The 56,463-nt window shown below is 59.7% G+C and carries 54 protein-coding genes, 1 tRNA gene and 1 pseudogene (1 of these 56 only partly in view); 24 read left to right on the top strand and 32 right to left on the bottom strand.

Annotation, left to right across the window (positions count from 1 at the left end; translation table 11 throughout):
- A protein-coding gene (locus ABD833_RS17185; RefSeq protein WP_345074667.1) for a M61 family metallopeptidase crosses the window boundary here: on the bottom strand, positions 1-257 show its beginning. 1,624 nt of this gene lie to the left of the window's left edge; the window shows 257 of its 1,881 coding nt (coding positions 1-257); the start codon lies at positions 255-257; its stop codon lies beyond the left edge, outside the window.
- 191 nt (positions 258-448) lie between these two features.
- Complete coding sequence (locus tag ABD833_RS17180) at positions 449-1,087, bottom strand: class I SAM-dependent methyltransferase (protein WP_345074665.1); 639 nt, start codon at positions 1,085-1,087, stop codon at positions 449-451.
- Between the two features lie 193 nt (positions 1,088-1,280).
- Between ABD833_RS17180 and ABD833_RS17175 the strand changes: the two genes are divergently transcribed.
- The 3 genes from ABD833_RS17175 to ABD833_RS17165 all read left to right on the top strand — a co-directional run bounded on the left by ABD833_RS17175 (position 1,281) and on the right by ABD833_RS17165 (position 3,028).
- Positions 1,281-2,012: a phosphatase PAP2 family protein gene (locus tag ABD833_RS17175; RefSeq protein ID WP_345074663.1), complete on the top strand. Its 732-nt coding sequence runs from the start codon at positions 1,281-1,283 to the stop codon at positions 2,010-2,012.
- Between the two features lie 110 nt (positions 2,013-2,122).
- Positions 2,123-2,207 (top strand) — tRNA-Leu (locus ABD833_RS17170).
- 125 nt (positions 2,208-2,332) lie between these two features.
- Positions 2,333-3,028 carry a phosphatase PAP2 family protein gene (locus ABD833_RS17165; protein ID WP_345074661.1) on the top strand — a complete coding sequence of 232 codons (696 nt, stop codon included), beginning with the start codon at positions 2,333-2,335 and terminating at the stop codon, positions 3,026-3,028.
- Positions 3,029-3,076: 48 nt separating this feature from the next.
- Here the strand turns inward: ABD833_RS17165 and ABD833_RS17160 are convergent, their stop codons facing one another.
- The 9 genes from ABD833_RS17160 to ABD833_RS17125 all read right to left on the bottom strand — a co-directional run bounded on the left by ABD833_RS17160 (position 3,077) and on the right by ABD833_RS17125 (position 13,319).
- On the bottom strand, positions 3,077-4,978 hold the full coding sequence (locus tag ABD833_RS17160) for a cytochrome-c peroxidase (RefSeq protein ID WP_345074659.1): 1,902 nt from the start codon (positions 4,976-4,978) through the stop codon (positions 3,077-3,079).
- Between the two features lie 138 nt (positions 4,979-5,116).
- Entirely contained in the window at positions 5,117-6,595 is a 1,479-nt protein-coding gene (locus tag ABD833_RS17155) for an alkaline phosphatase PhoX (RefSeq protein WP_345074657.1), read from the bottom strand.
- A 221-nt stretch (positions 6,596-6,816) separates the two neighbouring features.
- Positions 6,817-9,147 carry a GAF domain-containing protein gene (locus tag ABD833_RS17150; RefSeq protein WP_345074655.1) on the bottom strand — a complete coding sequence of 777 codons (2,331 nt, stop codon included), beginning with the start codon at positions 9,145-9,147 and terminating at the stop codon, positions 6,817-6,819.
- 109 nt (positions 9,148-9,256) lie between these two features.
- Positions 9,257-9,772 (bottom strand): hypothetical protein, encoded by a 516-nt coding sequence (locus tag ABD833_RS17145; RefSeq protein ID WP_345074654.1) that lies wholly within the window; start codon positions 9,770-9,772, stop codon positions 9,257-9,259.
- Positions 9,773-9,974: 202 nt separating this feature from the next.
- Positions 9,975-10,154, bottom strand: coding sequence for a T9SS type A sorting domain-containing protein (locus ABD833_RS19410; RefSeq protein ID WP_425553711.1), 180 nt, complete (start codon positions 10,152-10,154; stop codon positions 9,975-9,977).
- A 26-nt stretch (positions 10,155-10,180) separates the two neighbouring features.
- Positions 10,181-10,714, bottom strand: a complete 534-nt coding sequence (locus ABD833_RS17140) for a hypothetical protein (RefSeq protein WP_345074653.1) — start codon at positions 10,712-10,714, stop codon at positions 10,181-10,183.
- A gap of 12 nt (positions 10,715-10,726) precedes the next feature.
- Positions 10,727-10,852, bottom strand: coding sequence for a hypothetical protein (locus tag ABD833_RS17135; RefSeq protein WP_345074651.1), 126 nt, complete (start codon positions 10,850-10,852; stop codon positions 10,727-10,729).
- 209 nt (positions 10,853-11,061) lie between these two features.
- Positions 11,062-11,709, bottom strand: a complete 648-nt coding sequence (locus tag ABD833_RS17130; RefSeq protein WP_345074650.1) for a hypothetical protein — start codon at positions 11,707-11,709, stop codon at positions 11,062-11,064.
- Positions 11,710-11,906: 197 nt separating this feature from the next.
- A complete protein-coding gene (locus ABD833_RS17125; RefSeq protein ID WP_345074648.1) occupies positions 11,907-13,319 on the bottom strand; it encodes a dicarboxylate/amino acid:cation symporter in 1,413 nt (470 codons plus the stop codon).
- 182 nt (positions 13,320-13,501) lie between these two features.
- Between ABD833_RS17125 and ABD833_RS17120 the strand changes: the two genes are divergently transcribed.
- Positions 13,502-14,560, top strand: a complete 1,059-nt coding sequence (locus ABD833_RS17120) for an enolase C-terminal domain-like protein (RefSeq protein ID WP_345074647.1) — start codon at positions 13,502-13,504, stop codon at positions 14,558-14,560.
- Positions 14,561-14,715: 155 nt separating this feature from the next.
- Here ABD833_RS17120 and ABD833_RS17115 read toward each other — a convergent pair whose 3' ends face one another.
- Entirely contained in the window at positions 14,716-15,303 is a 588-nt protein-coding gene (locus ABD833_RS17115; protein ID WP_345074646.1) for a DUF6799 domain-containing protein, read from the bottom strand.
- A gap of 161 nt (positions 15,304-15,464) precedes the next feature.
- Here ABD833_RS17115 and ABD833_RS17110 point away from each other — a divergent pair, with 161 nt between their 5' ends.
- Both ABD833_RS17110 and ABD833_RS17105 read left to right on the top strand, forming a co-directional pair.
- Complete coding sequence (locus ABD833_RS17110) at positions 15,465-15,914, top strand: MarR family winged helix-turn-helix transcriptional regulator (protein WP_345074645.1); 450 nt, start codon at positions 15,465-15,467, stop codon at positions 15,912-15,914.
- A gap of 45 nt (positions 15,915-15,959) precedes the next feature.
- Positions 15,960-16,604: a YceI family protein gene (locus tag ABD833_RS17105; protein ID WP_345074643.1), complete on the top strand. Its 645-nt coding sequence runs from the start codon at positions 15,960-15,962 to the stop codon at positions 16,602-16,604.
- A gap of 310 nt (positions 16,605-16,914) precedes the next feature.
- Here ABD833_RS17105 and ABD833_RS17100 read toward each other — a convergent pair whose 3' ends face one another.
- Positions 16,915-17,472 (bottom strand): hypothetical protein, encoded by a 558-nt coding sequence (locus ABD833_RS17100; RefSeq protein WP_345074642.1) that lies wholly within the window; start codon positions 17,470-17,472, stop codon positions 16,915-16,917.
- 266 nt (positions 17,473-17,738) lie between these two features.
- Here ABD833_RS17100 and ABD833_RS17095 point away from each other — a divergent pair, with 266 nt between their 5' ends.
- The 5 genes from ABD833_RS17095 (at position 17,739) to ABD833_RS17075 (ending at position 23,949) form a co-directional block, all read left to right on the top strand.
- Positions 17,739-18,020 (top strand): ATP-dependent Clp protease adaptor ClpS, encoded by a 282-nt coding sequence (locus ABD833_RS17095; protein WP_345074641.1) that lies wholly within the window; start codon positions 17,739-17,741, stop codon positions 18,018-18,020.
- A 91-nt stretch (positions 18,021-18,111) separates the two neighbouring features.
- Complete coding sequence (gene recR, locus ABD833_RS17090) at positions 18,112-18,720, top strand: recombination mediator RecR (protein WP_345074640.1); 609 nt, start codon at positions 18,112-18,114, stop codon at positions 18,718-18,720.
- A gap of 267 nt (positions 18,721-18,987) precedes the next feature.
- Entirely contained in the window at positions 18,988-21,003 is a 2,016-nt protein-coding gene (locus tag ABD833_RS17085; RefSeq protein WP_345074638.1) for a glycosyltransferase, read from the top strand.
- A gap of 410 nt (positions 21,004-21,413) precedes the next feature.
- Positions 21,414-22,637 carry a pyridoxal phosphate-dependent aminotransferase gene (locus ABD833_RS17080; protein ID WP_345074636.1) on the top strand — a complete coding sequence of 408 codons (1,224 nt, stop codon included), beginning with the start codon at positions 21,414-21,416 and terminating at the stop codon, positions 22,635-22,637.
- Positions 22,638-22,902: 265 nt separating this feature from the next.
- Complete coding sequence (locus ABD833_RS17075) at positions 22,903-23,949, top strand: bifunctional heptose 7-phosphate kinase/heptose 1-phosphate adenyltransferase (protein ID WP_345074635.1); 1,047 nt, start codon at positions 22,903-22,905, stop codon at positions 23,947-23,949.
- Between the two features lie 91 nt (positions 23,950-24,040).
- On the opposite strand, the gene ABD833_RS17070 is transcribed toward ABD833_RS17075, so the two are convergent.
- The 3 genes from ABD833_RS17070 to ABD833_RS17060 all read right to left on the bottom strand — a co-directional run bounded on the left by ABD833_RS17070 (position 24,041) and on the right by ABD833_RS17060 (position 27,336).
- Positions 24,041-25,465 carry a hypothetical protein gene (locus ABD833_RS17070; RefSeq protein ID WP_345074634.1) on the bottom strand — a complete coding sequence of 475 codons (1,425 nt, stop codon included), beginning with the start codon at positions 25,463-25,465 and terminating at the stop codon, positions 24,041-24,043.
- 76 nt (positions 25,466-25,541) lie between these two features.
- On the bottom strand, positions 25,542-26,588 hold the full coding sequence (gene hemE / locus ABD833_RS17065) for a uroporphyrinogen decarboxylase (RefSeq protein ID WP_345074633.1): 1,047 nt from the start codon (positions 26,586-26,588) through the stop codon (positions 25,542-25,544).
- Between the two features lie 130 nt (positions 26,589-26,718).
- Positions 26,719-27,336, bottom strand: coding sequence for a MarC family protein (locus ABD833_RS17060; RefSeq protein ID WP_345074632.1), 618 nt, complete (start codon positions 27,334-27,336; stop codon positions 26,719-26,721).
- Positions 27,337-27,491: 155 nt separating this feature from the next.
- Between ABD833_RS17060 and purE the strand changes: the two genes are divergently transcribed.
- Both purE and ABD833_RS17050 read left to right on the top strand, forming a co-directional pair.
- Positions 27,492-28,043 carry a 5-(carboxyamino)imidazole ribonucleotide mutase gene (purE, locus tag ABD833_RS17055; RefSeq protein WP_345074631.1) on the top strand — a complete coding sequence of 184 codons (552 nt, stop codon included), beginning with the start codon at positions 27,492-27,494 and terminating at the stop codon, positions 28,041-28,043.
- Between the two features lie 355 nt (positions 28,044-28,398).
- Positions 28,399-29,565, top strand: a complete 1,167-nt coding sequence (locus ABD833_RS17050) for an endonuclease/exonuclease/phosphatase family protein (RefSeq protein WP_345074629.1) — start codon at positions 28,399-28,401, stop codon at positions 29,563-29,565.
- 370 nt (positions 29,566-29,935) lie between these two features.
- Here the strand turns inward: ABD833_RS17050 and dnaK are convergent, their stop codons facing one another.
- Positions 29,936-31,882, bottom strand: coding sequence for a molecular chaperone DnaK (gene dnaK / locus ABD833_RS17045; protein ID WP_345074627.1), 1,947 nt, complete (start codon positions 31,880-31,882; stop codon positions 29,936-29,938).
- A 530-nt stretch (positions 31,883-32,412) separates the two neighbouring features.
- On the opposite strand from dnaK, the gene ABD833_RS17040 reads away from it, so the two are divergent.
- The 6 genes from ABD833_RS17040 (at position 32,413) to ABD833_RS17015 (ending at position 34,885) form a co-directional block, all read left to right on the top strand.
- Positions 32,413-32,913 carry a hypothetical protein gene (locus ABD833_RS17040; RefSeq protein WP_345074626.1) on the top strand — a complete coding sequence of 167 codons (501 nt, stop codon included), beginning with the start codon at positions 32,413-32,415 and terminating at the stop codon, positions 32,911-32,913.
- 151 nt (positions 32,914-33,064) lie between these two features.
- Complete coding sequence (locus ABD833_RS17035) at positions 33,065-33,628, top strand: hypothetical protein (RefSeq protein ID WP_345074625.1); 564 nt, start codon at positions 33,065-33,067, stop codon at positions 33,626-33,628.
- A 13-nt stretch (positions 33,629-33,641) separates the two neighbouring features.
- A complete protein-coding gene (locus ABD833_RS17030; RefSeq protein WP_345074623.1) occupies positions 33,642-34,046 on the top strand; it encodes a hypothetical protein in 405 nt (134 codons plus the stop codon).
- Positions 34,039-34,458 carry a hypothetical protein gene (locus ABD833_RS17025; RefSeq protein ID WP_345074622.1) on the top strand — a complete coding sequence of 140 codons (420 nt, stop codon included), beginning with the start codon at positions 34,039-34,041 and terminating at the stop codon, positions 34,456-34,458. The genes ABD833_RS17030 and ABD833_RS17025 overlap by 8 nt, the downstream gene beginning before the upstream one ends.
- 13 nt (positions 34,459-34,471) lie before the next feature.
- Entirely contained in the window at positions 34,472-34,669 is a 198-nt protein-coding gene (locus ABD833_RS17020; protein WP_345074620.1) for a hypothetical protein, read from the top strand.
- A gap of 6 nt (positions 34,670-34,675) precedes the next feature.
- Positions 34,676-34,885 carry a hypothetical protein gene (locus tag ABD833_RS17015; RefSeq protein WP_345074619.1) on the top strand — a complete coding sequence of 70 codons (210 nt, stop codon included), beginning with the start codon at positions 34,676-34,678 and terminating at the stop codon, positions 34,883-34,885.
- Positions 34,886-35,114: 229 nt separating this feature from the next.
- On the opposite strand, the gene preA is transcribed toward ABD833_RS17015, so the two are convergent.
- From preA to ABD833_RS16955, 12 genes are all read right to left on the bottom strand, one after another.
- Positions 35,115-36,494, bottom strand: a complete 1,380-nt coding sequence (gene preA, locus ABD833_RS17010; protein WP_345074617.1) for an NAD-dependent dihydropyrimidine dehydrogenase subunit PreA — start codon at positions 36,492-36,494, stop codon at positions 35,115-35,117.
- Between the two features lie 237 nt (positions 36,495-36,731).
- Positions 36,732-38,060 (bottom strand): FAD-dependent oxidoreductase, encoded by a 1,329-nt coding sequence (locus ABD833_RS17005; RefSeq protein ID WP_345074616.1) that lies wholly within the window; start codon positions 38,058-38,060, stop codon positions 36,732-36,734.
- A gap of 83 nt (positions 38,061-38,143) precedes the next feature.
- Positions 38,144-39,010: a nitrilase-related carbon-nitrogen hydrolase gene (locus ABD833_RS17000; protein WP_345074615.1), complete on the bottom strand. Its 867-nt coding sequence runs from the start codon at positions 39,008-39,010 to the stop codon at positions 38,144-38,146.
- A 200-nt stretch (positions 39,011-39,210) separates the two neighbouring features.
- Positions 39,211-40,587 carry a dihydropyrimidinase gene (gene hydA / locus ABD833_RS16995; RefSeq protein ID WP_345074614.1) on the bottom strand — a complete coding sequence of 459 codons (1,377 nt, stop codon included), beginning with the start codon at positions 40,585-40,587 and terminating at the stop codon, positions 39,211-39,213.
- A 289-nt stretch (positions 40,588-40,876) separates the two neighbouring features.
- Positions 40,877-42,229 carry an aminotransferase class III-fold pyridoxal phosphate-dependent enzyme gene (locus tag ABD833_RS16990; RefSeq protein ID WP_345074613.1) on the bottom strand — a complete coding sequence of 451 codons (1,353 nt, stop codon included), beginning with the start codon at positions 42,227-42,229 and terminating at the stop codon, positions 40,877-40,879.
- A 200-nt stretch (positions 42,230-42,429) separates the two neighbouring features.
- Positions 42,430-43,902, bottom strand: a complete 1,473-nt coding sequence (locus tag ABD833_RS16985) for a CoA-acylating methylmalonate-semialdehyde dehydrogenase (RefSeq protein WP_345074610.1) — start codon at positions 43,900-43,902, stop codon at positions 42,430-42,432.
- Between the two features lie 741 nt (positions 43,903-44,643).
- Positions 44,644-45,594 (bottom strand): alpha/beta hydrolase, encoded by a 951-nt coding sequence (locus ABD833_RS16980; RefSeq protein ID WP_345074609.1) that lies wholly within the window; start codon positions 45,592-45,594, stop codon positions 44,644-44,646.
- Positions 45,591-46,514: a pseudouridine synthase gene (locus ABD833_RS16975; protein WP_345074608.1), complete on the bottom strand. Its 924-nt coding sequence runs from the start codon at positions 46,512-46,514 to the stop codon at positions 45,591-45,593. The genes ABD833_RS16980 and ABD833_RS16975 overlap by 4 nt, the downstream gene beginning before the upstream one ends.
- 98 nt (positions 46,515-46,612) lie before the next feature.
- Positions 46,613-46,999: a hypothetical protein gene (locus ABD833_RS16970; RefSeq protein WP_345074606.1), complete on the bottom strand. Its 387-nt coding sequence runs from the start codon at positions 46,997-46,999 to the stop codon at positions 46,613-46,615.
- Between the two features lie 161 nt (positions 47,000-47,160).
- On the bottom strand, positions 47,161-47,586 hold the full coding sequence (locus ABD833_RS16965) for a hypothetical protein (RefSeq protein WP_345074605.1): 426 nt from the start codon (positions 47,584-47,586) through the stop codon (positions 47,161-47,163).
- A gap of 104 nt (positions 47,587-47,690) precedes the next feature.
- The gene (locus ABD833_RS16960) at positions 47,691-49,763 is read right to left on the bottom strand and encodes a VWA domain-containing protein (RefSeq protein WP_345074603.1); all 2,073 of its coding nucleotides are present in this window, start codon (positions 49,761-49,763) and stop codon (positions 47,691-47,693) included.
- 111 nt (positions 49,764-49,874) lie between these two features.
- Positions 49,875-51,083 carry an acetate/propionate family kinase gene (locus tag ABD833_RS16955; RefSeq protein WP_345074602.1) on the bottom strand — a complete coding sequence of 403 codons (1,209 nt, stop codon included), beginning with the start codon at positions 51,081-51,083 and terminating at the stop codon, positions 49,875-49,877.
- 189 nt (positions 51,084-51,272) lie between these two features.
- Between ABD833_RS16955 and ABD833_RS16950 the strand changes: the two genes are divergently transcribed.
- Positions 51,273-51,410, top strand: coding sequence for a hypothetical protein (locus tag ABD833_RS16950; protein WP_345074601.1), 138 nt, complete (start codon positions 51,273-51,275; stop codon positions 51,408-51,410).
- Between the two features lie 152 nt (positions 51,411-51,562).
- Positions 51,563-52,030, top strand: coding sequence for a YybH family protein (locus ABD833_RS16945; RefSeq protein WP_345074600.1), 468 nt, complete (start codon positions 51,563-51,565; stop codon positions 52,028-52,030).
- A 394-nt stretch (positions 52,031-52,424) separates the two neighbouring features.
- Here the strand turns inward: ABD833_RS16945 and ABD833_RS16940 are convergent.
- From ABD833_RS16940 to ABD833_RS16930, 3 genes and pseudogenes are all read right to left on the bottom strand, one after another.
- Positions 52,425-52,619 (bottom strand): annotated as a pseudogene (locus ABD833_RS16940) (phosphate acyltransferase); the annotation flags it as partial.
- Between the two features lie 143 nt (positions 52,620-52,762).
- Positions 52,763-53,692 (bottom strand): DUF808 domain-containing protein, encoded by a 930-nt coding sequence (locus ABD833_RS16935; RefSeq protein WP_345074599.1) that lies wholly within the window; start codon positions 53,690-53,692, stop codon positions 52,763-52,765.
- A gap of 71 nt (positions 53,693-53,763) precedes the next feature.
- A complete protein-coding gene (locus tag ABD833_RS16930) occupies positions 53,764-53,886 on the bottom strand; it encodes a hypothetical protein (protein ID WP_345074598.1) in 123 nt (40 codons plus the stop codon).
- A gap of 131 nt (positions 53,887-54,017) precedes the next feature.
- Here ABD833_RS16930 and ABD833_RS16925 point away from each other — a divergent pair, with 131 nt between their 5' ends.
- From ABD833_RS16925 to ABD833_RS16915, 3 genes are all read left to right on the top strand, one after another.
- The gene (locus ABD833_RS16925; protein WP_345074597.1) at positions 54,018-54,377 is read left to right on the top strand and encodes a single-stranded DNA-binding protein; all 360 of its coding nucleotides are present in this window, start codon (positions 54,018-54,020) and stop codon (positions 54,375-54,377) included.
- A complete protein-coding gene (locus ABD833_RS16920; protein ID WP_345074596.1) occupies positions 54,374-55,459 on the top strand; it encodes a tyrosine-type recombinase/integrase in 1,086 nt (361 codons plus the stop codon). Before ABD833_RS16925 ends, ABD833_RS16920 begins: the two co-directional genes overlap by 4 nt.
- Positions 55,460-55,602: 143 nt before the next feature.
- Complete coding sequence (locus ABD833_RS16915; RefSeq protein ID WP_345074595.1) at positions 55,603-56,202, top strand: hypothetical protein; 600 nt, start codon at positions 55,603-55,605, stop codon at positions 56,200-56,202.
- Positions 56,203-56,463: the final 261 nt, after the last annotated feature.

Below are 56,463 nucleotides of genomic sequence, written 5' to 3'. Positions count from 1 at the left end.
GGCTGGCCTTTCGAGTCGGTGGCCTGCACGTCGTACACGTTCTTGGCAAACTCGTGCAGGGCGTAGCGCCCGGGCGAGCTGCGGGCCATCCGGACCTGGAGCGGTCCGGCGGCCGGCACCTCGGCAAACACGACGGTAATGCGGGCTTCGTGGTGGACGGCGTTCGGAAATGCCAGGGAGTATTGAACGGGGGCCTGGGCCAGGGCTGCCAGCGGCAGGGCCAGGGCGAGCAGGAAAGGAGCAGCGGATTTCCGCATAGGAATAGGAGAGGGCGAAAGTGAGGCTTAAAAATAGAGCCTTTCCCACCGTTCCTGCTGTTGGGGCAATTGTTTTTTGGCGTAGCGCCCGGGCGGCGGCGGCCCACCATCCGCCCGGCGTCGGGCAGCGCAGACCCCGCCCGGTTCCGCCGGGGCCGTCTTCCTGCGCCGGGAGTTTCAGGGCCCGGGCCTCAGGCTTCCCCAAACACCGTCGCCTCTACCAGACCCCGGTAGAAAAGCTGCTGCTGTCGGGGAAACAGGCCCATTCGCGCCAGCTCAGCGTGAATCGGGGGCAGCCGCCGGCCGCTGATACCGGTGGTCAGGCGGAAAAAGCGGTACATCGTCACCAGCAGTGCCTGCTGCCACCGGGTCTGGGGCGGGCGGAAATCGGCCAGCAGCCACGGTGCCCCGCGGCGGCGTACGGCCGTCAGCCGGTCCAACACGGCCCGCAGCCGCGCCAGGGCAAATAAGTCGAGAAAGAAAAACGTGATGATAACGTCAAACGACTCCTGCGGGCGTAGCGACGTTTCGGTGCCCAGCCGGAATTCCACCTGCGTAGCGTGCTTCGGAGCAAGGCGCAGCAGCGTTTCGCGCGATTTTACCAGCATCATCGGCGACGCTTCCACGTACAGCACCCGGGCGTTGGGCCGCCGGCTCAGCACTTCGGGCAGCACCCAGCCCGAACCTCCCCCAATGATAAGCACGTAGGGGTGGCCCAGGGGCAGCGCTTCCAGGGTCGCCTGTTGGGCGAGCTGCAGCTCCTGCCCGAATATGAAGTGGGAAAGCGGGTCGTAAAATGCCGCTACCCGGTCGAAACCAGCTTCAGACATAACTCAACGCGTTAGAGATGCAGCAAAAACATTTCCTTCCGGTAGCTCAGCCAGAGCCGTTGAAGGTAAGCGGGTCGTTGGAAAGCACCGGGTAGGAGGAGTGTTGCCACCCATTCCCGGGCCGGTTCGGAAGTAGTCTAACAACTCAGGGGCGTCCGGCATAATTCATTGTTAGGAGATAAATACCGTTAACATGACCACTCATCTGCGGCGGCTTTTAGCCGGCTTTCTGCTGTTTGCCGCCGAATTTGCGTTTACCCTGACCGTGGGGCTGGTGGGCGTGGTCGGCTTTCTGGCCCTGGGGCGGGCGGTGCTGGCCCAGTCGGCTACCCGCTTCGACGAGCAGGCTTTCCGCTGGGCTCACCAGCTGCTGGGGGCCGCCGCCAGCGGCTGGGTGCAGGGCGTCACGTTTCTGGCCTCGCGCAACTGCATTACGGGGCTGGCCCTGGCCCTGATCGGCTACTTTCTGGTGCTGCGCCGCCACCGCTGGTACACGCTGCTGGTGCCGGTGGTGGCCCTGGGCAGCATCACGCTGAATCTGCTGCTGAAAAGCACCTTCAACCGGGCCCGGCCGCTGCTGCCGCTGGTGTCGGCTTCGGGGCTGAGCTTCCCCAGTGGCCACGCCATGATCAGTGCCTCGTTCTACGGCCTGCTCATCTATCTGGTCCAGACCCATTTGCGCCGCCATCAAACCCTGCGCTGGCTGCTGACCATTGGGCTGGTGGGGCTGATTCTGCTCATTGGCCTGACGCGGGTATATTTGCGCGTGCACTACGCTTCCGACGTGCTGGCGGGCTTCGCGGCGGGACTGGTGTGGCTGGTGGTAGCCATTCCGGTGCTGCAGCGAATAGAGCAAGCGGTGAAAAACCGAACCAAAGACAATTCGCAATTAACTGAAAAACAGCCTGAACAGGGCCAGGAATAGTTTTTTCTGGGTTTTTTCGGCGCAACGTTACCGAAAAGTGAATGCTGCCCGTATCTTTGCATCATCAAAACGCCCCGCTAACTGAGCGGATCGCGGTTTGAACCAGAGTTGCGCTTGTGGCGAAATTGGTAGACGCGCTGTCTTCAGGCGGCAGTTCCGCAAGGTGTGGGAGTTCGAGTCTCCCCGAGCGCACCATCAGAGCCGGTCCATTTGGACCGGCTTTTTTGTTTTCCGGAAGTACCGTTCCACTTTGCCGGAATGACCGGAGGCTGGGCCAACGAAGTTGCGGGAGCTGAGTTTTTCAGGTTACAAGCCGTCGTATGAAACCGTTCCTCTCCCGCCTGCTGAGTCGTTTGAGCTTTCTGACGGTTGAAGTAGCCGTAATTCTGCTGTTGTTCGGCGCGTCTTTCGCCGCTTTCTTCTACCTGATCCGGGTGGTGTTCGGGGTGCATTCCGTAGCCCTGGATACCTGGGCCTTTCAGCTTCTGGATGCCCGGCGTCAGGCGGCCCCGGGCCTGACTGATTGGGCGTACGTCGTCACGTTCTTCGCTTCCGCGCCCTTTCTGGTCGGTATTACCATCGTGCTGCCCGCCGGCCTGGTCTGGCTCCAGCGCCGCCGGGAGGCGCTCGAAATATTCCTGGCGGTAGTGGGGGCGTCGCTGCTCAACCAGGGGCTGAAGACCCACTTTCACCGCATGCGGCCCGATACGGCGCTGGTGCAGCAGCTGGGCCTGAGCTTTCCCAGCGGCCACGCCATGATCGGGATGGCGCTCTACGGGTGTCTGGCCTGGCTGCTCTGGCGCCACGGCCGCCACCCGGTTTGGGCGGTGCTGCTGCTGCTGTGGGCCGTCCTCATCGGCCTGACGCGGGTGTACCTGCACGTACACTACGCCACCGACGTGCTGGCCGGTTTCGCCGCCGGGCTGGGCTGGCTGATTCTGCTGCGCACCGCCCTGCGGCTTTGGTGGCGGGAAGCTCAGGTAGTGGCCGGTCAGGAAAAGCGGCAGGCCCGCTAAGCCTGCTGCCCGCGTATGCTGAGCCGTGCTGCGCGCCCGGAAGCGGCCCTACTGGCGTCCTGTGGTGTCGGTCAGCGTCAGCAGAAAGGCTTTCAGATCGGCCATATCCGTCTTAGTCAGCCCCAGCTTATCGGGCGGCAGAGTCTGATTGTCCACGTCCAGCCCCAGGCCCAGCCCGCCGCCCTGGTTGTAGAAATCGAGCACTTCTTCCAGCGTCCGGTACTGGCCGTTGTGCATGTAGGGCGCGGTGAGAGCCACGTTGCGCAGGGTCGGGGTTTTGAAGGCGTGGCGCAGTGGGTCCAGCTTCGTCAGGGCGTAGCGGCCCGGGTCGGGGTCGAGGCGGCGGGAGCCGGGCCGCGTGGGTACGCCCAGCACCTCGGCCTCCGAGTCCTGAAAGGTGGGGGGCACGGTGCCGTTGGTGAGCGGCAGGAAATGGCAGGTGGCGCAGCGGGCCCGGCCGGCGTAGAGGTTGAAGCCCCGGATAGCGGCCGGGCTGAGCTGCGCGCCAGCCTCGGCGCGCACGTAGCGGTCGAAAGGAGAATTGAGCCGGAGCAGGCTGCGCTCATACGCGGCCAGCGCGTTCTGAATGCGCACCGGGCTCACCAGCGGCCCCGGGGCGGACCCGGCTTCGGGAAATGCCCGCCGAAACTGCGCTACGTACCGGGCCTGCGCGGCCAGCTGCCCCGCCGCCGCGTCGAGCGAGCCGTGCATCTCGTCGAGGTTGCCGATAACGTCGCCGGCCTGGTTTTCGAGGCTGGGCGAGCGTAAATCGTAGAACTGGCCGGCCTGCAGGCCGGCGTTGAGGATGGTGGGCGTGTTGCGCCGCAGCCTGCCGCCGCTGAGCGTCGCGCTCAGGGCCTGCCCGTCGGTGAAGGCCCGCCCGGGCTGGTGGCAGGAAGCGCAGGAGCGGCCGCCGCCGCCGCTCAGCACCGGGTCGCGGAAAAGCTGCCGGCCCAGGGCCACCTTGGCCGGGTTGGTAAACCACTGCCGGTTGCCGGTGTAAAAGTCGGGGTTGAAGCCATCGGCATCGAAGAGCGTGGCCGCCTCGGGCCGGAAAGCGCGCAGCTCGCCGGCAAACGGGCTGATGCCCAGCTGCCGCTGCAGGGCCAGCAGGGCGCGCCCGAGCGGATTGGTGTGGCGGCGCACGAAAGCCAGCCGGTCGAAGGAGGCGAAACCGGCGGGTGGCCCCAGCGCGGCCCGGGCGGTTTGTAGCCGCGTGAGCAGATGGGCAGCCGGGCCGGTATTGTCCCGGGCGTAGAGACGCAACGGGGCCTGCAGGGCCGCCAGGGCCGCCGCGGCTTCGGGGAACGTGGCGGCGGGACTCAGGGGCGTGTCGAACCCGGTGATGCCCAGCGCCACCACCCGGAATACCTGCTGGCGCAAAGCATCGAAGACGTGGGCCTCGGTGAATTCCTGCTCCTGCCACAGTAGCTGCAGGGTGCGCACCTGCCGGCGCAGCCGTACGGCCTGGCGCACCAGCTCGCGGCGGCCGGTCATATCCCGAGTTCCGGACGCCGGCCCGGGGTAGAGCAGGGGCTCCAGCACCTGCAAACCCGCCGCCTCAAACATCTTGGTTTCCTCAACCTCCACTTCCGGCACCGGGGCTCCATTTACCAGCCGGCTCGTGGCGGGCAGGAAGTATTCGGCAAACGGCTCGACCCGCTTGTAGGCCAGTCGGCAGCGCCGAAACGCCCGCCGCAGCGAATCCAAGGGCAGGGGCCGGGCGTCGGGCCGCTGGCAGAGCGGCAGCAGCTCGCCGTCGATGAGGGCCAGCAGGTGGGTTAGGCCGCGGGCTACGTCCTGCTTCACCCGCGCCGGCCGCGAGCCGGCCTGCTCAGTGGTCTGGCCCGTGAGCGCCGGAGGGGAGGGAGCCGGTTTAGCGGTTGGCGAGCCACAGCTGATCAACAGCACCAGGCTCAGGATCAGAGAATTACTTTGACGAAGGTTCATGAGCGAAGCAGAAGTGCCGCTGGGGCCGTGCCGTTTTCGGGTCGGGACCCGCCCCCGGAACGGTCCGAACACAAAACCACCTCCTGCCCGGCAGAAGGTGGTTTGGCAACGTGAATAGAATAAAGGATAGACAATAGGCTATTTAGCGACGCCGCGCACGATGACGACCTGACCGCCTTCACTGTTGGTGTTGGCCGCGGCTCCCGAGCCGTCGGCATTCCTGAACCTGGCGTCCTGCCAGGTGTGAGGGTGAATGTTGACCAGGAACGTGTTGGGCGTGTTTACCAAGTCGCTGATGTCGTACATGGCGCCGTATTCCCAGGAGCTCAGCTTGGGGAAATTGGTGGGGTTGTACTTGGCGTTGAACGTGGCGTCGCCGCGGCGGTGGTCCATTTCGAGCATGGGCCTGGCCCGCTGGCCCGGAGTGTTGATGCCCCACTGCCAGATGCGGCCGTCGTGGTCGGTAGCCAGGTAGAACGAGTCGCCGTCCTCCTGGATGTACACGTAGTTGTCGGTCACGCAGATGTTGTCCGGGTTCACCAGGTATTTGCCCGGGTCCACGCCGCCGTCCACCACTACTTCCAGCTTAGCCGGGCCCACGGGGTTAGCCGCGTTGAGGTTGAGCTTGTAGACGCGGCCCCACATCGTTTTGCCCGCCACGGGCGTCACCTTATCGGCCTGGCTGACGCCCGTAGCGGTAAAGTAAATCTCGCGGTTGTTGGCCGCGCTGCCCTTGCGGTAGTCCAGGTCTTCTACCCGGGCCAGCTGCAGCGCGCTGTTGGAAGTAGAAAAGGCGGCAATCTGAGCCCCGGTCATGGTTTTGGCCCCCGTCACTTCCACCCACTGCACGTCGTAGCTGGTGCCCGTGGTCATGTTGGTTTCCACCGGGTCGTCGTTGGTGCGCTTCAGCATGTAGAGCTTGCCATTGTCGAGGTCGCCGGGGGCGTCGCTCACGTAGAGCAGTACCTGCCCGTTGGTGTCGTCTTCGCCGATAACGATGACGGTTTTGCCCGGGTAAGCCTGCTTGTGCAGGGGCACGGCGTTTTCCATGCTGGCTTTGCCCAGGGCGGGCTTGCGGCGGCTGGTATTCGCCTTATCGGCGGCGCCGAGTGGGTCGATGGCGTGTACCATGCTCTCCGCGCCGCTTTCACCGGCCGTCAGGAAGGTGGCAATGGGGAAGCCGTGCTCTTCGGGGGTGGCCAGCGTGGCCGAGCACAGGCGGGTGGTGCCGCCGTTGTAGTCCACGAGGTACTCGCCCTTCACGGGCTTGAAATTCTTATCGAGGTACACCCGCGACACGGACTGCGAAATCTCGTGGTTGTTGATGAGCACGAAGCCCGCGCCGGCGGGGTTGCGCAGCAGGGCGGCGCCATCGGGCTGGGGCCCGAACACGAAACCGGGCGACTCGGCCAGCTTGTCGTCGGAGGAGATGAGCGGCAGCACTTGCAGGCTCTCGAAGCCCGGCATGGTCTTCACCAGCGAAGGCGTCACGGACTGGGCTTTCAGCTCAAACGCCTCGTCCGGGGTGGAGTCATTGTCGTTGTCGCTGCAGGCGGCCAGGGCCGGGAGCAGGCCCAGGGTAGTCAGAGCGAAAAGCAGGCGGGTAGCGGTCTTCATAGCGGGCACCGAAAGGGAGAACAAAGGGGTGAAATGGTGCCCCAAAGATCCTGTGCCGCTATTACCTTAATGTCAAGCCCCGGTTACCAAACTTTAACGTTATTAAGGAAAAGCATAACCAAACCTGACCGGGGGAGGTCAGGATTAATTAAGAATTAAGAATGGGCTGTTCAACTACTCCTGACGAGCGGGTTGAACGGCCCATTCTTAATTCTCAATTCTTAATTAATCTTAACCTTCACCCGCAGGGCCAGCAGGCCTTTGGCGCCCTGCAGCTCTTCCAGCTCCAGCTCTTCCACCTCGGGCTCGAGCAGCTCGCGGTCCTGGAGGTAGTCGATGTATTCCATGTACTCGGCCGCTTCCCGCACCTGGGCGTACACCAGGGCAATGTAGCCGGGCTGGGTGAGCCGCTCGCCGGTGCCCAGCACCGTGGCCTTGTCGATGCGCTTCTTGATGATTTCGTAGCGGATGTTGTAGGCCCCGTCCACGTCGAACTGGCGCTCGTCCTGGCGGAAGCGGATGCTCAGCGGCTGGCCATGAATCAGGATGAGCTGGGTGGTTTCGAGGGGCACGGCCAGCCGGCTTTGCAGCGCGGCGGTGCGGCGGGCTATTTCCACCGTCACCAGCAGCTGCCACAGCCGCAGGTTCTTGAGAAACACCAGGTCGAACGGCTTATTTTCCACCAGCGAGGCGCCCACGTAGATGTTGTGCTCCACGCCGTCGGTTTTGAAGCGCTGGAAGTAGTGCGGGAACATCTGCTGGGCCTTTTCCTCCTCCTCGTCGAGGTAGTCGCTCACCGTGTCGTTGAGCAGCATCACGCTTTCCTCGAAGGCCTTGCGCCGCTTGTACACAATGCCCAGCTCAGGGTCGATGTTGGACCAGTACCGGGCAATAACCGGCCGCAGATCCGGGGTGTTGTTGCCCAGATACTCAAACAACGGCTCCACCTCGGTGCGCAGCGACTCGAAGATGCTCACTTCGTCGCCGGTTAGAATACCCTGGCGCAGGCGCTTGAGGTTTTTGTTGACGTAGAACTTCAGCTCGTCCAGAATGGGCAGCTCCTGGAACTCCGACGCCTTCTTCAGCACCTTGTTAGCCAGGGTAAGATGCTCAATCAGGTCGCCCTGAATAGCTTCGTTGCGGGCCATGCTGCTGCCGCGAATGTCGCTGGCACCGTGCAGCGGGTACACCTCGTGGAAGACGATGGCCTCCATCTCGGCGTTCTTGTTGCCGTCCTCCACCTTATCCAGCAGGTTGCGGGCCGCATCCGTAAAGCGCCACTCCATGGTGGGATGAATGGCGGTGAACTTCTCCTTGATGATGGCCTGAATGCGGGTCTGGATTTCCTCGGAGTTGCGCTTGACGGCCACCGCGAACAGGGGCACGAAGTCATTCACCTTCACAATGCTGAACTCGTCCAGGTCGCCTACGTTGGGCGAGCCCAGCTCCAGCAGGCCCACCGTGTCGTCGCCGTAGGGCAGCAGGGCCAGAATGGTGCTGCGGATGCCCAGGCTCAGAATCTGCTGGCGCAGGTCCTCGGGCAGGTCGGCCTTTTCCACGTCGCTGATGACCAGCGGCTGGCGGTCCTGGAGCAGCTGGTTGTAGATGCGGCGGAAGCCGGAGCCGGCGTCCTGGTTGTTGAGCTGCTTGGTGAGGAAGCTGTGGTTGATTTTGCGGCCAAAGTCGACGAAGGCTTTTTTCTTCTCGTCGTAGGCCGCAATACCGAGCTGCAGGAATGGCCGCCCGAAGAGCACGCGCAGCTTTTCCTGAATCTGCTCCAGGCGGTCGGAAGCCTGCAGCACGTCGCGCTCCAGCAGATCATACTTCAGCTCCGAGAGGATTTCCTGCTCCGTCACGTCCACGAGGTGGAGAATATTGAAGCCTTCGAGCTCAAACTGCCCGGGCGGCAGCAGCTCCCGCCACAGGTCGGTGCGGTGCAGGTTGTGGCTCAGGTGCTCGATTTGCTCGGCCGTCAGGCTGGGCTTTTCGCCCACCACCCGGACATCCACGAAGGCTGAGTTATAGCCCACGCCATAGTGCCGGTAAGAGCCGATGTTATAATCCGGAATGGTGAAGATGATGGTATCCTGCAGGGGGAGGTGCACGCCGTAGATCTTGCCCAGAATCAGCTGGTACACCATGCGCGTCATGTACACGTCCATGGTGTAGGCGTCGAAATTCAGCGGCTGCTTCACGGCTTTGGTGCTGGTCAGCAGCACTTCGGCAAAGCGGGGCGTCTGGTAAAAGCTCAGCCGCTGAAACGGGGCTACGGCCCCGCTGATGTCGAAGGAGAACGAGGCCGGCGGAAACACCGCCATCATGAGCGTTTCCACCAGGTCGCCGCTACAGTCGAGCACGCGCACGTCGGCAATGGGGCCCCGGCTCCAGGGCGCATCGGCTACCTGCTCGCCAATGGAGCGGGCCAGGGAAGCCAGCCCGGGGTTGGGGTCGTTTTCCCGCGACTGCCAGTAGGCAATAATCGGCTCGAGGCTGAGGGTGGTCTTAAACGGAAAATCCACCGAGATGGGGCGGGTAGCGGGTTCTTTTAACATAGATGCAGATACAACAAGGGCACTGGCTAATCAGGTGGGACAACCAGGCGCGCTGCCGGTCGCTATACGAAGCATTGCCGCCCTTGGCTGTTGTTTTCCATCCGGGAAGCTACCGGCTGATGACCACATCATTCTGCCCCGGCACGGTCTGATCGTAGAGGCGGTTGCGGAAGTGCACTATTTTCTTCGTGTTGCGGTAGCAGGTGCAGCAGCCGTCGGCTCGGAAGTTGCCCGCCAGCTGGATCTGGTCGATGGAATACTGCGTACCCTGCCCCGCCAGCCGAATCACGTAGCGGTACTCGCTGAGCTTGCGGGTGCCATTGGGGGGAAAAGGGCGGTTGCGGTTAATCACAAGGGGTAGTCCCGGAGTGGACCGGGGCCGGACCAGCAGCACCGAATCGGTTTTGAGCTGCTGGGTGGTGTTGAGCGGCACGCGGCGGAGGTAGATGGAGTCCAGCGCGGCCGAGGTGAAGCCGGTGCCGCCCTGCGCCGAATCCAGGTCGAAGCGCAAGGTAACGGCGTCGGCGCTACCGTCCTGACAGTCGCAGGATACGCTGCCGCAACAGGCGGCCAGGGTGGCGGCAACGCCCGCCAGCAGCAGCCAGGTAAGGAAAGTGCGAATCATAGGAGCGTAAAGATAGGCGCCGGCGTATGGGGAAACCGCGGGCTTAGCCCAAAACAAAAAGCCGGCCCCTGCCGGACTGGCTTCGGACGAAGAAACGGCGGGGTTTAGTGCTTAGACCTGTTCCCAAATACTCAAACATCCAAAAAAACAGAACGTCATGCTTCATCTGGCGTCCGCAAAGTCGAAGCATGACGCCTCCTTTTTAGTATTTGGGAACAACTCTCTTCACGAACCGTTTGGTTTCCACCCCCGGGCGAGTCGTGATTTTGTAGAAGTAGGCCCCGCTGGATAAGTCGCCGACGCTGGCGGAACTGGGGTACATGCCTTTTTCCTGCTGCTCGTTCTGCACCACGGTCCGCCCGCTGGTGCCGCGCCCATCCAGGATTTCTATCGTTAAGTAGGCCCCGCTTAGCTCACCTCGTACCGGAGCTGGTTCGTGGTGACGGCCGGATTAGGGTATACCGGGCTGCCCGAAGCTAGCGGGGCTGGACCCGGCACCTGCGGCTCCGGCAGCAGAAAGCGGGTAGGCCGGCTGAAGCGGCCCAGGCCTCCCTGATGCCGCCGGGCCAGGCGGCTGCGCTGCTCCGGAGTGGTGTTCCGGGCGATGATGGCCTGAATATCGGCCGTCCATTGCTCTTTCCGGGGCTGGAGTGCCTGAGCCCGACTCGTAATCCGGACCTCGTACTTCTGCGCCATCCGGGCTGCGCTGAGCATAATGCCGCGGCTTTCCGGGCGCAGCTGCTGCATCTGCTGGCGCTGGGCCTCGGCGAGGGGCGGGCGGGTACCAGCCGGCTGGCCGGCGGATGGCAGGCTCCGGCGGAAGGCCTGGCCGCGCTGGCGCACGTCGCGCAGCTGGGCGCGGTAGGTAGCCAGCTGGGTTTTGCCGGCGGGCGAAAGCCGGGTTTCCAGCAGCTGGCACTGCTGCCGCACTGCGGGCAGCACGTTGGCCTGGTACTACGCCCGGATTTCCTGGTGCCGCGGCTGGGCGGCCGGGGTCTGATTTTGGGCGGCGATGGTGGTAAAGCGGACCAGCAGCGCCAGCAACACCAGGGCCAGGGTTTTGAGCAGCGTTGTTATCATAGCCGGAAGCCGAAGGATCAGGAAGCAGAGGCGCTTGTTGCGGTGACCAGCTGCGCGACCGGCTCCGACGTTTACTTATCGGCCAAATAAAAAACGACGCTGGATAACTCCAGAGTCGTTTTGCTCTACAAGCGGACCGGAATGCCAGCTACCGGAACGGGTCCCTGGCGTCCACGATTTTCACCTCCTCAACGTGAGCGTGCCGGCCGCTACTGCTCCAGCGAAGCGGCCATGGGTCCGGCCGTCAGCAGCTGGTCGCGCAGGCGGCTCGCGTCGTGTTCCAGCTGGGGGCGGATCTGACTCAACGCTTCCTTCAGGGCGGCCACGTCGGCCATACGGGGGGCGCTGGTCTGGTCGTAGCCGTGGTACATGGCCACCCGCACCCGCGACGCGCCCGTGCCCTGGTAAGTACCGATAACTTCTCCCTTGGCGTTCAGGATCTGCACCTCGGCTTCGAGCTGCCCGCAGTAATACTCCATGGGGAGCCCCAGCAGCGTGGGCAGCAGCAGGGTGGCCAGCTGGATTATCTGGAAACCCTTGCCCGTCCGCTTCAGGTTGGCGCTGGTAATAGTAAGCTTGGCGTAGCCAAACTGGGCACTGTCGGCTATAGCGGTAATGTTCTGCTGCAGCTCCCGCTGGAATACCAGCCGCGCGTCTTCCGGCAAGGCTCCTTCACTATGAGCCCAGGGGCCAATATCCGTCGAAACCTCCAGGGGCGGCAAGCGGGACGAAATAGGCGTACCGGAAAGCCGGAAAATAGCTTTTTCGGCCGATTTGCAGCTGGTAGCAGCCAGGGCCAGAAGAACATACAGGAGCAACGGCAGGGCTTTCATAAGAAAGTCGAAAGAAGTCAGCACATAGAGGAAGTAGTTAAAAGTATGAAAATAATCATTAAAAATATCATATATCTTTTAAGTTGTATATGATCTTTGCCAGATGATAAGGCTGGTTGAAGATCAGGCGGATTCGGGCACCGGCCACAACGAAGAAGAGACGCCCTCGGGCGTCTCTTCAGGCATCATTCAGCTTATCAGCGCGGAGTCTACCGAGCCGGCTAATGGCTGTGCTGAGCCACCGTACTATCGCTTTCGGCCAGATCCGTAAGGGACGGAGCTACATAATTGTCCACGAACTCGCCTTCCCAACGGGCAATAACGGCCGTCGCCAGGCAGTTGCCGGTTACGTTCACGGCCGTGCGGGCCATATCCATAATGGCGTCGATACCCAGAATGATGAACACCGGCCACGCGGGCAGGTTGAAGGAAGCCACCGTGGCCAGCAAAATTACCAGCGAGGCCCGGGGCACCCCGGCTACGCCTTTGCTGGTCAGCATCAGGGTAAATACCATCACCAGCTGCTGGCCAAACGAGAGGTCGATGCCGGCCGCCTGAGCGACGAACACGGCGGCCAGGGAAAGGTAGAGCGTGGTGCCATCGAGGTTGAACGAGTAGCCGGTTGGCATCACGAAGGCCACGATCCGGCGCGGTACGCCCAGGCCTTCCATAGCCTCCATGGCCCGGGGCAGCGCCGCCTCGGAGCTGGTAGTGGCGAAGGCGATACTGACGGGCTCCGCGATAGCCTGCACGAAGCGCTTCACCGGAATGCGCGCAATCAGGGCAATGGGCAGCAGCACCAGCAGGATGAAGGCAATCAGGGCCGCGTAGAGCGTCAGCAGCAGGTAAAAAGCGTTTTGCAGGGGCGCGAAGCCCATCTTGCCCACCGTGTAGGCCATGGCTCCCCCCACCCCGATAGGGGCGAAGAACATTACTACGTTGGTGAACTTGAACATCACTTCCGACAGGCTTTCGGCAAATTCCAGCATCGGGCGGCGGTGCCGGCCGTGAACCATGGCCAGGCCGATGGCGAAGATGATAGCGAAAACTACGACCTGCAAGACCTGGCCCTCGGCCACCGATTTGGCAATGTTTTCGGGGAAGATGTGCAGAATGATGTCGGCAGTCGTCTGCTTCACGGGCTCCAGCTTTTCCGCCTCCATGCCGACCTGGCTCACGCCCACGCCGGCTTTGCTCAGGTTGATGGCCGCCAGCCCGATAAACAGGGCGAAGGTGGTCACGACTTCAAAGTACACCAGCGCCTTCAGGCCCATTTTGCCTACCTGCTTCAGATCGGCGTGGCCCGCGATGCCCACTACGAGCGTGGCAAAGACCAGCGGCGCGATAATGGTTTTGACCAGCCGCAGGAACACGTCACTGAGCACTTTCATATTCTGCGCCATCGCGGGAAAGTCATGGCCGAATTCGGCCCCGACGAACATGCTGACGACAATCCAGAACGTGAGCGAGCGGCGCTGGGAGGCATACACGGCTAATGCCACCAGGAAAAGCCAACGGGCGGTCATCGGCAAAGCGGCTGGCAGCGCCACCACATCATAGCCGGCTAAAACCGTCAGCACCAGGGCCGTCAGCAGCAAAATCAGGAGAAGCGAAACGAGGCGGGAAATCTTCATGCAGGGAAAATCAGAACAGAAAAGCCGGGGAAAGTCAGCAAAGATAGGTTTTTGGGTTTCGTGGCCGGGCGCTCTTTTTTCGCCGCCGGTTTTCCGTACTTCGTCCGGCCCGGCGGCGGGGGGGTAATCCTGTCGTTTCCCTCTTATCAGCCCCGTTCCTCTCATCCCAAAGCCGACCTGAAGTGAGCCTTATCTGGAATCTGCGGCCGCGGGAGCTGCCGCTGCGCTACACCTGGAAAATAGCCCGCAATGCCTCGGCCAGCAAAACCAACCTGCTGGCCAGCGTGGCGGCAGCGGCCAGCCCGGCTATCCGGGGCTGGGGCGAAGCCGCGCCGAACGTGCGCTACGGCGAAACACCGGCTAATCTGCAGGCCGGGTTTGAGCAGCTGCTGGCGGCGGGACTACAAGCGGTAAAATCACTGGCTGAGCTGGAAGAGCTGCTGGCCGCGTGTTCGCCGGCCCCTGCCCTGCGGTTCGCGCTGGAATCAGCCTACATTCACTGGCAAGCCCGGCGTACGGGCCAGACGGTAGGGCAGTTGCTGGGCGTGCCGGCCGGTGCCGCGGCAGTGCCCACGGCTTTTTCCCTGCCGATTATGGAGCCGGGAGCCGTGGCCGGATTCGTGCGGGACCAGCATATGGCCCGGTTCAGTCTGCTCAAGATCAAGGTGAACCAGGAAAGCGGCTACGACCTGCTGCAGGCCCTGACGCGGGAGCTGCCCGGCCGCCCGCTCATTATCGACGGTAACGAAGCCTGGCCCGACGCTGACCGGCTGCTGGGTTTTCTGGAGCGGGTGAAAAGCCTGCCCGGCCTGGCCGTGCGCCTGCTCGAGCAGCCCCTGCCCGCGGCCTGCGCCGCCGACTACCGCTACCTGCGCCCCCGCTCACCTTACCCCCTTTTTGCCGATGAATCGGTAACCGACGCCGCGGACTTCGGGGATATTGCGGCGCAGTTTCACGGCGTGAATGTAAAGCTGATGAAGGCCGGCGGCTACCGCAATGGTATCCGGCTGCTGCGGCAAACCCGGGCGCACGGGCTGCAAACCATGCTCGGCTGCATGGTCGAAACTTCGTTGGGCATCTGGTCGGCGCTGCAGGTCAGCGCCCTGGCCGACGTGTGCGACCTGGATGGGTTTCTCATCGTGCGCGACGAGCCGTTCGGACTGGTCCGGGAAAACGGCGGCCGGCTGAGTGCGCAGGCCGCGATACCGCAGCTGGCTGAACCCGGTCCGCCGCCCTGCTGAGCCGGCGGAAGAACCTCGCCCGGTTAGCCCGGTAACCCGCTTATGAAATCAAAATGCCCTTTACCATCGCGTGGTAAAGGGCGTTTTGGGCTGATAAAGGCTGGTACGCCAGCCCGTGAAGGTCCTGTGCCGGCTCAGGCGGCCAGCGGCGGGGCTTACTTCACCTGCCGTAGCTGCTCCTCCAGCGCCTTAATCTGCTGGTCGAGTTGGCTGGTATCGGTGGGGCGCTGGGCAGTACTGCTCAGCAGCGTGATTTTGTCGTTGAGTAGCTGGATTTTCTGGGCCATCAGCGTAATGCGGCTGTTCAGGCTGGTCAGGCGCGTTTCCATATCCGTGGTGCTGGTCGACGAGTTGCGGTCCACGTACGTTTCGTACTGCGCCGTGGCGGGCACCGACTTGTCGCCCCGGGCGGCGGCGGCGCTACCGGCCGTGGCAAACACTATTTCGCCTTTCATGGTTACGTAGTCTCCTTCCTTGAGCGTGGTCTTCTTGCCCCCGGGCAGCTCCACAATACCGCTTTTGTAGTTCACCTTGGTGCCATCGGCCAGCGCTACGTTCTTGTAAAGGGGCTTGGTGGTTGAGCCTTGCCGCAGCACCACCTCGCCATCGCGCATCAGAAAATGGTCGGTGTTGCCGGCCTCAATAGCTCCGATGGGTTTGGGCGCGGTTTTAGATTGGGCGGCCACGCTGAGTGGGGCCGCCAGGCTGAGGCATACCGAAGCGGAAAGCAGCAAACAATTCATAGCAAGAGGATGAGTTTGGAGTTGAGTCTACGTAGGGGGCCGGAAATAGGGTTCGGGTTGCGGCACGAGCAGAAACTTTAGAAAAATCCGGGAATGATGTCGCGACATTAAATGTATGTACATATATTTGCGGCGTATGCTAAGATTCCCGAAGGCAAGTCATGAGAATAGAAGACGAAATCAAGCAGCCTGCTTTCAAGGATCCCTACCAGAAGGCCCACATCAACGTGATGTTTACGGCGGGCTGGCTGGGGCAGCGGCAGGCGGCCACCTTCCGGAGCTACGGCATCACGCCGCCTCAGTTCAACATCCTGCGCATCCTGCGGGGGCAGCATCCCAAGCCAGCTACCGTCAACCTGCTCATCGAGCGCATGCTGGATAAGACCAGCAATGCCTCGCGCATCGTGGACAAGCTGGAAGTAAAGCAGCTGGTGACGCGCACCACCTGCCCCAGCAACCGCCGGGCCGTGGACATCCGCATCACCGAAGCCGGGATGACGTTGTTGCAGCAGATGGACGATGCCGCCGCTTTGCAAATCATGGGCCTGCAGAATCTCACCCCGGAAGAAGCTACGCAGTTGAGTGCCTTGCTCGATAAAATCCGCGACTGACGGTTTCAGTCCATTCCTTTGTTTTCCATTCACTTTCCTTTCGTCATGAAAAAATTCGCTCTTTCCGCCTTATTGGTTGCTTCCGTGCTGGCTGCTCCGGCCGTAGCCAAGGACCCGACGGCTCCTAAAGCCGCTACTACCGCCAAAGCCCCGGCTTCCTACAAGGTGCAGCCTCAGCTCAGCACCCTGGGGTGGGTAGGTAAAAAAGTAACGGGTCAGCACAACGGCACCATTCAGTTCAAGAGTGGCGACGTGGAAGTACAGGGCAGCCAGATCACGGGCGGTACTTTCCTGGTCGATATGACCTCGCTGAAAGTAGTCGACATCACCGATGCCGATACCAATGGCAAGCTGATGGGTCACCTGCGCTCAGACGACTTCTTCAGCATTGAGAAGAACCCTACCGCGACGTTCAAAATCACCAGGATCACGCCGATCAAAGGGGCCGCCGCCGCCGCCAACAATGCTACGGTAGCCGGTGAGCTGACCATTAAGGGCATCACCAAGCCGGTTTCGTTCCCTGCTAAAGTCGGGGTGAAAAACGGCGTTGCGGCCGCTTCGGGCACGGCTACCATCGACCGGACCCTGTTCGATATCCGCTACGGCTCGAAGTCGTTCTTCGAAAGCATCGGCGACAAGGCCATCGACAACGACTTCACGCTGAGCTTCAACGTAATTGCCAAGAAGTAAGTAGTGCCTGGTGCTTGGTGCTTGGTGCTTGGTGCCTGGTGCTTGGTTTTTGGTTTTTAGGCAAAAAGTGAAAGTCCTGCCGGAACTGTCCGACAGGGCTTTCACTTTTTAGACCTGTTCCCGAATAAGGAGGAATGAAAAAAAACGGTCATGCTGAGCTTGTCGAAGCATCTCTACCGCAGTAGTAAGCCCATCGATTCAACGAAGCGGTAGAGATGCTTCGACAAGCTCAGCATGACCGCCGAATTTGCGCTTTTCTGTATTTAGGAACAAGTCTTTTGCCTAAAAACCAAAAACCAAAAACTAAGCACTAAGCACTAAGCACCAGCTCCCGCGGCAGCTCGAAGCGGAGGTTGCGGCTTTTGCTGCGACCGTGGAGCTGGGTCAGGAAGTCGTCGAGCTCGGGTTTGTATTCCAGCCACAGATCCTCGTGCAGGCTGGTAAGCACCAGTTGGGCAGTGCGGGCCGTGAGGCGGGCGGTGCTCACGTAGAAGCCGGTGTAGGGCGAGTCGAACTGGCCGGGGTAGTTATCGAAAATCAGGCGCAGGGCGTACAGGTTCAGGTCGATTTCCAGGCGCTTCTCCTTGGTGATGCGCCGGGCGCGGGCCGTTTCCTTGACGGCTTTGACCAGCGCCTTATTCAGGCTGCGGTTGAGCAGACGGCCCGTTACGGCTACGTTGAAGAGCTCGTGAATCCGGTCGGCGGTTTGCTCATACACCTGCTCCAGGGTCAGATCCGGCAGCAGCTCGTAGCTGAGGGTTTCGTAAAGCTCCGCATCGCGCCGGACGGCGCGCAGCAGGAGCTTTTCCTTGTCGGCGTCGGGCAGGCGTTTGAGGGCTTTTTTGAAGTCGGCGGACGGAACGGGCATGGGTGAGAGTAAGAAGGAGGAAGGCGGGGGGTGAAGTAACGCAAACGAACCGGGAAGCTAAGGGTTGAATGCTGAAACAAGGAAATGTGCCCGTGGGCGGTGGCCGCCGACAAAGTAAATGCTGACATCCGGTGGCCCGCCTTTCTGCTCGCCCCCGCTGCCGGGAATCGAAAATCGCCGAAACGATTCTACTGGTTAAGGGGTTATACGGAGCCGAAACCCGGCTTATACCCGCGTTTTTACCCGCTTTTTCGTACTTTTGTACCATGCAAACCAAACCGCAAATCGATTACGACGAGGACGTCCTGGTACTGGAGGAAACCATCGAGATGCGCGACCTGATCGTGTACAACGACGACGTCAATACCTTCGAGCACGTCACCAGGACCTTGATTGACGTGTGCGGCCACGAGCCCGAGCAGGCCGAGCAATGCACGCTCCTGATTCATTATAAAGGCCAGTGCACCGTGAAGCACGGGGGCTTTGATGAGCTGGCCGGCATGTGCACCGCCATCCACGACCGCGGCATCTCGGCGGACGTCCTCTAATTCAGTTGCCGGTTTCGAGTTGCCAGTTGCCGGTTTGTTCAGGCAAATCCTGGTAACCGGCAACGGGCAACTGGTAACTCATCCATACTGAATGGAATTTCCTTCCAAGCTGATAGAAAACGCAGTTGGTGAGCTCTCGAAGCTGCCCGGCATCGGCCGTAAAACGGCGCTGCGTCTTACGCTCCATCTGCTCAAAGCCGACACCGAAACCACCAGCTCGTTGGCGGAGGCGCTGGCTAAAATGCGCTTTGAAATCACCTACTGCCGCACCTGCCACAATATTTCTGATACCGAGGAGTGCGGCATCTGCGCCAATAAGCTCCGCGACCACGCCATGGTTTGCGTGGTATCCGATATCCGCGACGTTATTGCCATCGAAAATACCGGCCAGTATCAGGGCGTGTACCACGTGCTGGGCGGCGTGATTTCGCCCATCGAAGGCATCGGCCCTTCCGACCTCCACATCGATACGCTGCTGACCCGCATCCCCGATTCCGAAATCCGGGAAATCATCCTCGCCATCAGCCCCACGATGGAAGGGGATACAACGGCATTTTACCTCTCCCGCAAGCTGCGCGAGTTTCCCGAGGTTCACATCAGCACCATTGCCCGCGGTATTCCCATGGGCGGCGAGCTGGAGTACGCCGACGAAATAACCCTGGGCCGCAGCATTGTGGAGCGGCAGCGGCAGACGAAGTAAAGCGCCCGAAGACCGGTCATTGCGGGCCAAGCGCGGCAATCCGTCCCGGGCAACACCCCAGGCTCAGTTCCCTTAGCAAGCCCCGACGCATTCCAGCGGCGGGGCTTTTTGCTGTAACCAGGCTCCTGGCATTTTCGAGGACGGATTGCTTCGCCCTTCGGCCCCGCAACGACCGGTCTGCCATTGGCTGAGGCCGCGCTTCGCTCGCAATGACGGGGAAGTGTGCGTACTTTCGCCCCTGCCTAAGCCGCCTGCCCATTGCCTTCCGTGAAGCTTTCCGTCGTCATCGTCAACTACAACGTCTGCTATTTTCTGGAGCAGGCGCTACTGTCGGTGCAGAAGGCGGTGGCCAAGCTGGGCGCCCCGGCTGAGGTGTTCGTGGTCGACAACAACTCCGTGGACGGCTCGGTGGCCATGGTGCGGGCCCGCTTCCCGGCGGTTATCCTCATCGAAAACCAGGATAACCCCGGCTTCAGCAAAGCCAACAACCAGGCCATGCGCGTGGCGCGGGGCGAATACATCCTGCTGCTGAACCCCGACACGGTGGTGGAGGAAGACACCTTCCGCGCCAGCTGCGACTTTCTGGACGCGCATCCTGATGGGGGAGGACTGGGGGTGACCATGCTCGACGGGCAGGGCAAGTTTCTGCCCGAAAGCAAGCGCGGCCTGCCCACGCCGTGGGTGGCGTTCTACAAGATTTTTGGCCTGGCCAGTTTGTTTCCCCGGTCGCGCACCTTCGGCCGCTACCACCTGGGCTTCCTGCCCAAAGACCAGAACCACGAAATTGAAGTGCTCAGCGGCGCCTTCATGCTGATGCGCAAAACGGCCCTGGATCAGGTGGGCCTGCTCGACGAAGACTACTTCATGTACGGTGAGGACATCGACCTTTCGTACCGCCTCACCCAGGGCGGCTGGAAGAACTACTACTTCGCCGGTACCCGCATCATTCACTACAAGGGCGAAAGCACCAAGCGCACGAGCGTCAACTACGTGTTCGTGTTCTACCGGGCCATGGTCATCTTCGCCCGCAAGCACTTCGCCCCCCAGCGGGCCGGCACTTTCTCCTTGCTGATCAACTTCGCTATCTGGCTGCGGGCGGGCGTGGCCGTCGGGGAGCGGCTGCTCACTCAGGCCGCCCCGGTACTGCTCGATGCGGGGCTGATGTACGTGGGCATGTACCTGCTGAAATCATACTGGGAGCAGAACCATAAGTACGTGCGCACCGATTATCCCCCGGAGTTTATGCTGGTGGCGGTGCCGGCCTATATTCTGGTCTGGCTGACCTCGGCCTACTTCAGCGGCGCCTACGACCAACCCACTAAAACTTCGCGCATCGTGCGCGGCATCTTCGTGGGTACGGTGGTTATTTCGGCGGTTTCCAACTTCTTCGACGCCTACCGGTTCTCCAAGGCGCTCATCATTCTGGGTGGGGCCTGGGGCATTGCGGCGCTGGTAGGCCGGCGGCTCGGCAGCCACTTCCTGCGCTACCGCGACCTGCGCCTGAGCGAGCGGCGCCAGAAAAACGTGGCCATCGTAGGCTCGGCCGCCGAAAGCCGCCGGGTGCGCCAGCTGCTGGAAACCGCCGCCGTGCAGGCCCGCATCATCGGCTACGTCACCCCCGATGCCCCCACCGATACCAGTCTGCTGGCATCATCAACCCAGGACCCCGGGACCCCAAGTCCCCAGGCCCCGGGCGACGACCAGCTCGGCGAGGTGCGGCAGCTGGAAGATATTATCCGCATCTATGCGCTGAATGAGCTGATTTTCTGCGGCAAGGACTTATCCGCCAGCCAGATTATTACGCTCATGGTGGGCCTGCCCCAGCATCCGTCGGTGGCCTACAAAATCCTGCCCGAAGACAGCGAGTACATCATCGGCAGCTCCTCGAAAGACGCGCCCGGCGACTACTACGCCCTCGATATTGCCCTGAACCTGTTCCAGCCCCAGCAGGTGCGCAACAAGCGCGTGCTCGACGTGCTGACCAGCCTGGGCCTGCTGCTGGGCGCGCCGGTATTTATCTGGCTGGAAAAGGACAAGGCCGGTTTCCTGCGCAACTGCCTGCGCGTACTCGGCGGCACCCGCACCTGGGTGGGGCTGCGGCACATGACGGGCCCGCGGCATACGCAGCGCGCCATCCTGTCGGCGGCCGATGCGGTGCAGACCGGTACTGTGCTCACCGAAGCCACGCGCCGTCGGCTGGAGCTGCTCTACGCCAAAGACTACGAAACGGCCACGGATCTGAGCTTGCTGGTGCGCTGCTTCCGCCATCTGGGGCGCGAGTAGGCGCGGGGTTTTAATGTGCTAATGTGGCAATGTGATTAAATGTGCTGATGAGGTACTGTGATTGAACGTGAAAATGGGCGGATGATCAGTGGGCTCAGGTATTTTCACTATTAGGACTTACGCAAAACCCTCCTGGTGCCATTTCACGCAGTGTTTCGCAGTGTTAAACCGCAGGGTTTCGCAGTGTTTAACGTCCTCGCACTGCGAAACACTGCGGTTTAACACTGCGAAACACTGCGTGAAAGCATTTTGCGTAAGTCCTAACTATGCTGGTGTAGGGTATCGATGCCAAGATGGAGTGATGGGTAGCCAGACCAGCACAGCAGCACATTGAAAACACATTAGCACGTTTCCACATTAGCACAGTAAAAACTCCCCTACTTTTACGCTTCCCATCCCACTCATTCTCTATGTCCGTTCCCACTGCTACGCTCGCCCCCTCTTTCCTGTCTGACCGCATCAATGCCATGCAGGAATCCCAGACCATTGCCATGGCCAAGAAAGCCCGCGAGCTGGCGGCCCAGGGAATCGACGTCATCAACCTGAGCTTCGGCGAACCGGACTTTGAAACCCCCCAGTACATCCGCGACGCGGCCAAGGTGGCCATGGACGAGGGCTACACCAAGTACACACCCGTGCCCGGCTACCTGGATCTGCGCCAGGCTATTGTGGAGAAGCTGCACCGCGAAAACCAGCTGGAGTATAAGGCGGAGAATATCGTGGTGAGCACCGGGGCCAAGCAGGCGCTGGCCAACGCGGTGATGAGCCTGATCAACGCCGGCGACGAGGTCATCGTGTTTGCGCCGTATTGGGTGAGCTACGAGGAAATGGTGAAGCTGGCCGAGGGCACGTCGGTAACGCTGATGGGCGCGCTGGAAAACGACTACAAGGTAACGGCGGCCCAGCTCGAAGCGGCCATCACGCCCCGCACCAAACTCATCATGTATTCCTCGCCCTGCAACCCGACGGGCTCGGTGTTCTCGCGCGCGGAGCTGGGTGAAATTGCCGCCGTGGTGGCCCGTAACCCCCAGCTCCACGTTATTGCCGACGAGATTTACGAGTACATCAACTTCGTCGGGGAGCACGTGAGCCTGGCTCAGTTCGCGGAAATCAAGGAGCAGGTAATCACCATCAACGGCTTCTCGAAGGGCTACGCCATGACGGGCTGGCGCGTGGGCTACATGGCTGCCCGCAAGGAAATTGCCGCCGCCTGCGAGAAGATGCAGAGCCAGATTACCTCCGGTACCTGCTCCGTCGCCCAGCGCGCGGCCCTGGCGGCCCTGCAGGGGGGCCGTACCTCCGCCGACGAAATGGTGGCCGCCTACCGCCGCCGCCGCGACCTGGTGCTAACCCAGGTACGGGATATTCCCGGCTTTAAAACGCCCACGCCCAGCGGCGCCTTCTACATTTTCCCCGACGTCAGCGCCTACTTCGGCCGTACCACCCCCGCCGGCGATACGCTGGCCACGGCTTCCGATCTGGCGCTGTTCCTGCTCAACGACGCCCACGTTGCGGCCGTCACGGGTGAAGCCTTCGGGGCCCCGAACTGCATCCGCTTCAGTACCGCCGCCGCCGACGAGAAGCTGCGCGAGGCTTTCGTCCGCATTAAAGCCAGTCTGGAGAAGCTGGGGTAAAATCGTTTGTCATCCTGAGCGGCGCGAAGCAAAGCGAAGGACCTGCCTCTTTCCGCACGGCAAGCTCTTTTCAACGCCCAAAGCCCTTCGCCGCGCAATCGGGGAGGGGCTTTGCTCATTTAAAAGGTTTTGCAGAGAATAAAGAGGCAGGTCCTTCGCTCCACTTCGTTGCGCTCAGGATGACAGCCGATTTATAGGAACACCCCATAGCATGCCCATACCGCCGCGCCTGTTTACCTTTGCGGCCTCCTTCTGACTTGCCGTAATGCCTGCTGACTCTATTCCCGCTTCGCTACCCGACTTATTCACTGCCTTCAACCGCCTCACGGTACTCATCGTCGGCGACGTGATGATGGACGCGTACGTGTGGGGCAAAGTAGGGCGCATTTCGCCCGAGGCTCCGGTGCCGGTGGTAAACGTGAGCCGCACCGAGCAGCGCCTGGGCGGAGCCGCCAACGTGGCCCTGAACGTGCAGGCCCTCGGCGCCACGCCGCTGCTTTGCGCCGTGGTAGGTACCGACCCCGGCGGCGACCATCTCATTGGCCTGTTGCAGGACCGGCAGCTGTCGGCCGACGGCATCGTGCGCAGCCCGTACCGGCCCACTACGGTGAAGCAGCGCATTCTGGCCGCCGGCCAGCACCTGCTCCGCATCGACTCGGAAGTGGAAACCGACCTGAATAACGAAGAAGCCCGGCTGCTGGAGCAGCGCTACGAAACCCTGCTCCAACAGGCCGACGTGGTTATCTTCGAAGACTACGACAAGGGCGTACTGAACGCGGGCAGCATTGCTCACTTCATCCGCCTGGCCCGGCAGCGCGGCATCCCGACCGTGGTAGACCCCAAGAAGAAGAACTTTCTGGCTTACCAGCACTGCACCCTGTTCAAGCCCAACCTGAAGGAGCTGCGCGAGGGCCTGAAGCTGGAATTCGGCGACACCGACGCGGACCGGCCGCAGTTTGAAGCCGCCGTGGACCGCCTGCGCGAGCTGCTGACGCCCGAAATTGTGCTGGTAACTCTTTCCGAGCGCGGCGTATTCAGCGAGTCGGCGGCCACCGGCCGCAGCTACATTCCGGCCCATCTGCGCATGATTTCCGACGTATCCGGGGCCGGCGACACGGTTATCAGCATTGCCGCCCTGTGCGTGGCGCTGCGCCTGCCCGCGCCGGTAACGGCCGCGCTGGCCAACCTGGGGGGCGGGCTGGTCTGTGAGCAGGTAGGGGTAGTGCCCATCGAAAAGCAGCGCCTGCTGGAAGAAGCGCAGGAAGCCAACCTGCTTTACTCTCCGCCGGTGCCGGCCGGCCAGGAGCGGTAAGGCCGGCCGGCGCCTAAGCAGGAGTTGCCTACTTGGTTTTAGTGGCCCGCCCACGCACCGGATAGCCGCCTCTGCCCGGCCGGAAAGAAGGCTAGGGATTCAGCAGCTTAGGACTCAGGTCGAGTAAAATCTGAGTGGAGCTGGAAAGGGTGAAGCACACCAGAACAAAAGCCGCGTACAGAATCGTCATGGTCAGGCGCCGGCCGGCCAGGCCGGTCCACGTCCAGGCACCAGGCCAGCCAAAGCAGGCCACCGTGACCAGCATCAGGTGCAGCGGCAGCACGTAGCGGCATTCGACGGACAGCGGCACCGAAAGGGCCACGGGTGCCAGCAGGGCCACCACCAGGAGCCAGTGCAGCGCCCGCAGCCGCTGGAGGTGGCGGAGGACAACGGCCAGCGCGGCGAAGAGCATCGTGTAGTTTAGCCACGCCAGCCCCACGCTCGACCGGTACACGTGGCGCAGATAGGGCGTCGAATACAGCACGTCCAGCCCGTTGAAGAGGTGGCGCAGGTACAGCGTAGCCAGGTCCAGCGGATGCGCGGCGGCCAGGGTGAGGTACTCCCCGTACGATTCTATTTCGTGGTTGAAGTCGGCGGCCAGCAGGGCTACTCCAACCGGGTCGCGGTAGAGCACCTGCGGCTTGGCGTAATCGTCCCCGATAGTGGTTTCGTACTTCTGGTACTGCAGGCCTTCGCTGAGCTTCTGCAGGTACAAATCCCCCTTGGCGCTCATCACCGGGTCGTTCAGATCGATGCCGATGACCAAGGGGCGGGACGAGTTGAAGTTGTGCTGGTTGATCAGCCATTGCGGCAGGGTAACCAAGGCAAACCCCAGCGCGAAGAGCAGCCCCCATTGGCCCGTCTGCCAGCGCCATTGGCGCAGCCCGGCAGTACTGACCCACAGCAGCAGCAACCCCAGCACCGGGACTACGACCAGATACACGGGGCGCACGTTGATGAGAGCGGCACTAAGCAGACCCGCGAGCAGAACCCGGCCCGGAGTCAGCCGCTGCAGCAGGAGCAGCAATACGGCTACCTCCCCCGCCAGCACCGGAAAGTCCGTCAGCGTGTAGTGGAAGTAGTCGCGCCAGAGGGCGAAAGTCAGCCCAACGAGCAGGAGCTGCCGCCCGGCACTCACCGGCTGCCCGGTGAGCGTAAGCCAGAGCCGCGGCAGCAAGACCCCAAATAAGGCCCCGGCCAATGCCGCTCCGATCAGCTTGATAATGGTATCAATCGACAGGAACGGCTGCGCTTGTCCCAGCAGCAGCACCGGCACGTGGAGCAGGGGAAAGAGGTAGCCGCGCAGGGCACTGTCGAAATTATACAGCGAGAAATTCCCCCCGTTGTAGAGCTTATAGGTTAGCTCCCAGTAGCCGTTGGCATCATACACCTGCGGATGGGCCGCGGAGGTAAGCAGATGGGTTCCAAAAAGCAGGGTCGTGATCCAGAACCAGAAAAAACGCGGGCGGGTGAGCCCCGCCCAACGACCGGAAAACTGCTTGAAACGGGAATACATAAATCTTGGGACGGAATACCTTGAGCACTAGGGGAGACGCTGGCAGAGTCGCTGGCGCCGACAACAGGCCGTGTTGCTACAGATTTCCTTCCCGGGCCATGGGGCTGAATTCCTTGACTGTATCCACGAACACGCGCACGTTGTCGGCATCGGTGTCGGGGTACACGCCGTGGCCGAGGTTGGCGATGTGGCGCTGGGGACCGAAGCGGCGCAGCATGGCGATGGTGGCCTGCTGCACCTGCTCCCGGGTGCCGTAGAGGGCGCAGGGGTCGAGGTTGCCCTGCAGGGTTTTTTCGTCGCCGATGGCGGCCCGCACGGCGCGGGGGTCTTCGTTCCAGTCGAGGCCGATGGTGCGGCAGTTGAAAGAGGCAAACTCGGGAATGGCGAAGTAGGCCCCCTTGGCAAACACGGTCACCGGCACGTCGGGCAGGGCGTTGCAGATTTCGGCGATGTAGCGCGAGGAGAATTCGCGGTAGTGGTCGGGAGGCAGAATGCCGGCCCAGGAGTCGAACACCTGAATGATGTTGGCCCCGGCCGTCACCTGGGCCTGCAGGTAAGCAATGGTCGTGGCCGTAATTTTGCGCAGCAGCTCGTGGGCCAGGGCCGGGTCGGTGTAGAGCAGGCGGCGGGCTTTGGAGAAGGTCTTGGAGCCGTGGCCTTCCACCATATACGCCAGGATAGTCCAGGGCGCGCCGGCAAAGCCGATGAGCGGCACCCGGCCGTTCAGGGCCCGCTTGGTGATGCGGATGGCTTCGAGCACGTAGCCCAGGTGCTCTTCCGGGTCGGCCACGCGCAGCCGCGCCACGTCGTGGGCTGACTTGATGGTTTCGGGAAACATGGGGCCGCGGGCTTCCAGCATCTCGTAGGTCAGGCCCATGGCCTCGGGCACCACCAGAATGTCGGAGAAGATGATGGCCGCATCCACGTCCAGCGCATCCACGGGCTGAATGGTGACTTCGGCCGCCAGCTCCGGCGTCTCGACCAGCTCCTTAAAGCCGCTCAGGCGGGCGCGCAGGGCCCGGTACTCGGGCAGGATGCGGCCGGCCTGGCGCATCAGCCAGACGGGAGTACGTTCGGTATCTTCGCCACGGGCGGCACGGAGCAGGAGGTCGTTTTTAAGCATAAGTGGGGCAAATATACAGTGGTGGCCGCTCAGGTGCCGCACAAATGCAGCGCAGTACGGCCGGAGTAAAAAAGTTACTCCAGCCGTGCTGCTCTGCATTGACGGGGAACACTAACTAAACCGCGCCGCCTTACTCCTGAAACAGCGCCTTGATGGCCGAGGCCATAAAGTTGACGCCGATAGCCAGGGTCAGAAAGCCCATGATGCGGGCCAGGGCCGCCATGCCGGGCCGGCCCAGAAAGCGCGTCAGCCGCAACGACGACATGAGAATAATGTAGGCCGCGAAGGCCACCAGCACGAAGCCGAACACGATCAGGCCCATGTCGAGGTAGGTGAGCTTCTTGGTGAACAGGCCGATGCACACGGCCATGGAGCCCGGGCCCGACAGCATGGGCATGGCCAGGGGAGTAAAGGAGATATCCTCCTTGTGCATGCTTTCTTCCAGCGTGGCATCCGAGACCTTGGCGCGGTTGCCGCCCGGCGTGAGCAGATCGAAGGCCGAGCGCATGAGCAGAATGCCGCCCGCGATGCGCAGGTGGTGAATGTTGATGCCGAAGAAGTTGAGCACGTACTGCCCCGCGAAAAACGACACCGACAGCACGCCCACCATGTACATACAGGCCCGCAGCCCGATCTGGGCGCGGTGCCGGGGCGTGTCGTCCTCAGTAAGCGTCAGAAACACCGGCATGGCCCCAAAGGGATTCACGACCGAAAACAGCGTGGTGAACGTGGCAAGCAGAATTTCCATAAACCGGGGAGAGGCAGCAGCGGGGGCGGGTAAAGGTACGAGGGATTGGGAATCGTCAAACCGCGTAAAGTGGTATGTTTGGGAAGCCAACTGTCCGCCGGGCCGCCCGTACAAGCCACTGAAGGCCCGCGGGGGCCTTTTCCCTCCATCCTGTTATGACCACCAATCCTCCCGCCTCACCCGCGGCCCACGACGCCACCGCTGCGCCCCTGGTGGGCATCATCATGGGCAGCCAGTCCGATCTGAAAATCATGTCGACCGCGGCCGAAGTACTCCGGCAGTTTGGCGTGGCCTACGAAATAACCCTGGTTTCGCCCCACCGCACGCCCCACCGGCTGGTGGAATACGCCGAAACGGCCCGTAAGCGTGGTCTGCGCGTGATTATCGCGGGCGGGGGCGGAGCGGCGCACCTGCCGGGCATGGTGGCGGCCTTCACCGTGCTGCCCGTAATCGGGGTGCCCATCAACTCGGTTACCTCCATTCACGGCCTCGACTCAGTGCTGTCGATGCTGCAGATGCCGGCCGGGGTGCCCGTGGCAACCGTGGCCATCGACGGGGCCGCCAACGCCGCCGTGCTGGCCACCCAGATTCTGGCCCTCAGCAACGCCCGCCTCGCCGACGTACTGGAAAAATACCGCACCTCCCTCAAGGACAAAGTGATGCGCACCATCGAAGAGCTGCGCAAAGGCGGCTACAGCGACGATTAATGTGGGGCTAATGTGGGGCTAATGTGCTGATGTGAGGTTAATGTGCTGATGTGATTAATGTGATTAATGTGTTGATGTGATTAATGTGTTGATGTGATTAATGTGTTGATGTGGGTAATGTGTTGATGTGGTAACTGGTGAATTTAGTATTCGGTTTTAGCACACTGCCTGATGTTCCACAACCTACTGCCACGTTCGCCTTCAGTACATTCCCCATACCAGCACATTTCCCACATCAGCACATTAATCACATCAGCACATTAACCCCACATCAGCACATTAACCACATTAGCACATTAACCCCACATCAGCACATTAATCATAATCACCTTCCTCACCTTAGCACAGTATAACATTGCCTGATTTCGACTCTCTTCCCTTCTGGCTGGTGCTGCTGCACGGATTGGTGCTGCTGTTCACCGTTGCGGCGCTGGTAGCCACGCTGCTGCCGCTGCTGCGCGAAACGGCATGGTGGATCCGGGTGTTCGACTTCCCGCGCCTGCAGGTCGTGGCCGTGGCCCTGCTCACCATCGGGGGCGGGCTGGCCCTGGGCTGGCACGAGCTGCCCGGCTATTGGGGCCTGGGCACGCTGGGGGTGCTGGCGGTGGCCGTGGGCTACCAGTTTTTTCGTATCATGCCCTACACCCGGCTGGCCCGCAAGCAGGTCGGCGACAGTACCCGGCAGGACGGGGCGCGCCACTTGAGCCTGACGGTGATGAACGTGCTGCAGTTCAACAAGCAGGGCGCCAAGGCGCTGGCGGCGCTGCAGGCCGCTGACTCCGACATCATCATGGCCGTCGAAACCGACCAGTGGTGGTACGAGCAGCTCCAGCCGCTGACCGACACGCACCCCTACACCTGCCTCGAACCCCTCGACAATACCTATGGCCTGCTGTTCTTTTCCCGCCTGCCGCTGGAGGGCAGCGAGATAAAGTACCTGCTCGACGACGACGTGCCCAGCCTGCACACCCGCGTGCAGCTGCCCGACAAAACCTGGATCCGCCTGTACGGCCTGCACCCCAAGCCGCCGGCGCCGTCCGAGTCCAAGACCAGCACCAAGCGCGACGCCGAGCTGCTGCTCGTGGGCAAGGAAATTGAGGCCCGCGACGAGCCGACCATCGTCTTTGGCGACATGAACGACGTGGCCTGGTCGCACACGTCCGAGCTGTTCCGCCGCATCAGCGGCCTCATGGATCCGCGGGTAGGCCGGGGCCTGCTGCCCACCTTTCATGCCGACTACCGGCTGCTGCGCTGGCCCCTGGACCACGTGTTCGTTTCGGCCGACTTCAAGGTCGATGATATGCAGCGCCTGCCCTACGTGGGTTCCGACCACTTTCCCATCTACATCAAGCTCAGCTACGAGCCCCACGACAAAGCCAAGCAGGAGGAAAACTGCGAGGAAGCCGACGCCGGCGACCACGGCGAAGCCAGCGAAAAGATCCGGGAAGGCTTCGAGGAAGAAGTAGAGGAGGAAGCCTACGAAAAGGCCAACCCCAACAAAAAGAAGGAGCTGACCACGTAGCGAATCAGTTCATGTCAGAGAAGCTGTTTAGAAAGTCAAACAGTCTGTAATCCTTCGCCAGCGTACACTAGAGTGTGTGAACACTTAACGGAAAAGGCGGTCATGCTGAGCTTGTCGAAGCATCTCTACCGCTTTTTTGCGGCAAAACGTTCGGTAGAGATGCTTCGACAAGCTCAGCATGACTGTTTCGATGGCTTCAAAGGCCCTTTTAGCTAAGTGTCCACACGCTCTGGATGAAGGATGACAATCGACAAAAAAATCGAATTGCTAAACAGCTTCGATACAACAAAAAGGCCCGAAGCAAGCTGCTTCGGGCCTTTTCAATCCATCAGGATCAGCGCAATCAAAAGAATCAGCGCTAATCAGTGATTTACTTCTTGCCGTCTACTTCTTCGTAGTCGACGTCCGTCACGTTGTCGTGGCCGGCACCGGGCTGGCCGTTGCTGCCTTGCGCCGGACCGCCTTCGCCGCCGGGGTAACCCTGGGGCTGCGGCTCGCCGCTGCCCTGCGTGGCGTTGTACATTTCGGTCGAGGCTGCTTCCCAGGCCGAGTTGATGGCCGCCATGGCGGTATCAATCTGGCCGAGGTCCTTGCTTTCGTGAGCCGTCTTGAGGTCGGTCAGCGCGTTTTCCACGGCCGTCTTGTTGCCGGCACTCAGCTTGTCGCCGTACTCCTTCAGCTGCTTCTCCGTCTGGAAAATCATCGAGTCGGCGGCGTTTACTTTCACGATACGCTCGGTTTCGGCTTTGTCGGAATCGGCGTTGGCGGCGGCCTCGGCACGCATCCGCTCAATGTCGGCGTCGGTGAGGCCGCTGCTGGCTTCGATACGGATTTTCTGCTCCTTGCCGGTGCCTTTGTCCTTGGCCGATACGTGCAGGATGCCGTTGGCGTCGATGTCGAAGGTTACTTCGATCTGCGGTACGCCGCGGGGGGCGGGAGGAATCGAGTCGAGGTGGAAGCGGCCGATGGTGCGGTTCTGCGAAGCCAGCGGACGCTCGCCCTGCAGCACGTGAATCTCCACCGAAGGCTGGGAGTCCGAAGCCGTGGAGAAGGTTTCCGACTTCTTGGTCGGAATGGTCGTGTTGCTCTCGATGAGCTTGGTCATCACGCCGCCCATGGTTTCGATGCCCAGGCTCAGCGGGGTCACGTCGAGCAGGAGCACGTCCTTCACTTCGCCGGTCAGCACGCCACCCTGGATGGCGGCGCCGATGGCTACCACTTCGTCGGGGTTCACGCCTTTCGAGGGCTTCTTGCCGAAGAACTTCTCTACTTCCTCCTGAATGCGCGGAATACGGGTCGAGCCACCCACGAGGATAACTTCGTCGATATCCGACGTGCTCAGGCCGGCGTCCTGCAACGCTTTTTTGCAGGGCTCCATCGAGCGGCGCACCAGCGTATCGGCCAGCTGCTCAAACTTAGCGCGGCTCAGCTTCACCACCAGGTGCTTGGGGCCCGAGGCCGTGGCGGTGATGTAGGGCAGGTTAATTTCGGTTTCCGATGAGCTGGATAGCTCCACCTTGGCTTTCTCCGAGGCTTCCTTCAGCCGCTGCAGGGCCATTGGGTCCTGACGCAGGTTCAGGCCCTCGTTTTCGCTGGCGAACTGGTCGGCCAGGAAGTTGATGATTACCTGGTCGAAGTCGTCGCCGCCGAGGTGGGTGTCGCCGTTGGTGCTCAGCACTTCGAACACGCCATCACCCAGCTCGAGGATGGAAATGTCGAAGGTGCCACCACCGAGGTCGTACACGGCAATCTTCTGGTCCTTGTGCTTCTTGTCGAGGCCGTAGGCCAGGGCCGCCGCCGTGGGCTCGTTGATGATGCGCTTCACGTCGAGGCCGGCAATGGCGCCGGCTTCCTTGGTGGCCTGACGCTGGGCGTCGTTGAAGTAGGCGGGCACCGTAATAACGGCTTCGGTTACGGGCTGGCCCAGGTACTCTTCGGCGGTCTGCTTCATTTTCTGAAGTACCATGGCCGAAATTTCCTGGGGCGTGTACTGCCGGTCGCCGATCTGCACGGCTACCGTGTTGTTGGAGCCGCTCACCAGCTTGTAGGAGACGTTCTTGGACTCCTCGGTCACTTCGCCGAAGCCGCGGCCCATGAAGCGCTTGATCGACTGGAGCGTATTCTGCGGGTTGGTAATGGCCTGACGCTTGGCCGGGTCACCCACTTTCCGCTCGCCTTTGCCACCGTCGAGGAAAGCCACAATCGACGGGGTCGTGCGGCGGCCTTCGCTGTTTGGAATCACCACCGGCTCGTTGCCTTCCATGACGGCTACGCACGAGTTGGTGGTGCCGAGGTCAATACCGATTATCTTTCCCATGGGTATGGTTGGGGTTTTATAGAATGTGAGAGGTCAGTTCTGAGGTGCGAATCACTCGCCCCGGACTGATTACAAGACGCGTACCAGCCCCGGATCAGCGGCCTTTCCGTGACAGATTGTCATTTTGCAAGGTTCGGGCGGGCGTTTTCGCGCCGGACTGACTTCAACGGGTGAATCCGGGTTGGGATTGTCTGACAGGGGGACAGAAGAGGCCGGTTTGCGTAGGAGCCCGCGCCGTCCCGCCGTCGCTCGGCTATGCCGAGTGACGAGTACGCTTGAGCGGCTGTGCCGCGAATCCGGCCGCGCCGTTGTTAAAAATGGTTCGACCGGCGCAGGACGCTCGCGGCATAGCCGCTCCGGCGTAGTGGTCACTCGGCACAGCCGAGCGACGGTGGGAGAAAGTTGTAGCCTTTGTTTGCCAGCCCTATGAAGATCGGTAAACGAAGGTATATTGCGTGCTAAAGACAGGTTGACGCAACTCGTGCCTTCGCTAACCATAATGTTAGCGGATATTTTAAAACGGAAAACATATGAAACATCTGATTACAATATTATTATTTGCGACTTGCTTGACTAGCATCAATGCGCATTCAGGTTGGACGCTAATTGACAAAACTAGTATAAGAGGCTCAATCAGTGGCTCAATAACTCAAGGTTATATTTTCAAGGTTGACAGAGGATTTTATGTAATAAACGAAAGAACAAGACAACGTGTAAGGACAAGGAATCCTGAAGTTAAAATATATCAAAATGGTTCCGACTATAAATTAGTTATAGAAGATTTTGATGAGCCAGTAATTTGTAAAAAACTTAAGAACGTAATTGAAACACAAATTTCAGGAGAGTTTAAAGGCTGGGAAGGTGAGACAATCTTCAAAATGATGAATGGTCAAATATGGCAGCAATCTTCATATGCTTATACGTATCATTATGCATATAGCCCCAATGTTTTAATTTATGAATTTAAAGGAACTTGGACAATGAAAGTTGAGGATGTTGACGAAGCAATTCAAGTTTCAAAACTAAAATAGAATATTAAAAGACAAAAAACATTCGCTAACAGCACCTATAAAAAATTGGTGGTTCAGTGGTTAAATGAAGCTTTGTGCTTCGTATCAAGTTTTGTGGTGGCAGATAGTTTAGCGCTTCGTAATCGCCAACTTCTTGTAGCTGCAAACCATTATGGGCAAGCTTAAAGAATGGACGATGAAAAAAATCACAATCCTACTTATGATAATTTTGTTATTAAATTCGTGCCAAATAGGTGACGAACAACAGACCGTAACAATTGAAAATAAATATTCAGTTTCCATACCTTCCTTTTTGGCAAAGACAAGCGAACTGAATGATGATGCATCTTTACAATACCAACACGCTTGGAAAGAATTTTACATCATTATTCTTGACGAATCAAAAACTGATATGCAAAAAGTATTGGACGACAATAATCTAACAGAAACCTATTCAAATGATATTAAAGGGTATTCTGACTTATCATTAAACGGATTTGAAAAAGGTATATCGAGTTCGCAAAAGTTTGAAATAATTGATACTTTGGTTAACAATATGCCTGCAAGACTATTGACAATAACTGGAAGAGTAGAAGGAATTGATGCCTTCTATTCACTAGCATTTATACAAGGCAAAGAAAGATATTATCAAATTATGGCTTGGACTTTATCAAGCAAGGAATACGAGTACAAAGACAAAATGAACCGAATGATGTATTCACTAAAGGAACTTTAAAAACAAATGAAAAATGTTAGATAACCCTTGGAATAACATACTCGACTGGTTTCGTGACAGAAGTGAAAGAGCGAAAATTGTACGCAGTTTTAACGAATCTGCAAGGACTTCATTTGTAGTAGGTGTCGCACCAACATTATTAAAAGCAAGTATTTCAAAAGGAGAAAGTTCATATAAGCATCAATTTTCAAATTGGCTAAATACTGGCTTTAGAATTCAAGCATTCACTGGCAGGGTTCTGACAAAGGACGAATTAATTCATATCGGAAAAGTAATTATTGATGATGATGTTTTAGTTCGCAGACTAATTGTTCTCGGTTGGGATACTTTAGAAATACACGGTGACGCTGGAACATATGGTTGCAGATGGCAATTAAAGGATTATATACCACTTCCTAAATTCAACAAAAATGAATGATGCTTTAATACAAGACAGCATAAAAGTAGTAGGACAAGCTGTTACAAAAACAACAGAAAATGTACACCAAATAAATTGGTGGATGTGGCTTGTAATAGCTGAACTTGGGGTTATTGCGTATCTAATCTTAAAGGAGAAACTCAAATCAAAAGACACTGCAAAACAACGCTTCAAAAACGAATCTTTAAAGCAAGATATTGACTTCGGTAATATCATTAACAGTTCTTTCAATTCAATTCAACTGTATGACAAACTAAAAGTAAAGTGCCATCCAGACCGCTTTCCAACCGATATGGAAAAGAACTCAATTGCAGAAAACATCTTTCAAGAGATTAGCAAAAATAAAAATAATGTCAAGCGTTTGCTTGAACTAAAAGAAGAAGCAATTCAAAAATTAAACATTAACTTTTAAAAAATAAAATCAAATGGAAAAAATAGTAGTACTTGCAATTATTTCAGCACTTGTTGCATTATTTGGTAGAAACCGCAAAATCGGATATGGCTGGAGCTTTGTTCTTTGCCTTTTTCTATCGCCAATTATCGGAGTAATAATAATTCTATTTTCAAAAAAAGTTGACTCCGTTGACTTTGTAGATGTAAAAAAAGAAAACGAACAAAACTAAAGAACTATGAAAACAACAGGAATTGTAATACTTGTAATTGGTTGCCTTTCTACACTTGGAGGAATTATGAGTGCAATCGTAGGACGGCAACCAAATTTTGCGGGTGTGACATTTATAGTTTTAGGTGCATTTTTAATTAGCCGCGCTAACAAAAAGAAAGAAGAAGCGGACAAGAAAAAGCAGTGGGAACAAGGTACTAATGACGACAAGCAATAGAAAGTTAGCTCATGACAGCAGCTACAAGAAATTGGCGGTTTAGTGGTTAAATGAAGATTTGTGCTTCGTGTCAAGTTTTGTGGTGGCAGACAGTTTAGTGCTTCGAAATTGCCAACTTCTTGTAGCTGCAAACCGTAACGCCTAAACCAACTAGCCTCAAAACCCAAACGGCCCCCGAATCCAGCTGGATTCGGGGGCCGTTTGCATGACAGCGCAAAAGGGCAGAACGCTACTCCGTCACCGTCACTTTCTCAAACTGGCGGGCTTTGCCGGGCAGGGTTTTGTGCTTCTCCTTGCCCAGGGCCGCGGACGGCTCGGGCACCCAATGGTGGCGGCCACCGGCCCGCTCATCGTTGAAGGTGACCGGGATGTTATCGGCGGCGGTGCGCTCCTTCCAGGTGACGTGGGCCGTGCCGTCGTCGGTGCGGTCCATGGTGATGCAGTCTTCCACGGGGCAGACCAACGAGCACAGGTTGCAGCCCACGCAGTTGGCCTCGATGATTTCGGGGACGCGGGTGCCGGCGTTGAGCCTGATGGCCTGGTGGGCGCCATCCTCGCAGGCCGTGTAGCAGAGCTGGCAGCCGATGCACTTTTCCGCGTGGATGTTGGCCGTCACCTTATATTTCATGTTCAGGTCTTCCCAGGGCAGCACGTTGGGCAGGGCCTTACCCACGAAGTCGTAGATGGTGTGGAAGCCCTTATCCACCATGTACTGCTCCAGGCCGCTGGTCATCTCGCGGATGATGCCGAAGCCGTAGTGCATGGCCGCGGTGCAGACCTGCACCGAGGAGGCCCCGAGCAGGATGTGCTCCACGGCGTCGCGCCAGGTTTCGATGCCGCCGATGCCGGAGATGGGCAGGCGCACGTCGGGGTGCTGGGCGCAGTTCTTGAGCATGTTCAGGGCAATGGGCTTCACGGCCGGGCCGCAGTAGCCGCCGTTGGAGCCCTTGCCGTCCACGATGGGGTAGGGGGCAAACAGGTCCAGGTCTACGCCCACGATACTCTGAATCGTGTTGATGAGCGAAATGGCGTCGGCCCCGCCGCGGCGGGCGGCCATGGCGGGCTCGGTGATGTCGGAGATGTTAGGCGTGAGCTTGACGATAACCGGAATCCTGGCCACTTCCATCACCCACTCCACGATGGTCTGGAGCACCGCGGGCTCCTGGCCCACGGCCGAGCCCATGCCCCGCTCGCACATGCCGTGGGGGCAGCCGAAGTTCAGCTCGATGCCGTCGGCCCCGGCTTCCTGGCTCTGGCGCACGATGTCGTGCCACTCCTGCCGGCTCTGCACCATGAGGGAGGCAATGACGGCATGATTCGGGAAGCGCTTCTTGACTTCCTCAATCTCGCGCAGGTTGTCGGCCAGGGGGCGGTCCGAAATCAGCTCGATGTTGTTGAAGCCCATCATGCGCTTGTCGCGGTAATTGACGCTGCCGTAGCGGCTCGACACGTTCACGACGGGCACGCCCAGCGTTTTCCACACCGCGCCGCCCCAGCCCGCGTCGAAGGCTTTCATCACCTGGTAGCCGGAGTTGGTCGGCGGCGCCGAAGCCAGCCAGAACGGGTTCGGGGACTTGATGCCGGCAAAATTTATGGAGAGGTCGGGCATGGTTGATTTTTTAGGGGAACGTCATTCCGAGCGCAGCGCAGCGGAGTCGAGGAATCTCGCGTGGCGTCGTTGTTGGATAAAGAACGTCATGCTGAGCGAAGTCGAAGCATCTCTACCGCTTCGTTGGATTATCGTTGCAACGAAGCGGTAGAGATGCTTCGGCAGGCTCAGCATGACAGTTACTTTGGCAACATCAGCACGCGAGATTCCTCGGCTGCGCTCGGAATGACGTTCTGATTATTTGCGGGAAAGGTATTCGTGAATGCCGCGGGCGGTGGCTTTGGCTTCGGCGGCGGCGTTGACGACTTCCGCGCCGCCGTTGCGGGCGTCGCCGGAGGTGAAGTACTGCGCGTTGGTGGTCTGGCCCGTGCGCTCATCGGCCACGATGCGGCCTTTGGCGTCGGTTTGCAGGCCCGGAATCAAACTCAGAAACTGGGTTTGCTTGGCCTGGCCGGTGGCTTTAATCACCATGTCGCAGGGTTCGATGAACTCGGAGCCGGGCACGGTCTGCACCTGGCCCTCGTGCAGGGCGGTGCGGATGAACTTCACGCCTTCAACCTTGCCGTTGCCCATGATTTCGACCGGGGCCACGTGGAACAGGCCTTTCACGCCTACGCCTTTGGCCAGGTCGTACTCAAACTCATACGCGCCCATGTCGTCCTTACCGCGGCGGTAAGCCAGAATCACCGAGTCGGCGCCCATCCGCGACGATTCCGAGGCGGCGTCCATAGCCGTGTTGCCGCCGCCGAGTACGATGACCTTGCGGCCGACGGCGGTGCTGTGGTGGTTCAGGCGCAGCTGCTCGATGAATTCCACGGCGCCCACGCAGTTTTCGCGCTCCTCGCCGGGCAGGCTCAAAGCGTTGGTTTTGCCCAGGCCGATGCCCAGGAAAATGGCGTCGTACTGGTCTTCCAGCTTTTGCAATTCCTCCCGAGAGCTTATGGGCGAGTTATAGGTAACGGAGTAGCCGAACTGGCTTTGCAGGTAGGCCATTTCGGCCAGCACTTCCTCGTTGGTGATTTTGTAGGGCGCCACGCCGTACACCGTCAGCCCCGAAGGCTGGGCTTTGGCTTCGAACACGTTGACCTCGTAGCCCAAAGCGCGCAGCTCGCAGGCGCAGGAAATACCGGCCGGACCGGCGCCGATGATAGCGACTTTGCGGCCGTTGGGGAGGCCGGGCGTAAACAGCGGCTTTTCCTCGTCCATGGCCTGGCGGGTGGCGAAGCTCTGGAGCCGCCCGATTTCGATGGGCTTCACGTCCTGCAGGTTGTACACGCAGGCGCCTTCGCAGAGCACTTCCGTGGGGCACACCTTGCCGCAGGCGTTGCCGAAGTAGTTGGCCTCGTAGATGGTGCGGGCCGCACCGGTGTCGTTGCCGGTGTTGATCTGGCGGATGAACTGCGGAATGTCGATGCCCGTGGGGCAGGCCTGGATGCAGGGCGCGTCGAAGCAGAACAGGCAGCGCGAGCTTTCAAACAACGCCTCGGAGCGGTTCATCCGGGGCTTGATCTGGGCAAAATTCGCCTGGAATTCCTGCTCGGAAGTAGGAGTAGAGTATTCGGCCATTTTTTGGTTTATGGTTTATGGTTTTTGGTTGGTGGGATCTGGCCAGGCAGGTGTTGCCCGATTACCAAAAACCAAAAACCAGCCTACAGCTCCACCAGCTTCTCGTAGGTCTCCGGGCGACGGTCGCGGAAGAACTGCCAGGTGTTGCGCACTTCCTCAATCAGGTCGAGGTCGAATTCGGCTACCAGCAGCTCGTCGTGGTCTTCGGAGGCCTGGGCCAGGATCTGGCCGCGCGGGTCCACGAAGTACGAGGTGCCGTAGAATTTGCCCAGGTTCCAGGGCTTCTCGGTGCCGACGCGGTTGATGCAGCCCATGAAGTAGCCGTTGGCCGCCGCGTGGGCCGGCTGCTCCAGCTTCCAGAGGTACTGCGAAAGGCCGGCTACGGTAGCCGAAGGGTTATACACGATTTCCGCGCCGTTCAGGCCCAGTACCCGGGCGCCGTCGGGGAAGTGCCGGTCGTAGCAGATGTAGACGCCTACTTTGGCGTACTTGGTCTGGAACACGGGGTAGCCCAGGTTGCCGGGCCTGAAGAAGAACTTCTCCCAGAAGCCCGAAGTGTGGGGAATGTGGTTCTTGCGGTACTTCCCCAGATAGGTACCGTCGGCGTCAATCACGGCCGCCGTGTTGTACAGAAAGCCCGCCGACTCCCGCTCGTACACGGGCACAATCATCACCATGTTGTACTTCCTGGCGTACTCGGCCATACGGTCCGTAGTGGGGCCGGGCACCGATTCGGCCGAGGCGTACCAGGCTTTGTCCTGGCCGGGGCAGAAGTAGGGGGTGTTGAAGATTTCCTGCAGGCACAGAATCTGCACGCCCTGGCGGCCGGCCTCCTCAATGAGCGGAATATGCTTCTGCACCATGGCTTCCATAATTTCGGCAATCGTGCCTTCGCCTTCCGTCATGGGCAGGCTCATCTGGATCAGGCCGGATTTAATAATTCTGGGCATTGGGGAGAGGAAAAGGGCTGGGGGGAATGAGTTTGAAAGTCGATGGGTACTAGAGCTAGAAGCTGGTTCCCCTCCTTTTTTAAGGAGGGGCCAGGGGTGGTAAAATCGTTGGGGGGCCTAGTAGTTCTAGCTCTAGTCAACCACCCCGCCCTTCGGGCACCCCTCCTTGAAAAAGGAGGGGAATTTTCTAGCCTTAGCTTTTAAAAAGCCGTAACGCCGCGCCTGATGAACTTACCGTAGCCGCGGCCGACCTTGGTTTGGCCGCCGTCCACGGCTACCTGGCCGCGGAGCAGCACGGTGTCGATTTTGCCGGTCAGCTCCCAGCCTTCGTAGGCCGAATAGTCGACGTTCATGTGGTGGGTGGCGGCCGAAATCGTGTGCTTCTTCTCGGGGTCGAAGACAACCAGGTCGGCATCCGCGCCGATGCTGATGGTGCCTTTGCGCGGAAACATGCCGAAGATCCTGGCGGGGTTGGTGCTGGTGACTGCCACGAACTTCTGCAGGCTGATGCGGCCCTTGCTCACGCCCTCCGAAAACAGCAGCTCCATGCGGTGCTCGATGGCGGGGTGGCCGTTGGGAATCTTGGAAAAGTCGTCCTTGCCCACGAGCTTCTGCGCCAGCATAAACGGGCAGTGGTCGGTGCCCACCACCTGCACCAGGCCCTGGTTGATGCCGGCCCAGAGCGTTTCCTGGTCCTTCTTCTCCCGCAGCGGCGGCGACATGACGTACTTGGCGCCGTTGGCCTCGTCCTCGTAGAGCGAGGCGTCGAGCAGCAGGTACTGAATGCAGGTTTCCACGAACACCCGCTGATTCCGCTCCGTAGCCCGGCGCACCTGGTTTAAAGCGCCCTCGCAGGTCAGGTGCACGATGTAGGCATTCACGCCGGTGTAGTTGGCAATGTCGGCGAAGCGGCCCGAGGCTTCCGACTCGGTGACTTCGGGCTGGGAGAGGTAGTGGTAGAGCGGCGTGAGCTTGCCCTGGGCGCGGTGCTGGGCAATGAGCGTGTCAATCATGTCGCCGTTGGTAGCGTGGGCCGTGACCAGGGCGCCGTGCTTTTTCACTTCCTGCATCAGCCCCACCATCTGCGCGTCGTCAATCATCAGGGCGCCCTTGTAGGCCATGAAGGTCTTGAAGGACGTGATGCCCTCGGCCACCATGTCCTTGATTTCCTCCTTCGTGCCGGGGTTGAAGTCCGTCACGGCCATGTGGAACGAGTAGTCGCCGACGGCCGTGCCGGTGGCGCGGCCCTGCCATTCGGTGAGGGCCTCGCGCAAGCTGTGGCCCTGCTTCTGGAGCACGAAGTCGATAACGGTGGTGGTGCCGCCGTGCAGGGCGGCGCGGGTGCCGGTTTCGTGGGTGTCGGAGCTGAAAGTGCCCATAAACGGCATGTCCAGGTGCACGTGCGGGTCGATGCCGCCGGGCACGATAATCTTGCCGGTGCAGTCGATGACTTCCGCGCCGTCAGCGGCCAGCTTCCGGCCGATGGAGACGATGGTTTCGCCCTCGATGAGGATGTCGCACACGCTGTCGGAGTCGGCCGTGACTACGCGGCCATTTTTAAGCAGTAAAGATGCCATCAAGAACGAGAGAGTGAGGAAGTTATAGCTGGAAAAAGTAGCGTTTTTCGCGGTCGAAAGCAAGCTGCCAAACCTGAAATCGAGCAACAGAAAGGGCGGGGCTAGCGCTGCATAGAACGTCATTCCGAGCGAAGTCGGGGAATCTCGCGTGCTGACTTCCGCATGGTAATCCAACGAAGCGGTAGAGATGCTTCGCGGGGCTCAGCATGACAATACCATTGCCCGCGAAATTCCTCGGTCTCTGCTTCATGCGCAGAATGCTCGGAATGACCGTTCTAGTGTTATCGTGTTAGTGCACGTACTCGTCGGCGACGCTGAGGGCCTGGGAAATAATGTCCAGACCTTCGTCCAGCTCTTCCCGGGTGATATTCAGCGGGGGCGCGATGAAGATGTAGTTCCAGCGCACGAAGGTGTACATGCCCAGCTCCTTGATTTTGGCCATTACCTTGTTCATGATGTCCATCTGGCTGGGGGCCGCGTTCCAGGGCGCCATCGGCTCCTTGGTAGCCCGGTTTTTCACCAGCTCGATGCAGCCGAACAGGCCCGTGTTGCGCCAGTCGCCGATGCTCGGGTGGCGGGCCATCATTTCGCCCATCCGCTCGTCGAGGTGCTTACCCATCCGCACGGTGTTTTCGAGCAGGCCGTCTTCCTCGTAGATGTCGAGCACGGCCACGGCGGCGGCGCAGGAAACCGGGTGGGCCGAGTAGGTCAGGCCCAGCGGCAGGGGCTTGTCGTCGAAGTGGTGGGCAATGGTGTCGTCGACCATTACCGCGCCCAGGGGCAGGTAGCCGGCGGTGATGCCCTTGGCCATGCACATGATGTCGACTTTCACGCCGTGGTGGTCGGAGCCGAACCACTTGCCGGTGCGCCCGAAACCCGACATCACCTCGTCGGCAATGAGCAGGATGCCGTGCTTGTCGCAGATTTCGCGCACCCGCTGCCAGTAGCCGGGCGGGTACTTGATGCAGCCCGAGGTGCCCGACTCGCCTTCGAGCACAATGGCCGCCACGCTGCCCGGATTCTCGTAGCCGATGATGCGCTCCATGGCGGCGGCGGCGCGCTGGGCGCACTCCTCGGGCGTGGCGCTGTGCCAGGGGCAGCGGTAGAAATACGGGTTTTCGACGTGCACCACGTTGGGCATGGCCTGGCTGTCGACGGCGAACTTGCGCGGGTCGCCGCCCAGGCTCATCGCGCCGTAGGAAGCGCCGTGAAACGACTGGTACAGGGCCATAATCTTATGGCGGCCGGTGTACACCCGGGCCAGCTTGATGGCGTTTTCAATGGCCTCGGCCCCACCCAGCGTGAAAAAAGCCTTGTTCAGGTTGGCCGGGGTAATTTCCGCCAGCCGCTTGCCCAGGTCGCCGCGGGCTTTGGTAATCATGCCGGGATACACGTAGCTCAGCGCCCGCATCTGGGCCGTCACGGCCTCGGTCACGCGCTGGTCGCCGTGGCCGATGTTCACGTTCATCAGCTGGGACGAAAAGTCGATGTAGCGCTGGCCGTCCCGGTCGTAGAGGTACACGCCCGCGGCCCGCTCGGCGCTGATCGGGTTCAGCCCCGTCTGCTTCGACCAGGAGAAAAGCGTGTGGTCGAGGTTATCCCGGAGGATCTGGTCCTTGTCGGTTTCGGTGTAGGTTTCCATGGTGTGCAAGCGTTGCGCCTCACCCCCTAGCCCCCTCTCCGAAAAGGAGAGGGGGACTAGATTCTAGTTTTGGACTAGACAAAAGTGGAGCAGGCTGATGTATTTAAATTAGTAGTCCAGGACCGGAAGTTAGAACAAGTCCCCCCCTCTCCTTTTCGGAGAGGGGGCTAGGGGGTGAGGCGAACGTATGGACCGTCCGCTTAGCTCATCCAGTTCACCCGCGACTCCGGGTTCCACTTGGTCGTGGTTTTCTTGAGCTGGGTCCAGAACTCGATGGAGCTTTTGCCGGTGATGTCGCAGGCGCCGAACTTCGAGTCGTTCCAGCCGCCGAAGGAAAACGGCTCCCGGGGCACGGGCACGCCGATGTTGACGCCAATCATGCCCGCGTTGGCGTGGTCCATGACGTAGCGGGCGCTGCTGCCGCTGCTGGTGAAGACGGCCGCGGCGTTGCCGTAGGGGTTAGCGTTTTCGATGGCCAGCGCCTCGTCCAGGGTGGTGGTGCGCATGATGGCCAACACCGGCCCAAATACCTCTTCCTGGGCAATGCGCATGTCGGGCGTCACGAAGTCGATGACGGTGGCGCCCACGTAGTAGCCGCCCTCGTGGTCGGCCACGGTGGCGTGGCGGCCGTCGAGCAGCACTTTGGCGCCGGCGGCTTCGGCTTCGGTAATGTGCTTTTCGATGCGCTCCTTGGCCGCCTTGCTGATCACCGCGCCCAGGTTGTGGCCCGGCACGATCTTGCGGGCTTCTTCCACAATCTTGGCCACGATGCCATCCACCGCGCCCACGCCGACCATCGTCGAGCCGGCCATGCAACGCTGCCCCGCGCAGCCCGACATGGAGGCCGCCACGTTGGAAGCCGTCATTTCGGGGTGGGCGTCGGGGAGTACCAGCAGGTGGTTTTTGGCCCCGCCCAGCGCCACGCAGCGCTTCAGGTTGGAAGTAGCGCGGATGTAGACCACTTTGGCAATGGCCGTGGAGCCCACGAACGAGACGGCCTGAATATCCGGATGGTCGCAGATGGCTTCCACGATTTCCCGGTCGCCGTGCACGATGTTGAGCACGCCGTCGGGCAGGCCGGCTTCCCGGAGCAGCCCGGCAATGCGGCCGGCGCTGAGCGGCACTATCTCGGAGGGCTTCAGAATCATGGTGTTGCCCAGCACCAGCGCGTTCGGAATGGTCCAGTGGGGCACCATGTTGGGAAAGTTGAAGGGCGCAATGCTGGCCACTACGCCCAGGGGTTTGCGCTCCACGCGGGCTTCCACGCCCTTGCTCACTTCCAGAAACTCGCCCTGAATCAGCTGGGGCAGGGAGCAGGCAAACTCGGTCAGCTCAATGGCCTTTTCCACCTCGGCGCGGGCTTCGTCGTAGGTTTTGCCGTTTTCCTCGCGCACCAGGTCGGCCAAGGCCTGCATGTCGCGCTCCAGCAGGGTTTTGTAGCGGTAAAAAATCTGCACCCGCTCCTTGATGGGCGTAGCCGACCACGCGGGGTACGCGACCTTGGCGGCCTGCACGGCCCGGTCCAGCTCGGCGGCCCCCGACAGGGGCAGGATGGATATAATTTCCCCCGTCAGCGGGCTTTCCACGTCCATCGTCCGGCGCGTCTGTTCGTCTTCAAACTGACCGGCGACGTAGTTGCGCACAGCCGGGTATTTTACTGTTTGGACTTCCATGTTACGTTTGGGTTAAGTCTCGCAAGTAAGGGGTTTCCATAAAACAACCTAACGGCCGGGCTCTTTTTCTTATAACCAAAGTAAGTACTTACCCACCATTTTAAGCGACTGACTGTGAAAAGAGCAGGTGGCAGATGCTTTGGGAAGATTTAGGTTGTTCGGCTCAGGTAGTATAAATGAAACTTGCCTCAGCGGCCGGCGAGCCACAGTTGGAGTGGTAAGACCCGAATTTGCGCCGCGGCGAATAATGCTATTTAGCTAATAGACCTAGTCCCCAATACCAAAACATCCAAAAAATAGAACGGTCATGCTGAGCGAAGTCGAAGCATCTCGCGTGGCGTCGTCTGATTACTATGAACTTGTTTAGGGTTCCGGTTTTTTCGTCGTTTGTCATCCTCATCTGGCGTCCGCTTGCGAAGGACCTTCTCACGACTGCTCATTTTGGCCTAATTCCAAGTGGTACGGACGTGATAAGGTCCTTCGCAAGCGGACGCCAGATGAAGGATGACAGCTTTTTCGAAACCCTAAACAGCCTCTATGGCAATGACTGCCCGCGAGATGCTTCGACTTTGCTCAGCATGACCGTTCTATTTAGTATTTGGGAACAACTCTAATGCCGATGACGACGACACCCGGCGGCCAGATGCTCAGCGGAAGTGAATTGTTGCCCCGGACTCAACGAAAGCAGCCGGCCACCCTCCTGGGTAGCCGGCTGTTTTATGGCGGTTGAAAGGGAGCCCGCTAGGGCCGCTGGATAGTGGTGCTTCGCAGAAACTCCCGGATCTGCTGCTGCCACGCCGCCGGGTAGCGGTGCCAGTACGGCTCGTGGCCCACGCCGGGGAAGTAGCACCGCTGCCTGGGGCCGCGCAGAGCGGTAAAGATGCCGTCGGCTTCCGGCCGGGTGACGCGCTTATCAGCAAGGCCATACAGCAGCAGCGTGGGCGTGGTGATCCGGCGGGCGTAGCGCCGGGCATCGTGGCGGAAAGCCCAGAAGCCGTTTTGGACGCCGCCCCAGAATACCAGTAGGTTGGCCAGCGGGAAGGCGGGCACGCCCATCGCCCGAAACCGGTTCCGGGCCGTTTCGAGCATGCTGCCGTACGGGCACTCCACGATGGCGGCGGCGGGCCGCACGCCCAGCTCCGCTTCGGCCCGCAGAATAGCCACGGCGCCCATGCTCACGCCGTACAGCACCACGGGCGCCGCGGGCTGCTGCCGGGTCAGAAACCGGAAAGCGGTGGCCACGTCGTCGGCTTCGCGGTAGCCTACGGTGCAGCGGTAGCCGGCCGAGTTGCCCGCCCCGCTCAGATCCACCAGCAGCACGGAATAGCCCAGGGAGCGGAAAAAGCCGGCTTCGGTGAGCAGCTTCGATTTGTCGCTGGTGTAGCCGTGAAACAGCGCAACCCGGCCTTTGGGCGCGGCCACGGTACCGTACCACATTTCCAGCCGGCCGTTGGGGCTATCCAGCGCCAGGGTTTCGTAGGGGAAAACCGGCCCGCCGGAATTAACGGGTTTGGGGTTAGCAACACCCGTAAGCAGAAGACTCAGCTTAGCCGGCCACGTCAGCCTTTCCGGGCTGGGCGTACGCGGGCCGGCTTCGGCGCTGAAGTGCGTGAAATGCCAGGCGTGGTTGAACGCCAGGAGGTTGACGAGCAGGAATAAGCCGAGCAGAATCAGCCCAACCCGCCGTTTCACCGGGGCCGCGAAGGCCGGCCAGCCCCGGATTTGCCCGCTGGCCCACCCGACTTACCGGCCGGGCCGGGTTTGCCACCGGCGGGCTTGTCCCCGGCTGGCTTGCCTCCGGTGAGTTTGCTCCCGGTTGGGCGGCTGCCCGTGGGCTTGCTGCCGGGGCCGGATTTCGGACCTGCGCTGCGGCTGCCGCCAGCCTTGCTGACCCCGAATTTGCCCGCGCCGGACTTGCCACCCGCGGCCGGTTTGCGCGAGTCGCCGGAAGGGCGGATGCCGCCGGGCCAGAAGCCGCCGGAATTGGCCGTGCCGGGCGTGCGGGCCCCGGATTTGAAGTCGTTTGGCCCCAGCACCTGCCCGGCGGTGAGTTCCTTGAGGTCTTTGATTTCGTCGGACGTCAGGTCGCGCCACTTGCCCGGGGGCAGGCCGGCAATGCGCAGGTCGGCAATCTGCACCCGGATCAGGCGCAAGGTGGGGAAGCCCACGGCGGCCGTCATCTTGCGCACCTGCCGGTTCATACCCTGCGAGATGGTGATGCGCAGCCAGGCAGTCGGAATGTTGGCGCGGAAGCGTACCGGCTTGCTGCGCTCAGCCACGGCCACCGGCTCGGGCAGCAGCTCGGCCTCGGCCGGGGCCGTGAAGCCGGTTTTGATGTCGACGCCGCGGCGCAGCTGAGCCAGGGCTTCCTCGGTCGGAATACCTTCGACCTGCACCCAGTAGGTTTTCGGAATCTTAAAGCGCGGCTCCGACAGGCGGTGCTGCAGGGGCTTGTCGTCGGTGAGCAGTACCAGTCCTTCACTGTCGTAGTCGAGGCGGCCGACGGGGTAGACGTTGGGCACGTCGACGAAATCCTTGAGCGTGGCGCGGCCGTTTTCGTCGGTAAACTGGGTGAGGACTTCGTAGGGCTTATGGACGAGAACGTAGCGCATGGGCTGGGGGAAAGGAGGTAACGCGAAGTTTTACTTCGCGAAATCGTTGAACGGATTGGTGGCGGCGGGGCCGGGGCGCGAAGTGGAACCTCGCGTTACTACTTAGCGGGCTTCATCACCAGCTGCACCACTTCCCGGTTGGCATACACCACAAACTCGCCACTGTCGCGGGTGATGCGGCCGGTTTTGGTTTGCTCCTGAAAGGCGTGGTGTACAAAGGTGCCGATTCTGACTGAGTCCGGCTGCTTCACGGGCCGGATCAGCGACGAAGAATCAGCGACCTGAAAGAGAGTGGCCGCGTAGGCCGCCGAATCCCGGCGGGTGTAGGGGCGCAGCACAAAGCGGCCGGCGCGGTAGTCGCGGGGTTCATCCATCCGCGCGCCGGCATATTCCGACACGGCTGATTTGGCCTGCTTTTCGAGGCCCGGCTGGCAGCCGACGCAGAGAGTGAGAAGCAGCAGGGACGATAAGACGGGGAATATCATGCGGTAAAATGCGGAAGCGAAGGATACCAAGGCGGCAGGCAAAGGTACGAGGCTTGCACGCTTCCCCGATCATTCCTATCGCATGAGTCAGAAGCATCTGATCCGAGGTGGTTTTTTTGGCCATTCGTAGTCCTTAACCAACACCCTTGCTTATCTCTAGGTCAAGCGGTTTGGTCATTCATCAAGGGGAGATCCTTATACACAAGGGGTGCGGTTACCAGGACAAACAATCCGAACAGCGCCTGGTCAAACAACGTCAGCGGCACCATGTGGGGAACGGGTGGGCCAAAATAACCGGCCAAATAGACGGCGGTATTAACGCTGATGTCGGAAACCATAATGGCTAGCGTGAGCCAGAGTCCAGCCTTGGGCCGCCACCACAACAACACCGCCGCGAGCGGGTCCAGCACCGTAAGGGCGTCCCAGTAAAGGCCAATAGCGAGGGGAACCGGGTACGCCAAAAACCCTTTATGCACTAATCCCCGGGCGTGGGTGTAAGTGCCCACCAGCAGGCAAATGGTGTACACGAGCAGAATAATCCGCACTGTTTTTAAAGAAACAGCTCCGGCCACTGGACTTGTCGGCATACTATCAGGTGGGAAATGAAAGCAGGTACGCTCTATGCTCACGCCGCTGACTGCGGGTAATGCGTGACTATAGCCGGGCAAAACGCCGGGCAGAAAGTATTTCCTTAAATCCCCCCCAAATACTTCCGCGCGGCCCATTCGGCCGTTACCAGGGCCAGGAGCAGGAAGAACAGCCATTTCAGGTTAATCAGATCCTTCAGGTCTTCCTGACTGTAGATGACGGGCTTGGCGTTGGCTTGCTGAATATCCTGGGTGAGTTGGGCAAACTGGCTGGGATAATACAGGCGCGAGCCGCTGCGGCGGGCCAGCTGGTAGAGCAGGTTATGGTCGGCGCGGGCGTCGAGGGTTTCCAGCTGCTGCTCCTGCACCAGCACTTCCCCGACGTCCTGCTGGGCTTGGCCGCCGAGGGTGGCGCGGGCAACGTAGCGGTACACCCCGCCGGGCAGGGGCCCGAGGTGGAGCGGAGCCCCGTCCTCGTTGTTGGTGAAGGAGAACGTGCGCGCCTTTTTCTGCTCGTCGGTGAGCGTAAGCGTGATTTGCTGGTTGTAGATGCGCTCGAAGATGGTGTTGTAGGTTTCGGCCCCGAAGGTCACGTCGTCCTGGGTGCTGAAGGCGTCCTGGGTGGGGTACACGTCGAGGCGCTTCTTGTTGGCGTTGGCGGTAAGGAGCTGCAGCGTACGCACGATGAGGCGGTCGTAGGCTTCGGGCCGGTCGTCGTGGTCGGCGGCTTCCTGCAGGCGCCACTGCCAGCTGCCGTCGGTGAGCAGCGTGGCCTGGCGCTGGCTGGGCGTGCCGCCCATCACCAGCAGCGGCTTCTGCGTTTTCAGCCGGCCCACCTGCTGAAACAGCGCGGCTTCCGCGCCCCCGGCCAGGCGCAAATCACCAAACGGGACCGGCGCGGGCGGGTAAGCAGCAAAGCGGCGCAACGCGTCTTCCTCGAAGGTGAAGCGCGAAAAGGCCGGATTCAGCACTGGCGTCACATCATCGGTCTGGGTGCCGCGGGGCGTGATGGTCAGGCCCGTGCCGAGGTTGTTGTAGGCGTTCAGGTCAGACTGGGCCCCAATGACGTACAGGGCCGGCACGCGGCGGGCCCGCACCCGGGCCAGCACGTCGGCGCCCACGCCGCCCCGGGCGGGCAGCTGGTGCAGAATGGCGACGTCGAAATCCTGGGCCCTGAGCGGCGCGATGCCGGGCAGGTAAGTGGTCAAATCGAAGTTGTCGTTTTGCCGGATGGCGGCCCGCAGGGCCTTCAGGTCGGGGTGGGGAGCCGCGCCGGCCAGCAGCACCCGCAGCTTACCCTTCACGACTTCGAGGTAGGCGAACTTGGCGTTGTTGAGCAGGGTGAACTCGCCCGCCTGCTTTTCAATCACGATTTCGTAGCGGCGCTTGCCCGGCGCCGGAGCCGTGACGAGGAAGGTTGCTTTCTGACGACGACGACCCCCGGGCAGCTTCACGCGCTGAGTTTGCAGCACCCGGCCCTGCTCGCGCAGCTGCACCACGGCCGTGCCGCCCGCGAAGCCCTCGTAGCTGATGTCGGCTTCAATCGGGAATTTGTTGCCGCTGAAAGCGACGCGGTTGTAGGTCAGGGCCGGCAGGCTGAGGTCTTTCTTCGGCACCGTATCGCCCACGGCCACACTGTAAATCGGGAAGCTGAACTCGGAGTATACCGGGGAGCGGCCCTGGTTCACGATACCATCGGAGAGCAGCACCACGCCCGCCAGATTGCGCCCGTCGTAGCCCTCCTTGATGCCGGTGAGCAGCTCGTCGAGGTCGGTAGCGGGGGCCTGGAAGCGCAGCGAATCGGGGCGGGGCGGGCGGCGGGTGCTCAGGGTCCGGGTCTCGACTTTAAAGCCCCGGCCGCGCAGGGTTTCGGCCAGCTGCTGCAGACCCGCGGTGGCTTGCCCGAGTACCGCGGCCGGCGTAAACAGCCCCACCGACTGCGAGTCGTCCACGGCCAGCACGATGGTCGGCTGCTCGGTGGTGGTGGTCGTGGTTTTCAGAAAGGGCGAAAGCAGCAGGAAGCCCAGAAAGCTCACCACCACGAAGCGCAGGGCGGCCAGCGCGTAGTTCAGGGTCTGGCTCCAGGGCGCTTTAGCCGAGTACAGCAGCGCCGCGTAGCCCGCGCCGGCGGCCAGGCACAGCAGAATCAACCAGGGAGAAGCAGCGACAGAGATCAAACGAAGAGAATAGCGGGTTAGAGGACTAATAACCCCGGGGCGGGACCGGGGGTTGCGGGGCGAAGGTACGCAACGCGGCCGCACGGTTGCCTCCCCCTGCCAGCGCGGGGCCTAGGGGATGAGGCCGGGCATAAGGCTGCACAGCCGCGCAATTTCCAGCTCCTCATTGGTGGGCACCACCAGCACCCGCACCCGGCTTCCGGCCGCCGACAAATCCCGGATTCCCGGCGCCCGGCGGCTGTTTTCGGCTTCGTTCAGCTGAATACCCAGGAAATCCATATTCCGGCACACCAGGCGGCGCACCAGGGGGTCGTTTTCGCCCACGCCGCCCGTGAAAGCCACGGCTTCGGCCCCGTTGAGGGCGGCCAGGAAGCTGCCCAGGTACTTTTTGATGCGGTAGGCGTAGAGGTCGTAGGCGAGCTGGGCGCGGGCGTCGCCGGCTTCGAGCAGGCGCGTGATGTCGCGCATGTCGCTGTGGCCGGTGAGGCCGAGCATCCCGCTTTCCTTGTTGAGCAGGTTTTTGACCTCTTCCAGGGAATAGCCCAGCTGTTCGACCAGATGGAAGATGACGGCCTGGTCGGTGTCGCCGGCGCGGGTGCCCATCACCAGGCCGTTCATGGGGCCGAAGCCCATGCTGGTATCCACGGCGCGGCCGGCTACGGTGGCGGCCATGCTGCAGCCGTTGCCCAGGTGAATGGTGATGACGCGGGCTGCGGGCTGGCCGAGGTAGCGCAGCGTCTCGCGGCTCACATACTGGTGGCTGGTGCCGTGGAAGCCGTAGGCCCGCAGCCCGTGCCGGGTGTAGAGCTCCTCGGGCAGCGCGAAGCGGTAGGCGTGGGGCGGCAGCGTGCTATGGAAAGCCGTATCGAACACCGCCACCTGCCGGGCCCGCGGAAACAGCTGTTCGGCCACCTCCATACCCAGCAGGTTGGCCGGGTTGTGCAGCGGGGCCAGCGGAAACAGGTCCCGGATTTTCGCCTTCACGGCCGCCGTTACCAGCGTCGGCTCCCGGAATTCCTCGCCGCCGTGCACGGCCCGGTGGCCCACTATCCGCACGTCGGCCGGGTCGGGGAGTACGCCAATTTCGGGGTCGGTGAGCAGGCGCATGGCTTCCTCCAGGCCGGTGCGGTGGTCGGGGATGGGCAGGGTGCGGCGCAGGGTGTGCTCCTGGCCATCGGGGGCCAGCGTGGTGTGCGTGAGCTGGCCGTCGGGCAGGCCGATGCGCTCCACCAGCCCGCGGGCCAGCGGCTGCTCCTGGGGCCAGCGAAACAGTTGGTACTTCAGCGAGCTGCTGCCGGAATTGATGACGAAGATGTGCATGGGGGTGGGGCTGCTCTTAACTTGGGTCAGTCGTTGTTTTAGTTATTTAACTTGTTTTATAAATAAAATATCTTATAATTATGATATAGTGATTGGTGAATAGCCCCGCCAAAACCATGCTGCAGTTGAGTTGACCAAACGGGGAGGCAAAATACAGCAGTCTGATAACACTACTTGCTCCAAGCCGGCATGAATATTTGCATCATCCAGGATCTGCTGGGGCACGGCAGTATGAAAACTGCCGAAATCTACATCCATGTGGCCCAACACACCCGCCCGGCTTCTTCATTCGACAGTCTGGACCTGCGGCATCGCAGTAGCGGGTAGCAAGCCAATTGGGTATGCTACCCGCAAGATACTTGCGTACTAAGAGCAGATACCCGCTATTAGCGGTGCTTATGAGTAGCGGGTATCTTAATGTTAGCGGTAAGCCTGTGGATTCGTAACCTTTAACTTAATTGTCAACTAAACAAATGTGTATGAAAACTTACAAATTGGGGTTCGCATTATTTCTGGTATGCTTAATTGGGTGTAACGGAAAAAAAGTAAATACTGAGAGTGAGGGGCAAAAGGTAATGCAACTCAGTAGGGACTGGTCTAAACTCGCTGCAACTGACAGTTTGGAAAAAAACCTAAGCTATTGGGCTGACGATGCGGTATACATGTTTCCGGGACAGCCATCACTGGTTGGAAAGCAAGCAATCCGACAAATGGTTGAAAAAAGTATGAATATTCCAGGATTTAGAGTTAGTTGGGAACCTATATCAGTATCAGTTTCCGAAAGCGGGGATATGGCATATCTCCTCGAAAAAAGCCAGATAACTGTAAACGACAGTTTGGGGAAGCCAAAGACTGAATACAATAAAGCAATATCAATTTGGAAAAAGGTAAATGGTGATTGGAAAAATGTAGTGCAAATGTGGAATTCCAATCCGACAGATAAGTAGAGTAAGCCTAATTTGAAACCGGCCAGCCCACAACATGGTATTTATAAAAGACTGGCAGACGGAAGAAATTGAACTTTCGGAATTCTATTGTAACTTAATGCAGAGGCTGAACTTTTGTATTCCAAATTCCAGTCCTTCATAAATACCCCAACGTCGTTACACGAAAAGCGGCGGCAGCTTTTTTTAGCATCAGTAATTTCTCTGCCCCTGCGCCTGAATAGCCGTCAGCAGTACCGTGTTATAGCGGTTTCGCGAACGGTGTACGTCCCGGTCCGGCGGCTTTTTCAGCCGTCGGACCGATTTTCGTTAGCTGACGCTGTTCAGGCGGCATTGCGCAAGCGACGACCGGCCCGACGGCTGGCATCCGCCGGACCGGCAGCCACACCGTTCGCGAAACCGCTATATAAATATCATCCACCGTACAGCCGCGGCTCAAATCATTCACCGGCTTGTTTAACCCTTGCAGCATGGGCCCGATAGCCAACGCCCCGGTTTCGCGCTGCACGGCCTTGTAGGTGTTGTTGCCGGTGTTGAGGTCGGGGAAGATGAGCACGCTGGCCTGGCCGGCTACCGGTGAGCCGGGCAGCTTTGGCTGGCTCAGGGGCCAGCAGAGAAGTCCCTGGGGCCCGCGAAACAGTTGGTACTTCAGCGAGCTGCTGCCGGAGTTGATGACGAAGATGTGCGCAGGGGGAGAGCAGGGAAAAAGTCAGCCAACAAAAATCATAACCACCCTCAGCCTTCCTTTTGGCCGGGCATCACCTTTTTCACCAGCCGTACTATCTGGTCAATCAGGAAGCCCAGCGCGAGGCCACCGATGCCGCAGGCCAGCGCTTTGGCCAGCCAGGCTACTGCCGGCAGGGAGGCCAGGGCCTGTTCCAGGTCGTCCAATAAGTGGCTGGTGAAAGGAATGCCGTGGGCAATGATTTCGGCCCCTACCCACAGCATGGCGGCGGTGCCCACGTAGCTGAGAATCCGCAGGAAGTGCGGCATGAACTTCACGATACCGCGGCCAAATTTCTGGGTAGCGGGGCTGTCGGTATTCTCCGCCAGATGCAGACCGATATCATCTGCTTTTACAATCAAGCCCACAAAGCCGTACACGGCTACGGTAATAAACACCGCCACGGCCAGCATGACGATTATCTGGTTAACCAACGCTGATTTGGCTACCTGGCTGTAGGCAATAGCCATAATCTCGGCCGATAAGATAATATCGGTACGCACGGCCCCGGCAACCCGCTCTTTCTCCAGCTCCTCCGGGGTAATTGCCTGCATCTGCTCACTCTCGGGCTGCACCTCGGGGTGCTTGCTGAACAGGGAATGCACCTTTTCATACCCTTCGAAACATAGATACGCCCCGCCCAGCATTAAAATAGGCGTGATGGCCCAGGGAGCGAAATACCCCAGCACCAGGGCCGCCGGACTTAAAATAAGCAGCTTATTGAACAGTGATTTTTTGGCAATCTGGTAGATAATAGCCAGCTCCCGGGCGGGGTCCAGGCCCACGACGTATTTGGGGGTAACGGCCGTATCATCTATCACGATGCCCGACACCTTGCCGGTCGTTTTGGCTACCTGCGCCGGTATATCGTCCAGGCTGGCGGCACTGACTTTCACTAACGCCGAAACATCATCTAGTAAGGCAAAAAATCCGGAAGGCATAGGGTCTGGTGGGTGTTGTATTTCAGTTTGAGAGAGTGTGCTGCCTATTGGCGGTTCCGGCAGGCGGCAAGCTACCGGAAAGTATCCGAGGCCGCCGCAAAGGTAACTCCGGGCTTCAAGGGTTGCTCCTGCGGCCCGCGAAACAGCTGGTGCTTCAGCGAGCTGCTGCCGGAGTTGATGACGAAGTAGGGCATACGGGACGCCAGCATGTTCCGCCGCCTCCGGAGAAGCCATGCTGTGGCCCTTGCAGCGAATCTGAGCGGTGAAATACGGGTGCGGATACGCAGAAATAGCAAATTCGGATGTTTGCGCCTACTTTGGCAGTATGCGCGGCCTCAACAAAGTAACCCTGATCGGCAACCTCGGCAAAGACCCGGAGGTACAGGTGCTCGAAGGCAACGTGGCCGTAGCGAAATTCTCGCTGGCTACCGCCGAAACCTACCGCGACAAAAGCGGCCAGCCGCATACCAGCACCGACTGGCACAGCATAGTGCTGTGGCGTGGGCTGGCCGAGCTGGCCCAAGCGTACTTGCGCAAAGGCAGCCTCATCTACCTCGAAGGCAAACTCAAAGCCCGGCATTACGACGATGCCGCCGGGGTCCGCCATTACGTAACCGAAGTCGTCGGCGAACAGCTGTTGCTGCTGGACAAGAAAACCGGGGACGCATTGCCACCAGCCACATGAAGGCCGCCGTTTCGTTGCGCCTAACCGACGACCGTACCGGGTTCCGGGTGTTCTTTCCGTACTCTGATGCCGCCGTACGGATGGCCCTGCTGGCGGCTGGCGTACAGTACGCGGCCGCCGCGCGGGGCTACGTGCTGCCCGCCACCACCGAGGCCGTAGAGCCACTGCGGCAGGCCTGCCAGCAGCTGGGCGTGCCGCTGCACGTACCCGTGGTGCCGGCCCTGGCGGTGGCGCTGCCGCCGCCCACGGCCCACGAGGTGCTGCTGGGGCGCTATTGCCAGTTTATTGCCCTAAAGCGCTACAGCCCGGCCACCCTAAAAAGCTACCGGGCGGCCTTTCAGCAGTTTTTGGCACATTGTGCCGGCCGCCAGCCCTTGGAGCTAACCAAGCCGGAACTACTCGACTACCTGGCCGGGCGCGTAGCGGCGGGTATCTCCGAAGCCTACCAGAATCTGCTGATCAACGCCATCAAATTCTACTACGAGCAGGTGGAGGGCCAGCCCCGGCAGTACTACGAAGTGCCGCGCCCCAAGCGCCCGCTCCAAAACCCCAAAGTGCTGGCCCAGGCAGAGGTGCGCGCCTTGCTGCAAGGCACCGATAACCTCAAGCACCGCACCATGCTCATGCTGGCCTATGGCCTGGGGCTGCGCCTGGGCGAAGTGCTGCACCTGACTCCGGCTGACATCGACAGCCGGCGCATGGCCTTGTATGTGCGGGGGGGCAAAGGCAAAAAAGACCGGGACTTACCGCTGCCTGACACCTTGCTGCTCCTGTTGCGGGAGCAGTTTCGGCAGTTTCGTCCGGTTACGTTTCTGTTTGAAGGCCAGGTGCCGGGTGAGCCTTACAGCGCCCGTAGCCTTCAGCTCGTGGTAAAACAGGCGGCGGCCCGTGCTGGCATTGGCCGGCCCATTACGCTGCACATGCTGCGCCACTCTTATGCTACACACCTGCTCGAAGCTGGCACCGACATTCGCATCATCCAGGATTTACTGGGCCACAGCAGCATCAAAACCACTGAAATTTACACGCACGTTGCCCAACGCAGCCGCCCCGCCTCTCCTCTCGACAGCCTCGGCCTATGAAGCTTCGTTTATCACTGGAATTCTGGTATGATAAACGAAGGTTACTTGCGTATAGAGGACGGGTTAACGAAACTTACACCTTCGCTAACCCTAATGTTGGTGGCAAGTTAAAACGACATCACGTAACCATTAAAATTTAAAAAATGAAAGCAGTATTGATATTGGCAATTGTCATTTGGTCGACAAATACTTTTGGACAGACTCCAACAAATAAAATTAATGGTCTTATCATCAATCCAAGCAAAGTGTTAGAAAGTGACACAATCTTAAAAGTTGTTTATTCAAAAGAGGAAAATCAATTAAATAAACCAGCATTCTTTTTAAATGAAAAATTCGTACACGAAACATTATTTACTACATTAAACCCAATGCAAATAGATAGCATTAATGTTGTGAAGGACAGTATATTAATCGACAATATTCTATACTACGGACAAATTCATATAAAAACAAAAAGCAGCTATACTCTTAAATTAATTTCCCTAACTGACTTAAAGGACAAATACACAAACCTAAAAAACAAGTCTGTGGTGTTTATGATTGACGGGAACATTATTAATGCCGATTACGACAGGTATATGGTGGATGAAAATTATTTGTTGACAATCATTGTTGACAAAATTGAAAACTCAAAGGAAAAAATTAATTTGGAACTTATTAAGCTGTTGACAAAATCAGAGCAAAATATTAAAAACTCAAAAAAAATTATGATGAGAGGAACTGAGGTGGCATTGACAAAATAACCTGCCACCAACAAAAGTATTTGCAAAAGCAGGGCTGGACGTTGTTATCTTCGGCTATAGTTCGCTGTCAGCTTCAGTTTCGGCTGGGCGTTAGTAATTTGACTTTTAGTTGTTATCTTCAATTTCAGTTTTTCAATCAGCATTTGTTCCGGGCAGACGTTCAATGAATTCCCTGCCTTCGCAAATACTCGTCCGTTGCCTGCTATGTCACGACAGCGTACACAGATACAAACCAAAAATTATTTTACAAGTAATTCTAAG

This window comes from Hymenobacter fastidiosus (genome assembly GCF_039539565.1).
Taxonomy (GTDB): Bacteria; Bacteroidota; Bacteroidia; order Cytophagales; family Hymenobacteraceae; genus Hymenobacter; species Hymenobacter fastidiosus.
The sequence above is the reverse complement of the archived record's forward strand: the minus strand, read 5'-3'. Positions and strand labels throughout refer to the sequence as shown.

Coding starts and splice junctions, on each gene's coding strand:
- ABD833_RS17135 (WP_345074651.1), bottom strand. CDS start 10,852: ATGATAACAACGCTGCTCAAAACCCTGGCCCTGGTGTTGCTGGCGCTG.
- ABD833_RS16930 (WP_345074598.1), bottom strand. CDS start 53,886: ATGCCCTACTTCGTCATCAACTCCGGCAGCAGCTCGCTGAAGCACCAG.
- ABD833_RS17040 (WP_345074626.1), top strand. CDS start 32,413: ATGAAACATCTGATTACAATATTATTATTTGCGACTTGCTTGACTAGC.
- ABD833_RS17000 (WP_345074615.1), bottom strand. CDS start 39,010: ATGCCCAGAATTATTAAATCCGGCCTGATCCAGATGAGCCTGCCCATG.
- recR (WP_345074640.1), top strand. CDS start 18,112: ATGGAATTTCCTTCCAAGCTGATAGAAAACGCAGTTGGTGAGCTCTCG.
- ABD833_RS16985 (WP_345074610.1), bottom strand. CDS start 43,902: ATGGAAGTCCAAACAGTAAAATACCCGGCTGTGCGCAACTACGTCGCC.
- ABD833_RS17020 (WP_345074620.1), top strand. CDS start 34,472: ATGGAAAAAATAGTAGTACTTGCAATTATTTCAGCACTTGTTGCATTA.
- ABD833_RS17150 (WP_345074655.1), bottom strand. CDS start 9,147: ATGTTAAAAGAACCCGCTACCCGCCCCATCTCGGTGGATTTTCCGTTT.
- ABD833_RS17070 (WP_345074634.1), bottom strand. CDS start 25,465: ATGTATTCCCGTTTCAAGCAGTTTTCCGGTCGTTGGGCGGGGCTCACC.
- ABD833_RS17100 (WP_345074642.1), bottom strand. CDS start 17,472: ATGCCCGTTCCGTCCGCCGACTTCAAAAAAGCCCTCAAACGCCTGCCC.
- ABD833_RS17095 (WP_345074641.1), top strand. CDS start 17,739: ATGCAAACCAAACCGCAAATCGATTACGACGAGGACGTCCTGGTACTG.
- ABD833_RS16990 (WP_345074613.1), bottom strand. CDS start 42,229: ATGGAAACCTACACCGAAACCGACAAGGACCAGATCCTCCGGGATAAC.
- ABD833_RS17175 (WP_345074663.1), top strand. CDS start 1,281: ATGACCACTCATCTGCGGCGGCTTTTAGCCGGCTTTCTGCTGTTTGCC.
- purE (WP_345074631.1), top strand. CDS start 27,492: ATGACCACCAATCCTCCCGCCTCACCCGCGGCCCACGACGCCACCGCT.
- ABD833_RS17115 (WP_345074646.1), bottom strand. CDS start 15,303: ATGAATTGTTTGCTGCTTTCCGCTTCGGTATGCCTCAGCCTGGCGGCC.
- ABD833_RS16965 (WP_345074605.1), bottom strand. CDS start 47,586: ATGCCGACAAGTCCAGTGGCCGGAGCTGTTTCTTTAAAAACAGTGCGG.
- ABD833_RS17080 (WP_345074636.1), top strand. CDS start 21,414: ATGTCCGTTCCCACTGCTACGCTCGCCCCCTCTTTCCTGTCTGACCGC.
- ABD833_RS17030 (WP_345074623.1), top strand. CDS start 33,642: ATGTTAGATAACCCTTGGAATAACATACTCGACTGGTTTCGTGACAGA.
- ABD833_RS17180 (WP_345074665.1), bottom strand. CDS start 1,087: ATGTCTGAAGCTGGTTTCGACCGGGTAGCGGCATTTTACGACCCGCTT.
- hemE (WP_345074633.1), bottom strand. CDS start 26,588: ATGCTTAAAAACGACCTCCTGCTCCGTGCCGCCCGTGGCGAAGATACC.
- dnaK (WP_345074627.1), bottom strand. CDS start 31,882: ATGGGAAAGATAATCGGTATTGACCTCGGCACCACCAACTCGTGCGTA.
- ABD833_RS16955 (WP_345074602.1), bottom strand. CDS start 51,083: ATGCACATCTTCGTCATCAATTCCGGCAGCAGCTCGCTGAAGTACCAA.
- hydA (WP_345074614.1), bottom strand. CDS start 40,587: ATGGCATCTTTACTGCTTAAAAATGGCCGCGTAGTCACGGCCGACTCC.
- ABD833_RS17035 (WP_345074625.1), top strand. CDS start 33,065: ATGGGCAAGCTTAAAGAATGGACGATGAAAAAAATCACAATCCTACTT.
- ABD833_RS17165 (WP_345074661.1), top strand. CDS start 2,333: ATGAAACCGTTCCTCTCCCGCCTGCTGAGTCGTTTGAGCTTTCTGACG.
- ABD833_RS17025 (WP_345074622.1), top strand. CDS start 34,039: ATGAATGATGCTTTAATACAAGACAGCATAAAAGTAGTAGGACAAGCT.
- ABD833_RS17160 (WP_345074659.1), bottom strand. CDS start 4,978: ATGAACCTTCGTCAAAGTAATTCTCTGATCCTGAGCCTGGTGCTGTTG.
- ABD833_RS17110 (WP_345074645.1), top strand. CDS start 15,465: ATGAGAATAGAAGACGAAATCAAGCAGCCTGCTTTCAAGGATCCCTAC.
- ABD833_RS17105 (WP_345074643.1), top strand. CDS start 15,960: ATGAAAAAATTCGCTCTTTCCGCCTTATTGGTTGCTTCCGTGCTGGCT.
- ABD833_RS16970 (WP_345074606.1), bottom strand. CDS start 46,999: ATGATATTCCCCGTCTTATCGTCCCTGCTGCTTCTCACTCTCTGCGTC.
- ABD833_RS17155 (WP_345074657.1), bottom strand. CDS start 6,595: ATGAAGACCGCTACCCGCCTGCTTTTCGCTCTGACTACCCTGGGCCTG.
- ABD833_RS16920 (WP_345074596.1), top strand. CDS start 54,374: ATGAAGGCCGCCGTTTCGTTGCGCCTAACCGACGACCGTACCGGGTTC.
- ABD833_RS16945 (WP_345074600.1), top strand. CDS start 51,563: ATGAAAACTTACAAATTGGGGTTCGCATTATTTCTGGTATGCTTAATT.
- ABD833_RS16935 (WP_345074599.1), bottom strand. CDS start 53,692: ATGCCTTCCGGATTTTTTGCCTTACTAGATGATGTTTCGGCGTTAGTG.
- ABD833_RS17015 (WP_345074619.1), top strand. CDS start 34,676: ATGAAAACAACAGGAATTGTAATACTTGTAATTGGTTGCCTTTCTACA.
- ABD833_RS17060 (WP_345074632.1), bottom strand. CDS start 27,336: ATGGAAATTCTGCTTGCCACGTTCACCACGCTGTTTTCGGTCGTGAAT.
- ABD833_RS17125 (WP_345074648.1), bottom strand. CDS start 13,319: ATGAAGATTTCCCGCCTCGTTTCGCTTCTCCTGATTTTGCTGCTGACG.
- ABD833_RS16975 (WP_345074608.1), bottom strand. CDS start 46,514: ATGCGCTACGTTCTCGTCCATAAGCCCTACGAAGTCCTCACCCAGTTT.
- ABD833_RS16915 (WP_345074595.1), top strand. CDS start 55,603: ATGAAAGCAGTATTGATATTGGCAATTGTCATTTGGTCGACAAATACT.
- ABD833_RS17075 (WP_345074635.1), top strand. CDS start 22,903: ATGCCTGCTGACTCTATTCCCGCTTCGCTACCCGACTTATTCACTGCC.
- ABD833_RS16950 (WP_345074601.1), top strand. CDS start 51,273: ATGAATATTTGCATCATCCAGGATCTGCTGGGGCACGGCAGTATGAAA.
- preA (WP_345074617.1), bottom strand. CDS start 36,494: ATGCCCGACCTCTCCATAAATTTTGCCGGCATCAAGTCCCCGAACCCG.
- ABD833_RS17145 (WP_345074654.1), bottom strand. CDS start 9,772: ATGATTCGCACTTTCCTTACCTGGCTGCTGCTGGCGGGCGTTGCCGCC.
- ABD833_RS17005 (WP_345074616.1), bottom strand. CDS start 38,060: ATGGCCGAATACTCTACTCCTACTTCCGAGCAGGAATTCCAGGCGAAT.
- ABD833_RS16925 (WP_345074597.1), top strand. CDS start 54,018: ATGCGCGGCCTCAACAAAGTAACCCTGATCGGCAACCTCGGCAAAGAC.